This window comes from Pseudofrankia asymbiotica (assembly GCF_001983105.1).
GTDB classification, from domain to species: Bacteria; Actinomycetota; Actinomycetes; order Frankiales; family Frankiaceae; genus Pseudofrankia; species Pseudofrankia asymbiotica.
Genome location: NZ_MOMC01000012.1, coordinates 115,344 through 157,381, shown reverse-complemented (window position 1 = coordinate 157,381; position 42,038 = coordinate 115,344). Strand labels below are relative to the sequence as shown.

Sequence of the window (42,038 nt, the reverse complement as noted above, 5' to 3'; positions counted from 1 at the left end):
GTGCGGTTTTGGGTTGGTGACGTTCAGCGCGACGCAACCGTGCTGGGCGCGGAGGCGCGCCTCGCGGAGGCCCAGCCCACGAGCGAAGCGACGTGGGTTGGGCCGCAGCGAGGTCGCCGGAGCGCCCGTGAGCGCAGGAGGACACGGCGCGGAGGTCCCTTGGGAGCGAAGCGAGTAAGGGGCCGTAGCGCCGTGCCCGGACGGAGCGAACCAGAGAAACAGAGCAGACTTGCGATGTGGCCATCCCGAGTCGCTCGCATCCGCCTGACATACCGCTGGAACTGGGGGAGTTCACCGAGGTCGTGCTGCGGGGCCGGCTCACCGCCCCCGACGGCGGCGGCCGGATCACCGCCAGGGCCGAGCGGTTCATCGGCCACCGGCTCGGCATGTCCCGGTGGATCCTGCTGACCAGCCACCGGCTGCTCGTCGTCGCGCCGTTCCCGCGCGAGGGGGACTGGTTCGACGTCGTCTGGGACCGCCGTGAGGTGAAGGCATCCCAGGGCGTCAAGCACGGCGACGTGATCCGCGTCCAGCTCACCACCCCCGCCGGCCCCCAGGTCCTGCGCGTCCCCGCCAAGGTCCGTTCCGAGGTCAGCCGCTTCATCAAGGCGCTGCGCCGGTAGCCACTCGCCGAAACCTGGCCGCCGACGCCCAGGGTGTGGGACCCCAAGCCCGCCACACCCGGCCGGTAGGGTCATGCCTATCTGGATATCGATAGGACGCATAACTCTGGATAGTGCTCGCTGCCTATCCAGGTGACGGGTAGCCGGCCAATGAGGGCTCCGTATGCGGTACCGAGCCCAGTGATGGCTGGCAGGGCTGCCTGAGGGCGGCGACGGTGCTTTGGGCATGACCGTCGATCGACGGTGGGACAGGACGGCAGGGCGATGGTGACGGCAGACGGGCACGGCGAGCCGGGGACGCCGCGGGTGCGGCAGACCGCGATGCGTACGCATCGGTGCGGGGACCTTCGGCTGGCTGATGCCGGGGAGACCGTGACGGTGTGCGGGTGGGTGGCCCACCGGCGACAGCATGGGCAGTCGCTGCAGTTCCTGGATTTGCGGGACTACTCGGGCGTCGTGCAGTGCGTCGTCGACGGCACGGTCGACGTGCGGTCGGAGTACGTGCTGAAGATCACCGGTACCGTCACGGAGCGGCCGGAGGGCACCGTCAACCCGCAGCTCGCGACCGGTCAGGTCGAGCTGCGTGACTGCAAGGTCGACGTGCTCTCGGTCGCGAAGCCGCCGCCGTTCCCGCTCGACGACCGGGCGGACAACGTCGACGAGTCGACCCGGCTCGCCTACCGCTATCTGGACCTGCGCCGCGAGCGGATGCAGCGCAACCTGCGGGTCCGCTCGGCGGCGCTGTCGGCGATCCGTACGGCGCTCGCCCCGTTGGGGTTCGCCGAGGTCGAGACGCCGCTGCTGATGCCGTCGACGCCGGAGGGGGCGCGCGAGTTCATCGTCCCGTCCCGGCAGTTCCCGGGGAGCTTCTACGCGCTGCCGCAGTCGCCGCAGTTGTTCAAGCAGCTGCTGATGGTCGGCGGGATGGACCGCTACTTCCAGTTCGCCCGCTGCCTGCGCGACGAGGACCTGCGCGCCGACCGGCAGTACGAGTTCACCCAGCTCGACCTGGAGATGAGCTTCGTCGACCAGCAGGACGTGCTCGACGTCGTGACCTCGGCCGTGCTGGCCGCGACGGAGGCGGCCGTCGACGTCCCGGTGCCCCCGGTCGTGACGATGACCTGGCATGAGGCGATGGACCGCTACGGCGTCGACAAGCCGGACCTGCGGTTCGGCATGGAGCTGGTCGAGCTGACCAGCGTCTTCGCCGGCAGCGGCTTCAAGGCGTTCGCGGGCGCCGGCGCCGTGAAGGGCGTCCGGGTGCCGGGCGGCTCGGCGACGCACAACCGCAAGGCGCTGGACACCCTGACCGACACGGCGAAGAAGCTCGGCGCCAAGGGCCTGGTCTGGATGCGGGTCGGCGCCGGCGGCACGCTGGAGTCGCCGGTGGCGAAGTTCCTCTCGCCCGAGGAGCTGGCCGGGATCGTCACGAGGACCGAGGCGGCCGAGGGCGACCTGCTGCTGCTCGTCGCCGACGAGTGGATGACCGCCTGCGAGGTGCTCGGCCAGCTGCGCAACCAGCTGGGGCGCCCGCCGGCCGGCGAGGGCGGCTTCCGCTACGTCTGGGTGGTCGACTTCCCGCTGTTCGTCGGCATCGACCAGGCGACCGGGCGGCCCAAGCCGGGCCACCACCCGTTCACCCGGCCGCACCCGGACGACGTCGACAAGATGGAGAGCGACCCGCTGGAGGTCCGCAGCCGCGCCTACGACCTGGTCCTCAACGGCTGGGAGCTCGGCTCCGGCTCGATCCGGATCCACGAGCCGGACCTGCAGCAGCGGATCTTCGGCCTGCTGGGGATCACTCCGGAGGAGGCGAACGCCCGGTTCGGGTTCTTCCTGACCCCGTTCGGGTACGGTGCCCCGCCGCACGGCGGCTTCGCCTTCGGCATCGACCGGCTGGTGGCGATCCTCGCCGGTGAGGACAACATCCGCGAGGTCATCGCGTTCCCCAAGACGCAGTCCGGTCTCGACCCGATGACCGGCGCCCCGACGCAGGTGGACGAGCGTCAGCTACGCGAGCTGGGCGTCCGCGTCGTCGCCGCGCCACCCGCCTAAACGCGGACGTTCCGCGCTCGATTATGCACACCCCGTTTCGGAGAAATAGCCCCGAAACGGGCCCGAGGCGACTTACCGTTGCCTCATCGGGGGTGATGCCTCACCGCTGTTGTGCGTATCGACGGGCCAAGCGGGTAATTCGCCGGCAGCCGGGCCGGACGGACCGGCCTCATCTGTCCGTCCGGGCGCGTGGTCCGCTGGAGAGGCATCGCCTCGACAAGGCCTCACCGGGCAGCTCTCCCGCCGCGGCGTGCTGCCCACCGACGCACCATGACCGCCTACCTGTCCTGAAGCCCCCACGTCGTTAGGAGATCCCGGACGCACGGCGACCCGCATGACCGCGTGATCGCGTCGTCTTGGTTCCCACGCCGACCGCTGACACAGGAGGAGGCAGGGTGCACATTCCCTTCTCGTCGTCGCCGCGCACCAGCCTTGGCATCGAGTGGGAGCTGGAGCTGGTCGATCTCCGGACCCGCCAGCTACGCGGCGCCTCGACCGAGATCCTCGAGGAGCTCGCGGCCAAGGTCGGCGAGGAGGACGCGGCCAAGGCCAAGCACGAGCTCTTCGAGTCGACGATCGAGGTCATCACCGGCGTCTGTGACTCGGTGCCGCAGGCGCTCGCCGACCTGACCGGGACCATTGACGTGGTCCGTGGCCTGGCGGAAAGGCGCGGCATCGGGTTGATGTGCAGCGGCACGCATCCGATCAGCGAGTACAACGCGCAGGAAATCAGCTCGAACGAGCGTTACTACCGGCTCGTCGAGAACATGCAGTGGCTCTCGCGCCGGCTGCTGATCTTCGGCGTGCATGTCCACGTCGGTGTCCGGTCGAAGGAGAAGGCGTTCCCGATCGTCAACGCGCTCATGAGCTACATCCCGCACTTCCTGGCGCTGTCGGCGTCGTCGCCCTACWGGCTTGGGCGGGACACCGGTCTTGCCTCCAGCCGGTCGAAGGTCTTCGAGAGCCTGCCGACAGCCGGGCTGCCCTACCAGCTGGCGGACTGGTCACAGTTCGAACGGTTCATGGAGACACTGGTCGCCTCCGGAACGATCGAGACGATCCGCGAGGTGTGGTGGGACATCCGCCCGCACCCGAACTTCGGCACCGTCGAGCTACGGATCTGTGACGGGTTGCCGACCCTGCAGGAGGTGGGCGCGGTCGCCGCGCTCGCCCAGTGCCTCGTCGACCGGATGAACAGCCAGYTCGACCGTGGCTACACGCTCCCGGTGCCGCGCCGCTGGGTGGTCCAGGAGAACAAGTGGCGGGCCGCCCGCTATGGGCTGGACGCGGAGATCCTGGTGGACGACCGCGGCACCACCCGTCCGGTCCGGGCGGAGCTGACGGACCTCGTCGACGACCTGCTACCGGTCGCCCGCCGCCTCGGCTGCGCCGCCGAGCTCGAGGCCGTGCCGGAAATCATGGCGACCGGGGCGAGCTACCAGCGGCAACGCGCCGTCGCCCGGCGGGCCGGCGGCGATCTTAGCCGGGTCGTCGATACTCTGCTAGAGGAGATGAACACCGGCCGTCCCCTACAGCTGGACAGGTCGGCTGGCTGACCTTCGGGCAGTTCCTGGCGAGTGCGCCGGTGTTTGTTCGACAGACAAGCCGGTGCAGCCGGGGGAAGGTCTTTTTCGGGATGTCGGACAACGTGAGCGCGATGCCGATGGCGCCGGTCGACGCGATGTCGGCCGACGCGCCGTCGGGGGACGCGGAGCCCGCCGATTCGACGGCGAAAACCGTGCGATCAGCCTGGCCGGCGGGTGCGCGGGGAGCGCGCGCCGCGGACGTCACCGGATTCGTCCGGGACTGGTTCGCCCGGCACGAGGACGAGCTCGTCGCCTTCCGCCGCGACCTGCACATGCATCCCGAACTCGGCCGCCAGGAACACCGCACGGCCGAGCGGATCGCCGAGCGACTGACCGCGGCGGGCCTGGTGCCCCAGCGGCTCACCGACATCCCGGGCATCTGGTGCGACATCGCCACCGGTGGCCCGGGCGACGCGACCCGGACCTCCCGGACCGGCTCCGATCCGGGCGGGACGCCGGGCGAAGGCCCGGTCGTGATGCTGCGCGCCGACATGGACGCACTGCCGCTGCAGGACGCCAAGGACGTGCCCTACGCGTCCACCGTCCCCGGTGTCTGCCACGCCTGCGGGCACGACGTCCACACGACCGTGGTGCTCGGGGCGGGCCTCGCGCTCGCCGAGTACGCCCGGACACACCCCCTGGCGGGCACCGTGCGGCTGCTGTTCCAGCCGGCCGAGGAGACGATGCCGGGCGGCGCCCTCGAGGTCATCGACGCGGGCATCCTCAAGCCGGTCGACGCGGCGCTCACCGTGCACTGCGACCCGGCCCTCGACGTCGGCACCATCGGCCTGCGGCCCGGCCCGATCACGTCGGCCGCCGACCTCGTGGAGATCATGCTGGCGGGCCCCGGCGGCCACACCTCCCGCCCGCAGAACACCGTCGACCTCGTCTACGCCATCGGAGCGCTGATCACCCAGCTGCCGGCGGCGCTGAGCCGGCGCATCGACCCGCGGTCCGGGCTCGCGCTGGTCTGGGGCCAGGTGCAGGCCGGCTCGGTGGCGAACGCCATCCCGCGCGCCGGGCAGCTGCGCGGCACCGTGCGCACTCTGTCCCGCGACACCTGGGAGACGGCCCCCGAGCTGGTCGAGGAGCTCGCCCAGCAGATCGCCGCGCCCTTCGGCGCCGACATCGTCGTGGACTACCGCCGAGGCGTGCCACCGGTCGTGAACACCACCGACATGGTCGACGTCCTCGACGCCGCCGTGACCGAGACGTTCGGCCACGACGCGGCGACGACCGTCGCCCAGTCGCTCGGCGGCGAGGACTTCGGCTGGTACCTCACCTATGTCCCCGGCGCCCTGGCCAGGCTCGGCACCCGGACCCCGGGCGGCCCGACCTACGACCTGCACCAGGGCGACTACGCCGTCGACGAGCGCGCGATCGGCGTCGGCGTCCGCCTCCTGGCCGGCGCCGCCGTCGAGTCCTTCACCCAGCTCGCCCGCTAGGCGGCGGGGCGTGGGGTCGTGGCGAGACGGTCGGCGAGGCCCTGTTCGTCGGCGGTCAGGTCGGTCGGGCCGGAGCGCAGCACCGACCAGTGGCTGAGACCGGTCGGGCCGTCGAGCGCGCCCGCGGCGAGGGCGCCCTCGATCAGCCGCCGGACCTCCGCGTGCTCCGAGGGCGGGCTCACGGCGACGACGCGGATCGTCACGTCCCCGCCGGTCGGTCTGCCGACGCTGGTGTGGTGCGGCCAGCGGCACGGGCCGTCATGCTCCCAGTGGCCGCACAGCGCGATCGTCACGGCGCCGCCTGGCGCCCGCTTGTCCGCGCCGGGCGCCAGCCGCAGCCGGGCCTCGTGCGCCAGGCCAGCCCGGCCGTGGGCGCCCTCGACGGCCGCCGTCCGCTCATCCGCCACGCGACCATCATCACACCGGCCTCGGCGCGGCTGGAAGGGTTTGGAAGGGTTCAGAGCGTGTCGTCGAAGGCGGCGAACAGGTCCTCGGAACGCATCATCCGGGCGACCTCGGTGATCGAGCCGGACAGCGAGGGATAGATCGAGAAGGTGTTCGTCAGCTGCTCGGCGGTCAGCCCGTTGGAGACGGCGAGCGAGATCGACAGGATCAGCTCGGAGGCCCGCGGGGCGACCACGACCCCGCCGAGCACGCTGCCGCTGCCCGGCCGGCAGAACAGCTTCACGAACCCGTCGGTGATGCCGAGCATCTTCGCCCGCGGGTTGCGGGCGAGCGGCAGGGTGACGACCTCGGCGGCGATCGTGCCCGAGTCCTTCATGCGCTGGGTGACGCCGACGGTGGCGATCTCCGGGTCGGTGAAGATGTTCGACGACACGGTGCCCAGCCGCAGCGGCGTCACCGCCTCGCCGAGCGCGTGCCGCATGGCGATCCGACCCTGCATCGCGGCCACCGAGGCCAGCGGCAGGACGCCGGTGCAGTCGCCCGCCGCGTACACCCCGGGCACCGAGGTCCGTGACATCCGGTCGACGACCACGTGCCCACCGGAGCCGAGCCGCACCCCGACGTCGGTCAGCCCGATGGGCTTGGTGCGCGGTACCGATCCGACCGCCATCAGCGCGTGCGAACCGGTCACCGTCCGTCCGTCGGTCAGCTCGACGAGCACGCCGTCGCCGATCCTGCGGACGGAGGCGGCCCGGGAGCGGTTCAGCACCTCGATGCCGCGGCGGCGGAACACGTCCTCGATGACCATGGCCGCGTCCGGGTCCTCGCCGGGCAGCACCCGTTCCCGGGACGAGACCAGCGTCACCGCCGCGCCGAGCGCCCGGTAGGCGCTGGCGAACTCGGCGCCGGTGACGCCGGAACCGACCACGATGAGGTGCTCGGGGATCTCCGGGAGCTCGTAGAGCTGCTGCCAGGTCAGGATCCGCTCGCCGTCGGGCTCGGCCGTCGACAGGACGCGCGGGGCCGCGCCGGTGGCGATGAGCACCACGTCGCCGACGAAGCTGTCACCGGCGTCGGTCTCGACCGCCGTCGGCCCGACGAGGCGGCCCTTCGCGTGGACGACCTCCACCTTCTCGCGCTTCAGCCGGGTCTCGATGTCGCGCGACTGCGCCTGCGCCAGCTCGATCACCCGGCTGTTGACGCGCTTCGCCTCGAACGTGAGCACCTCCGGCGGGGTCAGGTGCGGCCCCTCGCCCTCCCAGCTGGCCGGCCGTGGAGTCGGCGCTCCCTTGGAGGAGAGCCCGAGTGCCGGCGCCCCGGCGACGGACGTCATGGTCTCCGACGTGGCGATCAGGGTCTTGGACGGCACGCAGTCCGTGAGAACGCAGGCTCCGCCGACCCCGTCCGAGTCGACCAGCGTGACGGCCGCGCCCAGCGATGCCGCGACCAGGGCCGCCTCATACCCGCCGGGCCCCCCGCCGAGGATGACGATCCGGCTCACGGTCCCCTCCTTGCTGCTCCTGGTCCCTGCCACGCGTTTCCTGCCCTGTCGAGTCTCGTGCACATGCCATCGCGACCGCTCGCCGCACCCGGCGGCCGAGCGGCCGGCCGGCGGCCGTCCGGTGGCCGTGGACACCGCCGGCTGACGGCCGGCCGTCCCGTTGTCCATCCTGCCTGCCGCTCTGTCCGCATTCGTCATCGAGCCGGGTTCGGTGACCGAACACAGGCACCCGGACCGCGCCCGCACGTCCCTCGCGCGTGGACCGCCGAAGAGCCGACGGCGACCGCTGCGCCATCGCCCTGCCGCCGCTCGGTGAGCGGTCGGCGAGCGGTCGCGGAGCGGTCCGCGAGCGCCAGATGAACGGAGCGTGAGTGGTCTCGCCTGTCTCGTGTCTGGCACTCGACTCGCCCATTCCCCGGTAGGGCCATGCTTAGCCGGTGTGGCCAGGCTCTACGGAAAGGCCCGTGTGATCAAGGGGGTCATCGGTCGCATAATGGCGAGGCGAACCGGCCCAGCCGTCACGCGCATTGGCGGTGCTCACGCCGCGCGCAACCGGCCTTGCACCGGCCCCCGCGCCATCCAGGCTCGGGCCATGGGATGAGAGACGCCGACATGAACCTGTACGCAGCGTATGCCAGCAATCTTGACCCGGCGAAGATGAAGGAGCGTGCTCCCCACTCGCCGGTGACCGGGACCGGCTGGCTCAGCGGTTGGCGGCTTACCTTTGGCGGGGAGAACTTCGGCTGGGACGGCGCGCTCGCGACGATCGTGCCGTACCCGGCGGGGCGGGTGTACGTGATGCTGTACCACATCGACCGCTACGACCTGGAGCGGCTCGACGTCTGGGAAGGCGCCGACACCGGCCTGTACACCCGCATCCGGGTACGGCTCTCCACACTCGACGGCGACGTGCTCGCCTGGACCTACGTCCTGGACGCCTACGAGGGCGGCCTGCCCTCCGCCCGCCATCTGGCCGACATCGCCGACGGCGCCGAGAAGGCCGGCGCCCCCAGCGACTACGTGGCCGACCTGCGCGCCCGCCCGACCGCCTGACCGCCGTCGGGCGGCCCTCGCGGGCGTCGGCTACGAGTACTCGATGACGACCGGGCCGTCGAAGGTGTAGGTGTTCTTCACCTTGCGAAGATCGCCGGTCACCGTCACAGGCTGGCGCTGCCGGTGAGCCACGATGGCCAGGTCGTACTGCTCGCCGCGCACCGGGACGCGCACCGTCCGCCGCGTCGATCGCCCGACGACGCCGCTGATGGTGACAACGCCGTCGTCGTCGTCCTCTCCGCGCTCCAGCCGGGTGACCCGGCCGTAGATCGTCGACTTCACCTTCTCGGGCGCCCGGCGAAGGCTCCTGCCGACGGCGCCGATTCCCGCGATGACGTCGCGGTCGAAGCTGACGCGATCGACGGTCGGGGGCGGTACCGCCTCCGACCGGGCCCACCGGAACGAGATGTCGAGCGCACGCAGACCCTCGAACCGCGTCATGGTGAGCAGCGACTCGCAGAGGTTCGCGCTCACGCCTCGGGACACGGCCAGGTCCAGGTCCGGATCGGTCGTCTCGCTCAGGCTGAGCTCCCGAGCCTCACTCAGCGCCAGCGCGAGCGTCGCCATGACCCGCCGCTGGAAAGGAGGGATGCGCACCATGGCCGGCCCGGTGCGTGAACCCCGCTCGTGACGGTGGATGCCGTCACCGGCCCGTGCGGCTGGGACGGTGTACGCCGGGCCGCGCCGAGAGCGAGGTGCCTCCGCTGCCTCGCCGAACTCGTCCGTCTGAATGACGTCGTCCTCGGCAAGGCGGGTGAGTACGGTGACGACGAAGCTGCCGCGCTGGGTGTGCCCCATGCGGACGTCGCCTTCGACGAAGTCCCGCACCGCGTTCGGCCGCTGTCCCAGGTACTGGGCCCTCGGCTGAATCGACGCTCGGGCCGCCGCGTCCATCATGTCGACGGCACCGCTGATGACATCCCGAGCCTGCACGAGAGGGATGGACTCGTCCTGTATGACCTGGTCCGCCCTGATCAGCACGACGTCGGTCCGTGCGCTCAACACCCTGGCCGCGAGCTGCTCGACATCCCAGTCGAAGACTCTGCAAAGCCTTTCAACCGCTTCCTGAAAGCGGATGTCGTAGTCGATGTAGGTCGGGTCAAGTGGGAGTAGTAGGCGGGCCCGGGGATTTCCGTTCTCGGTAAGACCCCAGATCTCCTTGGCCTCGTCCGCGTTCTGCAGTGTCCAGCCTTCTTCGGTCCCAAGGAAGGTGGCGATGCTCTGCGGGGAGATGTYCCAGTCTTCCGGCCGGCGCAGTGCGCTCATGGATTTTCTCCCCTCCCGACCCGAACAAGGATTCCGAGAAGCTGTTCCACGTTGAAGATGTTCGACCGGGGCAGCTCCACCGTCCGGYCACCCACGTGCGGCGGCAGCTCCGGCTCGCCCAGGAGGTCGCGCCAGTACGCGCATCTGACCACCCGCAGCCCCTCCTCGTCCTGCGTCACCCACGATTCCAGGTCCGACGGAACGACCATCAGGACGAGCAGCCGCGGATGAAACCGCCTGGGGCTACGCAACCTGTTATAGGTGTCGCGATCCAGCCGCCACGTCGCGCTGTCGGGGCGGAGCACGTCCTGCGACGTGCACTTGAGCTGGATGTCGAGCTGGACACCGTCGAACAGGTCATGCTCGGCAACCTGTCGAATGACAGCGTCCACCTTCTCGTCGTCAATGCGAACATGCTCAAGCTTGCAGCGCGYGGCGGTCACGACCGCCTGAACGTAGGCGATGCTTATCTGCTCGCGGCAGTTCGTGTCGAACAGTTGGCCATACGGCGCACCGGAGGCGTGGACTGTCGGGAAGACGCCGGTGGCAGCCGCTGGCACGTGACCACTCAACCACAAGTTGACGTTCGTCGTGGCCATCATGCCGAAATCCATGACGCATTGACCACATTTAGCACCAGCATTAGGCAACATGCCGCCGTCTCGGCCGGTTTGGCACTTGATGTGGTGAGGGTCAGTCAGGCGTTGACCCCGTCGGGGTCGTCCTCAGGATCGACGGACGGTGTCGTAGAGCGGCTGGGCGTGCCGCCGGTCCTGCCTCCGGGGCGCGCGGCCGGCACGGGCTCCTCGTCCTCGACGTCCTCCGCGTTCGGCTTGATGACGGGCGGGAAGCCGTGCTGGACGAGCCGGCGGTTGCGGAAGTGGCCGCTCAGCCCCAGCCCCAGCGCTCCGGCCGCCACCAGCAGGAAGCCGACCAGCACCGCTCGGGTGCCGACCGGCCCCGGCAGCAGCGCGAAGACGACCGCGAACGGCAGCATCATCAGCACCGGCCGCAGCGCCTGCCGCCGCCGCCACCCCGGACCCGTCAGGTCCCGTGACACCCACGCGCCGTACTGCGCGGGCAGCGCCACGCCGAACACGTACGCGACCCGTCCCGTCAGCGGCGGTGCCTTGAGCCCGCCCACGGGTGCCGATGCCGCGCCGACCGGCCTTTCGGCCTCGGCGGTACCCGTCCGGGCTTCGTTGCCAACGTCCATACGTCTGAGCCTACGAATCGCGGCATCGACGCTGCCGGCCGCGTCACGGACGCCAAGGCCGCGGGAGTTCGTCGCCCTGAAGGGGCCAGAAAGCCGACTCCAGTGTTGATCCTGTAGTCACGATCACTCCACGGCGCACCGCCACGAGATCGGGATCGCTCCACCAGAGCCAGAAAGCATGGAACCCTGGGGACCCTGCCCCCAGCAGAGTCCCCAGGGTCCACCCCCAGCCGCCGCGAGTGCCCCCAAACGCATCGAAGCGGCACGCGAATCCTGACCGCCCCGCGCCGACTCGTCAAGCCGGAGCGCGCCGAAGCGGCGCCGCGGGGCCGTTTCGCGGCCACCTCGTGCCTCCCGGGACGGCCTTCCGGGCGTTGGAGGGCATGCCGGCGATGATGCCTGTCGGGTCCGGCAGTCCAGTGCGGGGTGGTGCACCACCGATTTCTTGGCCGGTTGACAACCGTCCCACCGGCCCTGGACAACCGTCCCACCGGCCCTGATGGAAAGACGCGAGGCCCTGGACCGCCGACGGCGGTCCAGGGCCTCGCGGTGAGCGGGCGCGGACGGGCGCGTCAGTCCTTGATCTCGCAGAGGACGGTGCCGCTGGGGACGACGGCGCCGACGGCCGCCGCGAGGCCGGTGATGGTGCCGGCGCGGTGGGCGGTGATGGGCTGCTCCATCTTCATCGCCTCGAGGACGACGATCAGGTCACCCTCGGCCACGGCGTCGCCGTCGGCGACCGCGACCTTGACGATCGTGCCCTGCATCGGGCTGGTCAGCGAGTTGCCGGTGGCCGCGCCGGCCTTCTTGCCGCTGGCCTTCCGCTTCGGCGCCGCCGCGCCGCGCCCGCCGCCGGCGCCACCGGCCACGGCGCCGAGGCCGGCCGGGAGCACGACCTCGAGCCGCTTGCCGCCGACCTCGACCACGACGGTCTCCCGCGCGGCCTCGTCGGTCTCGGCGTCGGTCCCGCCGGTGAACGCCGGGATCGTGTTGTTGAACTCGGTCTCGATCCAGCGGTTGTGGATCGTGAACGGCTCGTCGGCGGCGGCCGGCGCGAACGCCAGGTCACGCACCACGGCCCGATGGAACGGCAGGGCCGTCGCCATGCCGTCGACGATCATCTCGTCGAGCGCGCGGCGGGCCCGCTCCAGGGCCTGCTGGCGGGTCGCGCCGGTGACGATGAGCTTGGCCAGCAGCGAGTCGAACGCCCCGCCGATGACGCTGCCGCTCTCGATGCCGGTGTCGACGCGCACGCCGGGGCCGGTGGGCAGGACCAGCTTGGTGACGGTGCCCGGTGCCGGCAGGAACTTGCGGCCGGGGTCCTCGCCGTTGATCCGGAACTCGATCGCGTGGCCGCGGGCCGGCGGGTCGGTGAAGTCGAGCGCCTCGCCCTCGGCGATGCGGAACTGCTCCCGCACCAGGTCGATGCCGGTCGTCTCCTCGGTCACCGGGTGCTCGACCTGCAGCCGGGTGTTGACCTCGAGGAAGCTGATCAACCCGTCCTTGGCGACCAGGAACTCGCAGGTGCCGGCGCCGACGTAGCCGGCCTCCTTGGCGATCTTCTTGGAGGCCTCGTACAGCGACGCGCGCTGGGCGTCGGTGAGGAACGGCGCGGGCGCCTCCTCGACCAGCTTCTGGTAGCGGCGCTGCAGCGAGCAGTCGCGGGTGCCGACGACGACCACGTTGCCGTGGGTGTCGGCGAGGATCTGGGTCTCGACGTGGCGCGGCTGGTCGAGGTAACGCTCGACGAAGCACTCGCCCCGGCCGAAGGCCGCGACCGCCTCGCGTACCGCGCTGTCGAACAGCTCGGCCAGCTCGTCACGCGTCCAGGCGACCTTCAGGCCGCGGCCGCCGCCGCCGAACGCCGCCTTGATGGCGACCGGCAGGCCGTACTCGTCGGCGAACGCGATGACCTCGTCGACGCCGGCGACCGGGTCGGCGGTGCCGGGCGCGAGCGGGGCGCCGACGGCGAGCGCGATGTGGCGAGCCTGGGTCTTGTCGCCCAGCCGGCGGATCGCGTCCGGCGACGGGCCGATCCAGGTCAGCCCGGCGGYGATGACGGCCTCGGCGAAGTCGGCGTTCTCGGAGAGGAAGCCGTAGCCCGGGTGCACCGCGTCGGCGCCGGACTTCGCGACGACGTCGAGGATCTTGTCGATGCGCAGGTACGAGTCACCCGGGGTGGAGCCGCCGAGTGCGTACGCTTCATCAGCCACACGAACGTGCAGGGCGTCGATGTCGGGCTCGGCATACACCGCGACGCTGGCATAGCCAGCGTCCTTGCACGCCCGCGCCACCCGGACGGCGATTTCGCCGCGGTTGGCGATGAGGATCTTGCGCACGTTCCTCCCGTCCTCGTTCGGCCTGCCCGAGTCTAGGGCGAGTGAGGCCGCTGAGGTTGCTACTGGAATTTGCCTGCCTGGCCGTCGATCTGTGCCTGCACCCGGGGCTGACAAGGATCCTGCGCCCTGGCTTCGTCAGAAGCATCCGGTCGCCGGGGCCCGCCAGCCTCTGAGCAGGCCGTCAGTGACAACAATCACCCGGTTCGCATGCCGCCGAGGATTCCCGCGCGCCGCCAGCCGCCCGCCCCCGGGCCGCTCGCGATCCGGAGCCCCCGGCTCCGGTCGGCCCACACCGACCGGGGCGCGCGCGGCGCCGGCACCGCCGCCGCGGCGGCGGCGTGCGCCGCGAGCACCGCGACGATGGCCGCGATCTCCTCCGGCGTCGCGTCACCGCGCACCAGCTTCAGCAACGGCCGACGCGGTTCGGCCGGTTCGTTCTCGGCCACCGGCACCTCCTCGAGGATCTCTACGTCCCTGTGTGGATCTCTGTGTCTTCGGATCTCGATGTCACTGCCGATCCAGGCGGCCCGCCGCCCGCGCGGCCGGCGATGGCCGCCGCGGCCGGCCTCTACAGCGGGATGTTGCCGTGCTTCTTCGGCGGCAGTGTCTGGCGCTTGTTACGCAGCAGCCGCAGCGCGCGGATGACCTCGCGGCGGGTCACCGACGGCGGGATCACGGCGTCGAGGTAGCCGCGCTCGGCCGCGATGTACGGCGTCGCGAAGTGGTCGTTGTAGTCCGCGATCAGCTCGGCGCGCCGGGCGTCCGGGTTCTCCGACTTGGCCAGCTCGCGGCGGTAGATGATGTTGACGGCGCCGCGGGCACCCATGACCGCGATCTCGGCGGTCGGCCAGGCGAGGTTGATGTCGGCGCCGAGGTGCTTGGACCCCATGACGTCGTAGGCGCCGCCGTAGGCCTTGCGGGTGATGATGGTGACCTTCGGAACGGTCGCCTCGGCGTAGGCGTAGATGAGCTTCGCGCCGCGGCGGATGATGCCGTCCCACTCCTGCGACGTGCCCGGCAGGAAGCCCGGGACGTCGACGAACGTGAGCACCGGGATGTTGAACGCGTCACACGTGCGGACGAACCGCGCGGCCTTCTCGCTGGCGTCGATGTCGAGGGTGCCGGCGAACTGCATCGGCTGGTTCGCGACGACGCCGACCGACCGGCCGTCGACCCGGCCGAACCCGACGATGAGGTTCATCGCGAACTGCGCGTGCACCTCGAGGAAGTCCCCGTCGTCGAGGATCTTCTCGATCACCTTGTGCATGTCGTACGGGGTGTTCGGCGAGTCCGGGATGAAGGTGTCGAGCTCCGGGTCCACCTCGGCCTCGACGTCGGCGACCTCGTCGTAGATCGGCGCGTCGTCCATGTTGTTCGGCGGCAGGTACGACAGCAGCGCCTTGGCCAGCTCGAAGCACTCCGTCTCGTCCGTGGCCTGGAAGTGGGCGACGCCGCTCTTCGTGTTGTGCGAGTGCGCGCCGCCGAGCTCCTCCATGCCCACGTCCTCGCCGGTGACCTCCTTGATGACGTCCGGCCCGGTGATGAACATGTGGCTGGTCTTGTCGACCATCAGGGTGAAGTCGGTGATCGCCGGCGAGTAGACGGCGCCGCCCGCGCACGGCCCCATGATCAGGGAGAGCTGCGGCACGACGCCGGACGCCAGCACGTTGCGGTAGAAGATCTCGCCGTACAGGCCGAGCGCGACGACGCCCTCCTGGATGCGGGCGCCGCCCGAGTCGTTGATCCCGATGACCGGGCAGCCGGTCTTCACCGCGAGGTCCATCACCTTGACGATCTTCTCGCCGAAGACCTCGCCGAGGCTGCCGCCGAAGACCGTCGCGTCCTGGCTGAACACGCATACCTGGCGGCCGTCGACCGTGCCGTAGCCGGTGACGACCCCGTCGCCGTAGGGCCGGTTCGCCTCGACGCCGAAGTCGTGCGCGCGGTGCCGGACGAACGCGTCGGTCTCGACGAAGGAACCCGGGTCAAGGAAGGCCGCGATCCGCTCGCGGGCGGTCATCTTGCCCTTGGCGTGCTGCGCGTCGACCGCTCGCTGCGAGCCGGCGTGCACGGCGTCGTCGTTCACCCGTTGAAGCTGCGCGAGCTTTCCCGCGGTGGTGTGCGGGTCGGGCGTGGGGTCGGAGGCGGGCGACGGAAGTGCCATGCGCGGCAGCGTACGGCCACCGTGGTCCGCGGTGCGAGCAACAGTGCACTCCGTCTCACACCCGCGTCGAGCGGTTGTGGTCCGGTGGGCGGCGGCGGGTGCTGGCAAGCTGTGGCCGTGGCAGACCCCAGAAACGCGGCATCGGGCGAGCCGGAGCCGTCGGCCGCGGACGAGCCGGCCGCGGACGGCCCCGCTGTGGGCCGGACCGCGCTGGCGGACCCGCTGGACGCCGCCGTGCTCGCCGAGGCCGGGCGGGCCGCGGGGCTGCGGGTGCTCGTCGTCGACGAGACCGGCTCCACCAACGCCGACGTCGCGGCCAGGGCTCGTGCCGGCGAGCCGGCCGGGCTGGTGATCGCCGCCGAGCGGCAGAGCGCCGGCCGGGGCCGGCTCGACCGTTCCTGGGTGTCCCCGCCGGGCTCCGGGCTGACCGTGTCCCTGCTGGCCCGCCCGGCCGTGCCGGTGACCCTGCTCGGCTGGGTGCCGATGGTCGTCGGCACGTCGCTCGTCGCGACGCTGCGCTCCCGGTTCGCGGTGCCCGCCTGGCTGAAGTGGCYGAACGACGTCCAGGTCGGTGGGGACAAGCTCGCCGGCATCCTGGTCGAGCTGATCCGCGCGGCACCAGGCCCGGCGGACCCGTCAAGGCCGCCGGCGTCCGCACGGCCAGGACTGGTGATCGGCTTCGGGCTGAACGTGCGCACCACCGCCGCCGAGCTGCCCCCGGGCGGCACGAGCCTGGCCGCGCTGGCCGCCGCGACGGCGGGCCAGACTGGAAGCCCCGCGACCGCCGGCCCCGGCGAGGCGCCGCGGCGGACGGACCTGCTCGCCGCGCTGCTCGCGGATCTCGCCGGCGCTCTCGCCCGGTTCGACGCGGCCCCGACGGCCGCCCGGCAGGGCTACCGCGAGGTGTGCGCGACCCTCGGCCGTGACGTCCGGGTCGAGCTGCCGGGCGGTGAGACGGTCGTCGGCGTCGCCACCGACGTCGACGAGGCCGGCCGGCTGGTCGTCGGCGGCCGGGCCTTCAGCGCCGCCGACGTCGTCCATCTCAGGCCGGCGGCCGCCGCGCCCTGAGAGCGCCTGCTCTGGGGCATCTCGCCCGGATGTCACAGGGAGTGCGACGATCGTCGCGTGGCCTTTCCCGAAGACATCCTGACGGATGACGAAGTGGTGGTGCTCGACCTGCACCCGCACTGGATCCGGCTGGTGCGGCCGGTGTTCAGCGCTGTCGTGGTGCTCGGTCTAGCCGTGCTGGCGGTCTTCTTCGCGCCGAACGGCGTGTTGCAGAAACCGCTGCAGTACCTGGTGCTGATCGTCGCGGTGGCCCTCCTGGTCTACCTGACGATCGTCCCCTGGGTGCGATGGATCACGACGCGCTACGTGATCACCAACGAGCGGGTGCTGCTGCGCACCGRCGTGCTCACCCGATCGGGCCGCGACATCCCGCTGGTCCGTCTCAACGACGTCACCTTCGAGCACACGCTGTTCGAGCGGATGGTCGGCTCGGGCACGCTGACGATCGAGAGCGCGGGCGAACGCGGCCAGGTCGTCCTGGCCAGCGTCCCCCACGTCGAGCACGTCCACCTGCGCCTCTACGAGCTCGGCGAGGCCATCCGCGGCTACTCCGGCCCGTAGGGCTGGCGCCCTCGGGCCTGGGCTGGCACCGCGCGCCGCTCAGGGGCGGGCGGGCAGGATCGTGCCGGTCACGTCGCCGAAGCCGACGCGGGTGCCGTCYGGGCCCGGTGCGGTGGCGTAGATCGTGACCCGGTCGCCGTCGAGCAGGAAAGTGCGCCGCTCACCGTTGACCGTGATCGGCTCGGTGCCGTTCCAGGTCAGCTCGAGCAGGCAGGCACGCTGGCCCCGTTCCGGGCCGGAGACCGTGCCGGAGGCGAACAGGTCACCGGTGCGGATGGACGCGCCGTTCGCCGTCAGGTGGGCCAGCAGCTGGGCCGGGGACCAGTACAGCTCGCGGGCGGCCGGGCGGGAGACCGTCGCGCCGTTCCAGTCGACGACCAGGTCGACGTCGAGGCCCCACGGCTCCCAGCCCGCCGCGCGCCCGCGCAGGTAGGGCAGCGGCTCGGGAACCTGGGCCGGCAGCGGGACACGGGCGGCGCGCAGCGCGGCCATCGGCACGACCCACGGTGAGACGGACGTGGCGAAGCTCTTGCCCTGGTGGGGGCCGAGCGGCCTGGACTCCCAGTCCTGCAGATCGCGCGCGGACCAGTCGTTGACCAGGACGGCGCCGAAGACGTGCTCGTCGAACTCGTCGACGCCGACCCGGTCGCCCAGGCGCGAGCCGGCGCCGATCACGAACCCGAGCTCGGCCTCGATGTCCAGCCGGAGGCTGGGGCCGTAGGCGGGCGTGTCCTCGCCCCGCGGTCCGCGCTGCCCGCGGGGACGGACGATGTCGGTCCCGGAGACGACGACCGTGCCGGCCCGGCCGTGGTAGGCGACGGGCAGATGCTTCCAGTTGGGCATCAGCGGCGGGGCGCTCGGCCGGAAGATCTGGCCGACGTTCGACGCGTGGTGCTCGGAGGCGTAGAAATCCACGAAGTCGCCGACCCGGACCGGCAGATGCGCCGTCACCTCGTCGACGGGGTGGCACGCCGCGTCCGGGACGTCCCCGGCGAGAAGCTCCGAGACCCGCCGGCGCACGGCGGCCCAGCGTGCCGGGCCCTGGGCGAGGAACGGGTTCAGCGTGGGCGCCGCGAACACGCTGTTGTCGCTGTTGCCGCCGTCCTCGTGGTCCTCGCCGTCCTCGTGGTCACCCGGCGCGTCGCCGCTCAGCAGGGCGGCCAGGTCGATGACGGTGTCGCCGAGCCGCACGCCCACCCGCTGGCCGGTCCCCGCCGTGGAGAAGACGCCGTACGGCAGGTTCTCCAGACCGAACGGCGAACCCGCCGGGACCTCGATCACGCTCACCCTGGATACCTCCGCGTACCGGATCGGTCGTCACCGCGGCTCGCTCCCGGCGGTGCCGGCGATTCCGGTCCGGCGGGTGGGACCCCGGCCGGACCAGGTCCAGGCATAGGCCGGGTCCTCGGCCGCGCGTCCATCCTCGCCGAGCCGGAGGGGGCGGAACGTGTCGACCATGACCGCGAGCTCGTCGACGAACTCCGTGCCGAGCGAGCGTTCGACGGCGCCGGGCTGCGGGCCGTGGCAGTAGCCGGCCGGGTGCAGGCTGACCGAGCCCTGGCCGATGCCGGCTCCCCGGCGGGCGGCGTAGTCGCCCCCGCAGTAGAACATCACCTCGTCCGAGTCGACGTTGGAGTGGTAGTAGGGCAGCGGCACGGCCAGCGGGTGGTAGTCGACCTTGCGCGGCACGAAGTTGCAGACGACGAACCCGTCCCCGGCGAACACCTGGTGGGCCGGCGGTGGCTGGTGCACCCGGCCGGTCAGTGGCTCGAAGTCGGCGATGTTGAACGTGTACGGGTAGACGCAGCCGTCCCAGCCGACCACGTCGAACGGATGCGTCTGGTAGACGTACCGGGTGCCGGTGGTCGCCTGGGCGCCGCGGTGCCTGACCAGTACCTCGACGTCGACACCCTCGGCCAGGAGCGGTTCGGTCGGCCCGCGCAGGTCCCGCTCGCAGTACGGCGCGTGCTCCAGCAACTGGCCGCGGGGGGAGAGGTAGCGCCGGGGCGGCGCGATGTGCGAGCTCGCCTCGATCACATAGAGCCGCAGCGGCTCGGCCGCTCCTTCGCCGGTGGGCACCCAGCGGTGCGTCGTCGACCGGGGCAGCAGCACGTAGTCGCCCTGCCGGACGGCCAGAGCTCCGAAGACGGTCTCCACCGTCGCGGTGCCGGACTCGACGTACACGCATTCGTCTCCGGCGACGTCGCGGTAGAGCGGCGACGGGACGCCGGCCGCGACGTAGGAGATCCGGACGTCGGCGTTGCCGAGCACCAGCCGGCGCCCGGTGACCGGGTCGGCGTCCTTCCAGCTCTCCTCCGGGAAGAGCGCGGGAAGCCGCAGGTGCCGGGGGAGCAGTGGCCGGTTCTCGGTGAGCGTCTCGTCCGGCGGCTCCCAGGGCGTCGCGTCGACGATCGCCGAGGGGACGCCGCGGTGGTAGAGCAGCGACGAGTCCGACGAGAACCCGTCGGCTCCCATGAGCTCCTCGTAGTAGAGACCCCCGTCGGGTGAGCGGTGCTGGGTGTGACGCTTGGKCGGGATCGAGCCGACTGCCCGGTAGTACGCCATGTCCTGTCACCCCTCTCCCTGGGACGCCGTCCCTAGAAGTTGCCGCGCCTGGCCTGCTCCCGCTCGATCGCCTCGAACAGGGCCTGGAAGTTGCCCTTGCCGAACCCGAGTGAGCCGTGCCGCTCGATCAGCTCGAAGAACACCGTCGGCCGGTCCCCTGTCGGCCTGGTGAAGATCTGCAGCAGGTAGCCGTCCTCGTCGCGGTCGACCAGGATGCCGCGGGCGCGCAGCTCGTCGATCGGCACCCGCACCTCGCCGATCCGCGCCCGCAGCGCCGGGTCGGTGTAATACGAGTCGGGCGTGGCCAGGAACCCGACGCCGCGGGCGCGCAGCACGTCCACCGCGCGGACGATGTCGTCGGTCGCCAGCGCGAGGTGCTGAACGCCCGGACCGTCGTAGTACTGCAGGTACTCGTCGATCTGTGACCGCTTCTGACCGGCCGCCGGCTCGTTGAGCGGGAACTTCACCCGGTGGTCGCCGCTGGCCACGACCTTGCTCATCAGCGCCGAGTACCGGGTGGCGATGTCGTCGCCGATGAACTCGGCGAGGTTCGTGAAACCCATGACCCGGTTGTAGAAGTCGACCCAGCGGTCCATCCGGCCCAGCTCCACGTTGCCGACTACGTGGTCGAGCGCCTGGAACAGCGGAGCCGGAGCCGGAGTCGGGGCCGCCGGAGCCAGGGCCGCCAGCGCGGGCGCCGGCGGAGCCGCCGGTGACGGCGTCTCCGAGGGCCGCACCGCGCGGTATCCGGGCAGGTAGGGGCCGGTATAGCGGGAGCGGTCCACGAGGCTGTGCCGGGTGTCGCCGTAGGCGGCGACGGCGGCCACGCGCACGGTGCCGTGCTCGTCGCTGACGTCGCGCGGCTCCTCCAGCACGACGGCCCCCTGCGCGCGGGCATGGGCGACGCACCGGTCGACGTCCGGCACCTCCAGGGCGATGTCCCGGACGCCGTCGCCGTGGCGGCGATGATGCTCCAGCAGTGGGCTGGCCGGGTCCACACCGCCCGTCAGCACGAACCGCGCCGCTCCGGAGCGCAGCACATAGCCGACATGGTCGCGGTTGCCGGTCTCCGGGCCGCAGTAGGCGACCAGCTCCATCCCGTACACCAGCTGGTAGTAGACGGCGGCCTGGGTCGCGTTCCCGACGACCCAGACCAGCGCGTCCCATCCGGTAACCGGGAACGGGTCGCCCGCGGCGTCGTGCTCCACCAGCCCGACCAGCCGTCGCAGCCGCTCCGGATCCAGCCGGGCGAGCCGCTCCTGCTCGGTGAGGGTCTGCTGGATGCTCATCGCCGCCTCCTGCACCGTCCGCCCGGTAGCTCGCCTGGCTCGCCTGGCTCCGCGGCTCGGACTGTCTCGCGGGGCGCTCGCCCATGTCCGCGTACGCGCTGCCCGACGCCACCGTCCTACGCCCGCCAGCCCGGGCCGTCCACTCTGACGCGGGTCCGGCTGGCGGTTGGCGGCCGGCGTTCGGGGCCGGCGTTCGGCGGCCGGGGTCGGGGTTGGGGGTTGGCGACGATGCCGGGAGGCGGCCGCCCCAGCGCGCGACGGCCTCGGTTCGTGACGGCCCCGGCGGTCAGGGCCCCGGTGGTCAGGGTCTTGGCGGTCAGGCTTCGGTGGGTCAGGGCTTCGTGAAGTCGCGCCACCAGGCGATCAGGCCGGCTGAGTCGGGGGAGGCGGCTGACAGGGCCGACTGGTCGGCGGTGACCGTCCAGAAGACCGCGAAGCGGGCATCCGGCGCGCCGGGGGCGACCCGGTCGCAGAGGAAGGTGCCGAGCTGGCGTGTCGAGCGGCCCCAGGTCTCGGTGCTCGGCTCACCGGCGGCGCAGCTGCCGATGTCGTTGATGGCGCCCGCGCGCCGGTCCGCGTCGGCCTTGAGGGTGGCGGCGTCGCGGTAGTGCCGCGCGACGACCTCGGCGGGGCCGGGCTCACCTGCGATGACGTTGGTCTGGCACAGGATCGCGGCGTCGACGCCCTGGTCCGGGCTCAGCCCCTGACCAGGCGGCTCGGTGACCCGGTCGGGCGGCGCCGGCACGCAGTCGCGCACCCGCAGCGGCCCGAGCGTGGCGGCGAGTGCCCGCTGGGCCGGTGTCAGATTGTCGGGCGGGGAGGTCGCCACCGGCGGCGTTCCCCGCGTGGTCACCGCCGCGGTGGATGTCCCAGCGGCTGGTGCCGGGCCGCCGCCGCCCGTCGTGAGCAGCAAGGCCGTGACGCCGGCCGCCACCACGACCGCCCCGCCGGCCGCCAGCGCCGCGACCTGCCCACGCCGCATCGCGGTCCCCTTCCCCATGCCCGGACGTCCCATGCTCAGTGCGCCGTGGAGTGCGACGCCCGCTGTGCGCGGTTCGTTGTGCCGCGTCGCCGGCCTACGGCGTGGCGAGTGAGCCGGCCGGTCCTCGCCCGCCGCGACGCGAGGCTCAGGCCGGCCGCGGCGCGGCGGTGGGGCCGGCGCCAGCGCGGTCCGGGAAGGGCTCGAACGACTCCCACCAGCTGACCAGAGCCCGAGGATCGGAGTCGTAGGCGAGGAAGGAGACGACGTCGGCGTCCGAGCTCCAGAACAGGAAGGCCCTGCCGTCGCGGTGGTGGCAGACCACCGTCCCGCCGGGCGGTGTGCCTGGGCCGGTGTCCCAGGAGAAGACCTCGTTCTCGCCGCGCTCGCAGCGACCCTCGCTGGGCACGCCGTTGGCGCGTTCGGTGACGTCGGAGCGCAGTGCCTCCGCGTCCTGATAGGCGTACACCGCCACCTGCCGGCCCTCTGGCGTCGCGCAGAACAGCGACGCCGCCACGCCGGTGCCCGCGGGGCTGGGGTTGGGCCGGCAGCCGAGCATGACCGCGGGGTCGAGCCGGTCGGCGAGGGCACGCTGCGCGGGTGTCCAGCCCTCGCCAGCCGCGGGGGACGAGCCAGCGGCGGCGGGCGTGGCCTCGGCCAGCGGCGCCGCGGCGCCGTCCGAGCGCCAGCTTGGCGCCACCGCGACCCAGACGATCCCGACCGCCACGAGCAGCATGGCCAGGCTCAGCGCCGCCGCGCTCAGGGCGGGCCGGCGGCGCCAGAACGGCACAGCGGGCACTGGCGGGCCGGCCGCCGCCCAGGCGTTGTGCGTCATCCCGGCGGGTGCGCCGGGCTCGCCGGTCCGGGGCACTGGCCAGCGCCCCGGCCCCGGCCCCGGTCCGGCGAGTGGTGGGCCCGCCGGACCCGCCGGTCTCAGAGGGGTGGCTCCCGGGGGAGCTGACAGGGGAGTCGCGGTCGGCGCCGGAGGTACGAACGGCCGATGCCGGGCTCGGGGCCCAGGAGGGGCGGCGCCCACCGGCGGTGCCGACGGGCCGAGCGGCGCGAGCGGGGCCAGCGGCGCCAGGCGCAGGCTGCCCCGCGGTGTCGTGTCCGGGTCGATGTCCTCGGGACGCAGGTTGGTCGGAGTGACGTCGGCCCAGCCGGCGAGCGACGTCCAGCGGGCTTCCTCGCCTGGGCTCTCGGCCCGCCCGGGCGCCGCCTCGGGACCGGTGGCGCTGGCGGCCGAGGGCAGGCCCTCGGGCCGCGGCGGCTGGTCATCGGATGGGCCTGCCACCGTTCCTCCCCCGGTTGCGGCCGCGGCCACGCGCGGTCTGGATGAGAGCTGACATCAGGCTCGGCCGGGCAGGCCTGATCGCGTGTGCGCGGGCAGGCCTCCGCCGCGGGTTTGCCCATTGTCGCGCGGCCGTCGATTTTCAACCACTGGTGCCCTATGGGCGGAACGGGCCGATCGGCGCGGAGACCCGTCCGGGCGCCTCCTGCGCGCCGACCCGCCCACGAAGGCCCCAGGCCCGACTGTCCAGCTGGCGCGGAGGGGCCGATCGGCGCGAGCGCGGGTCGGCCCCTCCGCGCCAGCCGGACGGTGCTGACGGGTCAGGTCAGCGGGTCGAAGTCCACCCACCACTGGTAGAGGGCGGTCGCGTCCTTGTCGGTCGCGAAGAAGGCAAGGAGGTCGTCGTCGTAGGTCCAGTGCATGTAGAACGAACCGTCGTCGAGGTGCCCACAGAGCAGCGCGCCCTCGTCGACCTCGCTGTCCGTGAAGTTCCACGTGCCGACCTGGTCCTTGCCGTCCTTGCAGTCGCCCCCGTTGTCCGTGATCGTCTTTCCGCGCGCGTCCGTGTCGCGCTTCAGCGCGTCCGCGTCGAAGTAGCTGAACGCGAAGATGGCGCGGCCGTCGCCGGTCGCCGTGCACAGCACCGCGGCCTGAACGTCGCTGTCCTCCTGGTCGGACGCGGACTCGCAGTCCGAGACCTCGTCCGAGTCCAGCCGATCCACCAGTGCCTGCTCGGCCAGGCTGAGCGCGCCGGAAGCCGTGGGCGACGGCGTCGCGCTGGTCGGCAGCGGTGAGGGGGTCGTCGACGCGGACGGGGAGACCGTCGTCGCCACGCTCGGCGTGCCCGACGCCACCGGGGTCGGCTTGTCGTCACCGCCGGCCAGCGTCACACCCAGCACGATGATGAGGACGATCAGCACGACGCCGGCCGCCGCGCCACCGATGATCAGGTTGCGACGGTTGTTGTTGCGTGGCGGTGGGGGCTGGCCGCCGCCGGGGTAGCCCGCGCCGCCGTAACCCTGCTGCTGGGCGTAGCCCTGCTGGCCGTAGTCGTAGCCGGGCTGCTGGCCATACCCGGGCTGCTGGTAGCCGCCGTAGCCCTGCGGGGCCTGCTGGGTCTGCTGGCCGTAGTCATAGCCCGGCTGCGCGCCGTAGTCCGGCTGCTGGTAGCCCTGCGGGGTTCCATAGCCCGGCTGGGTGTACCCCGGCTGTTCGTAGCCCGGCGCCGGCGTCGGACTCGGGTACCCGCCCGGCGCTGGCGTCGGGCTTGGGTACCCACTCGGGGCTGGCGTCGGGCTTGGGTATCCACCCGGGGCTGGCGTCTGTGCCGGCGGGGGGTAGCCGGCCGGCGTGCTGTAGCCGCCCTGCTGCGGGTAGGGCGTGGTCGGCTGGTAGCCGCCTGGTGGCGTGGCCCCTGGTGTGCCCGCGCGATAGGGATCGGCGGCGGCGCCGCCGACCAGCCGGGTCACCGCGTCCGCGTCGTCCGCCGGCTGGCCGCCCGCGGCGGGTGTGGATGGGCCCTGCCCGTAGGGCGACCGGCCCGGCGGCGCCCCGGACCCACCGACGAGCTGGGTCTCGGCGTCCGAGTTATCCGGCTCGTGGCCTGTTGGCTGCATGACTTTCCCTCCCAAAGGGTCCCCGGGTCCCCACTCTCCATCCCCGGGGCCGGTGTCCGATGTTAGGAGGTCGTGCCGTCTTGCGGCATCTCGCGGTCGGTTGTCGGACATCAGACGTCGCGCGTATGACATTACGGTGTGACGGCGACGGGTGGAACCGGGCAGGCTGGCCCGTCATGCCGGCATGCGGTGGCCTGGTTGGCACTGACGGGAAACGGCGGGTGACCGGCGTATGGGAGCCGGTTATGGATTCATCCCGGCCGAGCCGGCTGGGGGACGCCGCGGGCGTCCGCGACCAGCCGGGGGTTGATGGTCGGGTGACCTCTTGGGTTTCTGTTGTGTCATGTCGCACCCGGGCTGGTATCGCCGGCAGCGGAGGTGCCGCGCCGGCCGGGGCCGCCCTGGCTGTCCCGGCGCCGCGGGTGCCGCGGGCATGGTGACCGCGAAGGCGAGAGGGGCGAACTCCGGAAGCGGCGCGCCGGCCACGGACCGTGATTGGGGTCGGGCCGGTCATCGTCCGTCCGGGGATTACCGGGAGGCCACGGCGCGCAAGCCCTTGCTCCCGATATTCGATCGGTCGGTAATCGTGCCCTGGGTTCTCGAGTCGAGTGGGTACCCGAGCGCTGGGTACCCGAGTCGCCTGACGTCCCTGTCAGCGCCCGGCCGGCTCGGGCACCCGGGCCGACCGCTGGTTGGCGGGGCCGGAGACGGCGCGTGGGTGGTCCGGGTGCAGGAACACCCAGCGCTTGTACGCCCAGAAGCGGAAGACGGTGCCAAGGCCGGTGCCGATCACGTTACCGAACAGGTTGAACGCGAGCGCGCCCTGCAGTCCCAGCACGTACTTGCCGAAACCCAGGGACGCAAGGGCGATACCCAGGCCAATCGCGTTCAGAACGATGAAGAGCGTGTACTCACGTCGCACACCGGTACGGGCGCGGTGGGTGAACGACCACTTCCGGTTCCCGATGTAGGCGACCGTTGCCGCGATGATCGTGGAAATGGTCTTCGCGGTCAGCTGCTCCATGTGGAACTGCGAATGGCACAGGTTCGAGACGAGTACGTCGACCACATAGGCGAGCGCCCCGACCACGCCGAACTTGCCCAGCTCGTGGATGAGCAGTGTCAGCCGTGAAGGCCGTGCCCGATGCTTCATGACAGGCGACTTCGGTTGATTTCTGTCACCCGCTGAGACTACCGACGCCGTCCGGCGGGCCTTCGACCGCCCCCGCCCGCCTCGCCGGGCACGGTGGGGGGCCGACACGGAGGCGGTCGGATCGACGACGGAAGGCAAAGATCCTCCTGGGGAATGCGGGGGGACTGTGTCGACAGACGGTCTGCCCTCGTTTGCTGTCGGTGACACCGTTCCCCTTGTCCCCTACCAGCGGACGGCCAGATGTCCTTGTGGGCCGGCATCTCGTCGGTCCCTTCACTGTAGAGGCAGCCCGCGGCAGCCGGGCCCTCCCCCCGGGGCCAGGCTCCCGTGCCGCCCGCGGCGCTCATGGCCGGCCCTGGTCAATGTGCCCTGATCCGTGCGCCTCCTATCCCTACAAACTCCGATTTTCCAGCAGGGAGAGGGCGTTCTGGGCTCTACGGGCGCCGCGGTTGGGAGGCCGCCGCGCCGGCCTCCCAACCCGGCAGCGTCACCGGAGTGACAATGGGTACCCCACGGAGTAACCCTGGGCGCCGGCTCGGAAGTGCCTCCGCGGGGCATCCTGCTCCAGTAGCCGCGTGCCAGGCGGGCTGCCTGGCGCCGCCTGGAGCAGGAGACCGGTAGCCGGCCCGGATGGCCGGTGCTGGCGTTCAGCGACCTGGAGGCGAACGCCCGCGCCTCGGTCGAGTTCTGGCCGCCTCGCCCTGCCTGCGCCGGTCCACGTCGATTCGCGGCTTCGTCTACGACATCGCCACCGGCGCCCTGCGCGAGGTCGACCCCAGCACCGGAAAGGTGTGGTTAGCGGGCGTCCGCCTCGGTGGGGGCGGCGGCTGGGCGGCCGAGGCTGTGGTAGGTCCAGCCGGCGGCGCGCCAGCGTGCCGCGTCGAGGGCGTGCCTGCCGTCGACCATCACCGCGCCGGCGACGTAGGACAGCAACGCCGCCGGGTCGAGCTCGCGGAACTCACCCCACTCGGTGAGCACCAGCACCGCGTCGGCGCCGGTGACCGCCTCGCGCACCGAGGACGCGTAGTTGAGCGACGGGTAGCGCGGGCGCGCGTTCGGCACGGCCGCCGGGTCGTACACGGTCACCAGCGCGCCGTCGGCCGCGAGCGCCGCGGCGATGTCGAGCGCCGGCGAGTCGCGGATGTCGTCGGAGTTCGGCTTGAACGCGGCGCCGAGCACGCCGAGGCGCCGGCCGTCGACCGTGCCGCCGAGCGCCGAGCGGGTCAGCGTGACCGCCCGCCCGCGTGCCCGCAGGTTCACCGCGTCGACCTCGGCCAGGAATGCCAGCGAGTCCGCCGCGCCCAGCTCGGTCGCCCTGGCCTGGAACGCACGGATGTCCTTGGGCAGGCAGCCGCCGCCGAACCCGATGCCGGGGCGCAGGAACCGGCTGCCGATCCGGGCGTCGTAGCCGATGCTGGTGGCCAGCTCCAACACGTCGGCGCCGGCCACGTCGCAGATCTCCGCCATCGCGTTGATGAACGAGATCTTGGTGGCGAGGAAGGCGTTCGCGGCGACCTTGACCAGCTCGGCGGTGGCGTAGTCGGTGACCACGACCGGGGTGCCCGCCTCGATCGTCTGCGCGTAGACGGCGCGCAGGCGGGCCTCGGCGGCGCCATCCGGCATGACGCCGAAGACCAGCCGGTCGGGGCGCAGCGTGTCGTTGACGGCGAAGCCCTCGCGCAGGAACTCCGGGTTCCAGGCGAGCTCGGCGTCGGGCGCGGCGGCGTGGATCCTGGCCGCCAGCGCCGCGGCGGTGCCCGTCGGCACGGTCGACTTGCCGACGACCAACGCGCCGGGCGCGAGACCCGTGTCGATCAGGGCGTCCACGACCGCGTCGACGTAGGTCAGGTCGGCGCCGCCGTCGCTGGGGCGTTGCGGGGTGCCGACGCAGATGAAGTGCACGTCGGCCCAGGTCGCGACGTCACCGATCTCGGCGGTGAACGACAGCCGCCCGGACTCGAGGTTCTTGCGTAGCAGCTCCTCGAGGCCGGGCTCGAAGAACGGCACCTCACCGACCGACAGGCGGGCGACCTTCGCCGTGTCGACGTCGTAGCCGATCACGGTGAAGCCGAGCTCGGCCATGCACACGGCGTGGGTCGCGCCGAGGTAGCCGGTGCCGAGGACGGCGATCCGTGGCCCGGTCTCGCCCGCCGCGCCGGCAGGGTCTCCGGGCGGCGTCGTGGGCCACTCGGATGTGCTCGGCCTGCCCACCCTGGACCTGCTCACGGTTCGCTGCCTCTCTTGTCATCGACGTGGCCTGTCCGCCAGTCATGCCGGACAGTTCCGGATCGTCGCCAATCCGGCAGGTGCGCCCGTCCGTCCATCGACGGTAGCCGGAGCCACCGAGCCCAGTCGGACCGGTTTGCGCCGTCCGCCATCCTGCCCGCTGGTAGTAACCCCGCGTTACGGAATCGTTCGTTCAGGACGAACATCCGCGTCCTAACCGGGAGGATCCGGGCGCGGACGGCGGGCCGATGGTCACGCTGTGAAATACCCACCTGGGAGCGTCCGCCCACCTCCCCGGGCCGTCGCTCAGCCGGCTTCCGGCACACGCCCCTGGACCGTCGTGGCGTCCGCGAGGGACAGCCGACGCACACCCGTGGGCAGCGGGCGGCTCGTGCCGCAGACGGCCGTCACCCGTTCCGCCGCGATCCGGCGGGCGAACGCGTCGTCGTCGAGGTGAGTGTCGAGGTGACGGCACACGACCACCGACGCGCCGGTCACCAACGGCGCGAGCACCGTGGCCAGCAGGCCCTCGGCGCCGCCGGGCCCGGCGGTGGACAGCAGCCGGTCGCCGGGGCCGAGGCCGGCCGCCTCGGCGGCGCCGGCGACGTGGGCCAGGAGGGACGTCTGCGCGGCGGGCGGCGCGGGCGCGGCGAACCGGTCGCCGTGCGTGGGCACCTCCGCGGCGAAGTCGAGCACCCCGGCCACCGGGTGGGCCATCCGGGCGCCGAACGGGCGCAGCGACAGCGCGACGACCTCGTCGGCGCCGAGCGCCAGCGCCGCGTCGATCCGGCTCTCGGCGACGAAGAGCGCCTGGACGACGCCGGCTGGCTCGTCGTCGTCGGACCCGTCAGTTCCGTCGCCCCCGTCCGACTGGTCCTCGGAGCCGGGGGCGACGAGCACCTCGAGACCGGCCGACCAGGCGGCCAGCAGGATGACGACGGCGAGCCAGTGGGCCGGCAGGTCCACGCCGACGCGGTCGCCCGGACCGAGGCCGAGGGTGTCGACGAGCAGGTTCGCCGTCTTGGCCACCCAGTTGTCGAGGGTGATGCCGGACAGCTCGACCCGCTCGCCGGTGGCGTCGTCGTAGAACGTGACCATCGGGCTCGCCCCGTCGATCCGCAGCCGGGCCGCCAGCGCCGCCGCCACCCCGGGGAACGGAGCCGTGCCGCCCACCCGGGCCGTGCCGCTCGCCGCGGCTACGCCGCCCTGCCCGGGCGGGCTGAGCAGCGCTTCGGCCGGGACGAGGCGGGACGCGTCGTCCGTCATGGCGTGCACGACGTGTCGGCGGGGATGCCTCCGGAGCCCAGGGCCGTGGCGCCCGGCGCGGTCGCGCCCGTGGCGCCCGAGACGGCGGCCGCGGCCGGCGCGTCCGCGGCGGAGCCGGCGGGCGTCGTGGTGCCGGCCGCTCCCGTGACGCCGGTGAACGACGAGCCGAGGACGAGCTTGAGACCGTCGAGGAGCGTCGTGTCGGGCACCGCCTTCGCGCCCTGGACGCGGGCGACGAGCGTCTTCGCGGCGCCCTCCTGGCCCGGCGCGTAGCGGACCTCGGTCGCGCTCTGGTCGGCGGTGGCGGTGGCGGCGGTCATCTCGCCGACGAAGCCCCGCGAGCRCAGGCTGGTCGCGGTGGCCGCGGCGAGCCCCTGGCGGCCCGAGGCGTTGACGATCGAGGCGACGCTGACCTCGCCGGGCGCCACCGCCGGGGCGCTGGCGATCGCCGTGTCCTGTGGTGGCGCGGCGCGCAGCGGCGCGAGGATCTGCTCGAACTCGTCGGTGTTGATGAACAGCACGGCGCCGTGGTAGCCGACCGTGCCGTTGCCACCGGACGCGCCACCCTCGCCGTCCACCGGGACGTGCGTCGGCACGGTGACGAACTTGACCTTGCCGGAGCCGAGCTTGCTCACCCGGTCGGCGAGCTTGATCAGTTCCGTCTGGTCGAGGCCCGAGTCCATCTCGATCGCGCCGCCGACGGCGCCGAGCAGCGCGGTGATCTTCGCCGGGTTGGCGAGCACACCGGTGCTGGTGGCCTGCGTCAGCAGCTTGGACAGGAACTGCTGCTGCCGCAGGATCCGCAGCCGCTCGTCACCAAGAGCGTGCCTGGTCCGGACGAAGGCCAAGGCCTGATCCCCGTTCAGGTGGTTCTCCCCCAGCTGACCGTGCCATTGCGAATAGTTGTCATTCAGGTTGGTGGTGCTGCCGTTAGGCATCCGTGTGACACAGACAGTAACACCACCGATCGCGTCCGTTATCTGCTTGAAGCCGGCCAGGTCGATCTTGATGGTGTGGTCGATGTGCAGGTCCGTCAGCGCCTCGAGGGTGGTGATCAGGCCGGGCACGCCGCCGTAGGTCATGACGTTGGTGAGCTTGTCCCTGCCGTCTCGTGGCACCTCCTTCGCCGCGGACGCTGGAACGACTACGTTGATCAGCTCGTCGCGGGGGAACGACAGCAGGGTCGCGGTGCCGTCCTTGTCGAAGTGGGCGATGATCGTCGTGTCGGACCGGTTGCCCTCGACGGCCTCGCCGCCGTACTCGTTGCCCGTGCCGTCGCGGCTGTCGTCGCCGAGCAGCAGGATGTTGACGCTGCCCGGCACCTCGGCGGGCCTGTCCCCGCCGACATCCCAGCTGCTGTTGCGGGTGAGGTTCCTGTCGAACTGGTTGTAGAGGAACCAGCCGACCCCACTCAGCACGAGCACGAGGGTCGACAGCATCGAGCAGCTGACCAGGGAGAGCCGCCGCAGCGAGGAGCGGCGGCGGCGAGGCGCCCGGGGGTCGAGCTCCGGCGGCAGGGCCGGGCGCGGCAGGGTTGCGTAGCTCACCGGCGGTGCGGCCCTCCTCGGCGGGTCGGACACCAGACGGACCGGACGGCCCGAATGGCTGGGGCGGCCCCGTCGGCTGGGCCGACAGGACGTGTCCGCGGGCGGCTCGCGTCACCCATGAGCGGCGCGGGCATCGCTCCGGCGCGCCGTGGGCGGAGCGTTCCCAGACCAGTGTCGTTGTCCCGAGTTAGGACGCGCCGCGCCGCTTGGGCGTTGCCATCCGGCTATGCGAGCTCAAAGACAACGGACAGATGCGACGTTGTCGCTACACATCGCGACGACGTTGGTGCTTCGGTGCTGGGGTGCGGGCGATATCGCGCGGCGGCGCGCTGGTGCGCAGGTCGTTCGGGTGGCCGCCGAGCGTGGCCGGGTTGACTCGTCGTGAGGTCCGTCACAAACCCGCGCGGGTGGCTTCACGTCGACCCATGGCTGGGGGGAGCGGCCTCTGGCTCCCGTTGGTGTCCACTGGCCGGCCGCCAAGTCTGTTGTTCTTTCGGTGTTGCTGTGGTGTTTACCCGGTCTCGCGGTGGTGGTAACGGCCGCGAACGGCCTGCCGAGGACCACCGCGCGCGGGCGCTGACAAAGGCGCTGGCAAAGAGGGGCCGCTCACGACCGGAAGCCGGGATGACGGAATCCGGGGATGGCGCAGGCCGCCACCGGAGAACAGGCCTGGACGCCTCGGCCCGGCGGCGGTGCCCGAGGCGCGCGCGGCCGCTGGCCCGCTGGCGGGGGTCAGTACGTGCAGCTCGTGGTGAGGTCCGAGGCTGTCCGCGGCGGGGCGGCCGGCGCCGGGGAGTCGGTACCGGCCGCGCCCGCGGCGCCAGGCGCGGTGGACGACGTCCCGGAACCCGCGTTCGCGGCGATGGCGGCGCGGTCGAGGCCGGTGAAACCGGTGCCGAGGATCAGTGTGACCGTCCCGGCGCGCAGCGCCGAGTCCACGGCCACGCGCGCTTCGGGGACGACCGCGGCGACCGCCCGTGCGTCCGCCTCCCGCCCCGGCGCGTACCGGACCTGGCTCGTGGCCAGGGACCCCCCGGTCCAGGTGCGCGCGGCGCCGGTCTCGAAGCCCGCGCGGGCCAGCGAGGCCGCCGTCGTGTCGCCCGTCCCCGCGACGCCGGTGCCGTTGTACACGTTCACCCGCACCCCTGAGCGCGGCGAGGCGGGTCCCTTGGGGATGCCGCCGGGGCCGGCGGTCGCCGTGGGAGAGGAGCCCTGGGCCCGCTCGCCGCGCAGCGGGGCGAGGAATGCGTCCAGGTCGCTCGGGTCGTAGATCTGCACCGACCCGAAGACCGGCAGCTCGCCGAGGGCGTTCGCGCCCTCCGCCGGCGTCGGCGGCCGGACCGGGATCGTCTCGAAGCGGATCTGGTCGGCGCTCAGCCCGCGCAGTCTGGTCGCGAGCCGCTGCAGGTCGTCGATCTTGGTGGAGTCGTCGACGGTCAACGAGCTGAGCGCCGCCTGCAGCAGGCCTTCCAGCCGGGCCGGGTTGGCCAGTACGCCGGTGCTCGTCGCCTTCTCGAACACCGCGCCGATGAACTGCTGCTGGCGGTGAATCCGGTCAAAGTCGCCATTGGGCAGCCCATGGCGCTGGCGGACGAACGCCAGTGCCTGCTCGCCGTCGATGTGGTTGGCGCCGACCACCCCGCGCCACTGCGACCACGGGTCGCGCAGGTTCGCCGTGGAGCCGTCGGGCAGCTGCCGCAGGCAGACCGTCACCCCGCCGATCGCGTTCGTCATCCGGCGGAAGCCGTCGAGGTCGACCGAGACGTAGTGGTCGATGCGTATCCCGGTCATCCGCTCGATCGTCCTGATCAGCAGCGACGGGCCGCCGGTCGTGATCGCCGAGTTCAGCTTGCTCCTGCCGTGGCCAGGAATGCTGACCAGCGTGTCCCTGGGGAAGGAGACCAGCGTCGTCGTCCCGTCCGGGGCCAGATTGGCGATCATGGTCGTGTCGGACCGCTCGCCGTCGACCGCGCCCTCACTCTCGAACTGGCTGCCTGTGCCGGCCCGGCTGTCCGAGCCGACGAGCAGGAAGTTCACGGCGCCGCCGGCGTTCTCGGTGGGGCGGTCGCCGCCGAGGTTGAGCTTGATGCGGGAGATCTGCCCGTCGAAGTAGCGGTAGACCGTGTATCCGCCGGTGGCTGCGACGAAGACCAGGCAGGACAGCGTCGCGGCCATTACCACCAGCGCGCGGCGCGCCCGTCCACGGGCGGCGTCGGTGCGGCGCGCCCGTGGACGGCCGCGCGGGTCGAGGTCCGGGGGGAGACGGAGAGATACGTCTACGGGGGACTTGGGCGGTGCTTCGGTCACCGTGCCAGCACCTCCCACCCTGCCTGGGTGATGACCCGGCAGGTAGATACCCTCCGAACATATGTTGCTGCTCAACGTACCCGCTCATGGCGGCCCGTACCCGCTCTCGCTACGGTCGACGACCGTAATGGAGACTCTGAGTGACAGTCATCGGGGATTATGACCGTTCCTCGGGGTTACCGGGTGTGACACATCCAGCCCGAAACGAGRCCGGCGCGGCCGCCCCGAAGGGCGGCCGCGCCGGTCACGTGAACGCGGAGCTCAGGCCGCTGGCACGTCCAGGGCCTTGGGGTCCAACTTGACGAACAGGGCGCCTGACCACTCGAGGCGGCGGCCGGCCGGGACCAGCTGGCGCCGCCAGACACCCAGATCGACGCCCAGGACGGACGCCAGACGCTCGGAGCTGAACGGCAGGAAGGGAGCCAGGGCGACGGCGATACCGGCGATGGCCTGCACCGACGTGGCGAGACTGGCCGCGGCGGCCTCCCGGTCGACCTTGACGGTCTTCCAGGGCTCCTCACGGTAGAGGTACTGGTTGACCTCGCTGGAGATCTCCATCGCGGCCCGCAGCGCGGCCCGCAGCTCGACCTTCTCCAGCAGCTCGGCGACCCGGGCCAGGCCCTCGTCGACCTTCGCCAGCAGCTCGGCGTGCGGGCCRCCCAGTTCCGCCGGGGCGGGGACGTCCGGCAGCACCCCGTCGAAGAACTTGTTGATCTGCGCCATCACCCGGTTGACGAGGTTGCCCCAGTTGGCGATCAGCTCGTCGTTGATCCGGCGGATGATGTCCGCGTCGGTGATCTCGGTGTCGTTCTGCTCGGGCAGCACGGTCGCGACGGCGTAGCGCAGCGCGTCCGGCTGGAGGACGTCGAGATAGTCCGGGACCGTCCGCCCGATCGCGGYCGACTTCGACGCCTTCGCCCCGCCGAAGGTGACGTACTGGTTCGCCGGTACGTCGGTCGGCAGGTTCAGGCCGCCGTATCCGAGCAGCATCGCCGGCCAGATCACCGCGTGGAACGGGATGTTGTCCTTGCCGACGAAGTAGTACGCCGCCGCGTCCGGGTTCTCCCACCAGGCGCGCCACGCCTCCGGGTCGCCGGCGACCGTCGCCGCCCACTCCCTGCTCGCCGACAGGTAGCCGATGACCGCCTCGAACCAGACGTAGATCCGCTTGCCCGGCCCGAGCTCGTCGGTCGGCAGCGGCACGCCCCAGTCGAGGTCGCGGGTGATCGCCCGGTCGTGCAGGCCGTCCTTGACGAACTGGACCGACCAGTTGATCACATGCCGGCGCCAGCCCTGCCGGCTCTGCAGCCACGCCAGCAACTCGTCGGACAGCGCCGACAGCCGCAGGAAGAAGTGCGACGTCCGGCGCTGCTCGGGCACCGCGCCGGTCATCTTGCTGCGCGGGTCGATGAGCTGGTCCGGGTCCAGGGTGCGGCCGCAGTTCTCGCACTGGTCGCCGCGCGCGTTCGGGTACGCGCAGTACGGGCAGGTGCCCAGCACGTAGCGGTCGGGCAGGAACCGCCCCGCCTGGGGGTCGTAGAACTGCGTCGTCTCCTCGATGGAGATGTAGCCCGCGTCGCGCAGCCGGGTGAACACGTCCTGGGTGACCCGGGTGTGGTTGTCCGTCCGGGTGGAGGTGAACAGGTCGAAGGAGATACCGAGCCGCTCCCAGATGTCCAGGAACACCGGGTGATAGCGGTCGACGACCTCCTGAGGAGTGATGCCCTCCTCCTCGGCGCGCACCGTGATCGGCGTGCCGTGGGCATCCGACCCGGACACCATCAGCACGCGGTTGCCCACCATCCGCTGGAACCGCGCGAAGATATCGGCCGGCAGGTAGGCGCCGGCGATATGCCCCAGGTGTGGTGCCCCGTTGGCGTAGGGCCAGGCGACCGCCACCAGGGTCGGGCGGCCCCCGGGCCCGGGGCTGGCCCCCGGGGATACGGACAGGCTGATCTGCGCGGTCACGGCTTCACGTTACCCCCCGGGGGGTAAACCGATTCTCACCGCGACAACGGGCTGGCAGCGCCAGCCCCTCGTTCTGGTCAGCCGTCCTGCCAGCCGTCCTGGACGATCAGCCGTCCTGGACGACGTCAGCCGCGCAGCTCGACAGGATGGGCGGCGAAGGCGGCGGCGAGCGCGTCCCGCCAGGGACGGGGCGAGCTGAGGCCGGCGTCGTGCCAGCGGCGGGCGGAAAGCACCGAATAGGCGGGCCGGGGCGCGGGGCGCGGGAACGCGGCGGTGGTCGTCGGGGCGACCTTGGCCGGGTCCTGCCCCAGCTCCTCCATGATCGCCCGGGCGAAGTGGAACCAGGTGGTGTCGCCGGCACTCGTGTAGTGGTAAAGGCCCGGCGCGGCGCCGGAGAGCACCAGCTCCACGATCCCGGCGGCGAGATCGGCCGACCAGGTGGGCGAGCCGCGCTGGTCGTCCACGACCGTCAGGCTGTCGCGCTCACGGGCCAGCCGCGCCATCGCCTTGACGAAGTTCTTCCCGACCGCGCCATACACCCAGGCCGTACGGACCACGTACGCCGACGGGCACAGCGCGAGCACGGCCTGCTCGCCGGCCAGCTTGGTCCGCCCGTAGGCGGAGACCGGGCCGGTCTGGTCGTCCACCTCGTACGGCTTGTCGGCCGTGCCGTCGAAGACGTAGTCGGTGGAGAGGTGGACGAGCGTCGCGCCGGCCTCCGCGCAGGCGGCGGCCAGGTGCGCGGGCCCGGCGGCGTTGACGGCGTAGGCGCCCGCCTCGTCGGTCTCCGCGCCGTCGACGTCGGTCCAGGCGGCGGTGTTCACGACGGTGAGCCCGCCCTGGACCTTCGCCGGCCTGGCCTGGTCACGGATCACCGCTCGGACCCTGGCCGGATCGGTGATGTCACACTCCGCCCGGGTCAGCCCGGCGGAGGCCGGCAGCCGGGGATCAGCGGCGAGCAGCCGGCACAGGTCGGAGCCGACCTGGCCACCAGAACCGATCACGAGTACGCGCACGGTTCGCAGTCTGGCAGACCGCCGAACAACCCGGCACCCACGTCAGGTAGGCACCCGCTGTCCCTTTCCGGGCGGGTTCCGACGCCGGCCGGACGGCTCAGGGCGGGTGCGTCGGCGCGTGCCCGCCCACCACCGGCGAGAGGCCAGGGCGGATTCACAGGCATTGCACAGGTTTGTGCGGTGGCGTGGTCGGACTCCCGCCGCCGCTGGCCGAGCGGGGCGCCCGCGCCGCGCGGCGTCCGGCGGCGAGCACCAGGCACCTGGCGCGGCCGGGCGTCGTGGCACGGCCCACACGCGGGCAACACCTCACACCCCGGGCATCGCATAGACCTGGGCAGCAAGGCGCACGGCGCACGATGCACGGCGTACGGACGGCGTGGCGCGCGGCGAGCCTGGCGAGCGCCGCGCGGGGTCGCGCGGAGCAGGCACCGCGGTGTAAGCACCGCGATGCGCGGTGGCGTGGTCGCCCGGGCCGCCGGGGTGCCGGAACCGGTCGTCTAGGCTTGACGGGCGGGTCGCGGGCCATATCGGGCCGAATCGCAACGGACCACGGCCCAAACGAGGGGCCGTTCGGCCAGGAAACGGGCCGCGAAAACCGGCGGAGCCGGCCTGGCGGCCGGCATGGCCGGAGGAGGGCGCGCGACGCGCCCGCGACGAAGCAACCACGGAGCCAAAGATCAGCGAGCGCACCGACACCACGTCCCCCCCGCCCGAGGCGGACGGCATGGGGATTCCCGCCCAGTCGACCCCGTCCGACCCGTCAGCCGGACCAGCGCCAGACGCCGCCGGCACCCCGGACCACCCGCGGCATGCGCGGCGCGCGCGGCGGGCCCTCGGGAAGGCGTCCGGGGCGGCCGGGGCACTCGCCCGGCGGGTGCCGGCGGCCGTGCTGCTGATCACCGCGCTGCACGTCGCGCTGCTCGCCACCTACTCGGTGATCTACCCGACGTGGGCCGGCTACGACGAGGCGCAGCACGTCGACATGGTCTACGGGCTCGAGCACGGCGCCGGCTGGCCCGGCCCGGGCGACAAGATGATCTCCAAGGGGGTCGCGGCGACCTCGGACGACTTCGACCGAGGCGACTACGCCGACATGTTCCTGTCCGGCGGCAAGCGGCGCGGCTCGCCGTCGTTCGCCGAGATCACCCCGACGCCACGCCCCGAGCGCGGCTCGTTCGACGAGCTCGGCGGGCCGGACCCCGTCACCGACGGCCGGCTGTCGAACCAGATGGTGCAGCACCCGCCGCTGGTCTACGCCGTCGGCGCCGGGCTGCTGTCCGCGTTGCCGGGCTCGGACGACTGGGCCTACGACCAGCAGGTCTACGTCCTGCGGCTGCTCAACATCCTGCTGGTCGCGCCGCTGCCGCTGCTGGCCTGGGCGACGGCGCGCCGCCTCGGCCTCGCCGAGACGGCGGGGCGGGGCGCCGCGGTGCTGCCGCTGGCGATTCCTGGCCTCACCCGGGTCGGCTCGTCCTTCAACAACGACGGCATCCTCATGCTGTCCGCCAGCGCGCTGACGTTCGTCCTCGCCGGGGTGCTGCGCGGCGACCCCCCTGGCGGAACGGGGAGCGACAACGGCGAAGCCGCGCGCCCTCGAAGGCCAAAGGGCGAGACGCGCACGGCGGTCTGGGCCGGGATCTGGCTCGCGGTGGCGCTGATGTCCAAGGGGACGGCCCTGCTGCTGCCGCTCATGGTCGCCGCCGCCTACCTGGTCGGCTGGCTGCGCGACCGCGACCCTGACGCGAGGCCGGCCGTCACCGAGCCGCGCCGGGCCCGCCTGCGCGCGGCGCTCGCCTCGCTGCCGTGGCGGCCGGCGGCCATCGCGCTCGGCGTGGGCCTCGCCGCCGGCGGCTGGTGGTGGGTGCGCAACTACGTGCTCTACGGGGCGGTCCAGCCGAACGGCTGGGGGGTGGACCCGCCCCGCCGGGAGCCGTTGCTGCTGCCCGACTCGTTCTGGACCTGGCTGTGGTACTTCGTCCAGACCATGTTCAACCGGTTCTGGGCCGGGCTGGGCCTGTTCGAGCCGCCGCAGCTGACGCCGATCGCGATCGTCTCCGCCACCGTCGTCGTCCTCGCCGTCGGCCTGGTCGGACTCGCGAGCGGCCTGGCCGGTCCGCGCGGGCGCGGGCGCGGGCCGGCGCCCGGTTCCGAGGAGCCGGCCGTCCCGGCGATCCCGGCCCAGCCCACGGGCGACGCGGCGACGCCGGCCGGGCGACGCTGGCCGGGCCGGCTGCGTACCCCCGCGGTGCCGGCGGTGCCGGCGGTGCTGCTGCTGCCGGCCGCGTTCGCCTATGTGACGGTCGGCCAGCGCAGCTGGGCCGAGTACGAGCGCTACACCCGAGGCATCGCCGTCCAGGGCCGTTACCTCTATCTCGGCGTCGTCGGCATCGCCGTGGTCGCCGCGGCGGGTCTTGCCCGGCTGCTCGGCCGGCGCGCGCGCTGGACTCCGATGATCCTGCTCGTCGGCGCGGTGCTCATGCAGGCCTTCGCGCTGCTGGCCATCTGCAGCTACTACTGGCTCGGCCGCGGCGTCGCCTTCACCCCGGCGCGGATCCCGGACGCCGCCGCCGCGATCGCCCGCTGGGCGCCGTTCCCCGTAGGCGTCACCTGGACGATCCTCGCGGCCACCGGCGCGCTCGTCGTGGCGGCGCTGGTGGTCGTCGCCCGCTCGTCCCTCCGCGGCCTGCCGGCGGGGCCGACCGCGGATGACGATGCGACGTCCTCAGACGACCAGGCGACGCCACCCACCGTGAGCTCCGCGGATCATCCAGCCCGGCCCGAGCCGGCCTCCGCCGCCGGTCCGGAAGCCGCGGTGGGCACCCGGTAACGGGGCGGAGACCCGGTAGCCGGGCCGAGACCCCGGTGGCCGGGCGGAGACCGGGGCCGCTACGCGCGGGTGCCAGCGGCAGAGCCCTCGGCGACCGCGACGGCCGGGGCGGTGCCGTCGGCCGGGGCCTCCGAGCCGTTGGCCAGGGCCTCCGACCCGGCGCCCGGCGTCGCCGGGGTTGTCTCCACCACATGCCTGGTCGAGCGCATGCTCAACTGGGGCAGGAAGAAGCTGAGGAGAAGGGCGAGCGCCGCGACGGGGGCGGCGACCCAGAACGCGACCTGGATCGCGTCGGTGTACGCGCCCTCGAAGCCCTGGCGAACCGCCGGCGGGAGGCCCGCGACCAGCTTCGGGCTGACCTCCGACGAGTTGAAGCCAGCCGGCAGCGAGGCGCCGTGGAGCTCCGTCACCAGCTTGCTGGTCAGCTGGTTCGCGAAGATCGCGCCGAGGATGGCCGTGCCGAACGAGCCGCCGATGGAACGGAAGAACGCCGAACCAGACGTGGCCGCCCCGAGGTCGCGGAACTCGACGGCGTTCTGCACCGAGACCACCAGTACCGGCATCACGCCGCCCAGCCCAAGGCCCAGCAGCGCCATGTAGATGACCAGCTCCGTCGAGCCGATGCCTGGGGTGATCCGCAGGGCGAGCATTGTCAGCGCGACCGCCACCAGCGCACTGCCGACGATCGGGTAGACCCGGTACTGGCCTGTCCTGCTCACCAGCCGTCCTGTGAGGGTCGACGACACGAGCATGCCGCCCATGACGGGAATCAGGTGCAGGCCGGACGCCGTCGGCTCGACGCCCTGGACCACCTGCAGGAACAGCGGCAGGAAGGTGATGGCCCCGAACATCGAGAAGCCGCACACGAAACCCATGAGGTTGGAGACGTTGAAGACGCGGTTCGCGAACAGCCTCGGCGGAAGCACGGGCTCGGGCACCCGCTTCTCGATGAAGCCAAACGCGACCAGCAGCACCACGCCACCGACGGCCAGGGCGACGCTGGCCGGGGAGCTCCAGGCCAGCGTCGTGCCGCCGAGGCTGGTGAACAGCACCAGGCAGGTGGCGGCACCGCCGAGCGCGAGCGTGCCGACGTAGTCGATCGACCGCTTCACCCGGTTGCGGGTCGACGGCAGCGCCGAGGCGACGATGATCAGCGCGATCGCGCCGAGCGGCAGGTTGATGTAGAAGACCCACCGCCAGTTCAGATGGTCGACGAACAGGCCGCCGAGCAGCGGGCCGACCACCGACGCGAAGCCGAACAGGCCGCTGAACACGCCCTGGTAGCGGCCCCGCTCCCGCGGCGACAGCACGTCACCGAGGATCGTCTGCGCGCCGATGATGAGGCCGCCGCCGCCCAGGCCCTGTAGCGCGCGGAACGCGATGAGCTCGCCCATCGACTGGGCGAGCCCCGCGACCGCAGACGCCACCAGGAAGATGACGATCGCCGCCTGGAAGAAGATCTTGCGGCCGTAGAGGTCGCCCAGCTTGCCCCACAGCGGCGTGGACACCGTCGAGGCCAGCAGGTAAGCGGTGACGATCCAGGACAGGTGCTCCGCGCCGCCGAGGTCGCCGACGATCGTCGGCAGGGCCGTCGACACGATCGTCTGGTCGAGCGCGGCGAGCAGCATGCCCACGCCGAGGGCGAGCAGGATCAGGCCGACCCGGTGTCCTCCCGGCTTCTCCGGGTCGTCCGCCGTCGGTGGCCCGGCGGGAGGGGTGGGCTCCGGAGACCGGCTCGCTGTGCTGGGTGAAGCCATCACGTTCTCCCTCGGCGGCTGGGCGGGGCATCGTCGGCGGGTTCGCGCGCCGGGGGCGGCGCGGTCCGTGCTCAGTCGGGCTGGGCCCGGTTGGGTCGCGACCGGTCAGGCCAGGCCAGGCCAGGCCAGGTCAGGCCAGGTCAGGCCCGGTCAGGCCAGGCCCGGTTGGGCTGGGCCCGGTCAGACTGCCCCGGTTGGGCTGCGTTCGGCTGGGCTGGGCCCGCTGGGCTCAGGCGGCGGCGCGGGCGGCGTGAGGCCGCGGGCGACGCTGTCGAACCCCGCCCGCAGGTTCTCCGACAGCGTTGCCGCGGAAGGGTTCTCGGTTGCCTGCCAGTGGGAGATCGTCGACCGGACGACGGCCATCGCCACGGCGACGACGGTCGCGGGGTACGGGTCCTCGTCGGCCGACAGGCCGGTGCGCTCGGCGATGACCTCGGCGAGGCGCCGCTCGAAGTTGCGCCACGTGGCGGCGTGCACGCCGAACAGCTGCGGATGGCTCTGGTGCATCTGAACCCGCGCCTGCTGTATTTGCGGGTCGAGCATCTTGCGCTCGAGCCGGCCGACAAGGATGGCGGCGACCGCGCTCAGCGGCGGCTCGTCGGCCGGCCGGGCGCGCAGCGCGGCGCACGTCTCCTCGATCTCGTCCTTGTCGATCCCGGCGAGAGCGTCTTCCTTGGACCGGAAGTAGTTGAAGAAGGTGCGCGGGGAGACGTTCGCCGCCTGGGCGATCTCGTCGACGGTCACGCGCTCGAGGCCACGGTCGGCGACGAGGCGGACGGCGGCCTCCCGGATCGCGTCGCGGGTCTGGCGCTTCTTGCGCTCGCGCAGACCGAGCTCGGTGGGCTCGGCCACAGCGCCGGCACTCATTCCCATCGCCCGTCCTCCTCCCTCGCGCCGTATTTTGCACACTCTACAAGTTTGCCGTCAATACAAGTTTGCAGTCAGTGAA

The 42,038-nt window shown here is 72.3% G+C and carries 31 protein-coding genes; 8 read left to right on the top strand and 23 right to left on the bottom strand.

Annotated elements, in window-relative coordinates; all coding sequences use genetic code 11:
• The first annotated feature begins 236 nt into the window (after window positions 1-236).
• The 4 genes from BL253_RS06245 to BL253_RS06230 all read left to right on the top strand — a co-directional run bounded on the left by BL253_RS06245 (window position 237) and on the right by BL253_RS06230 (window position 5,709).
• Window positions 237-623 (top strand): hypothetical protein, encoded by a 387-nt coding sequence (locus BL253_RS06245; RefSeq protein ID WP_076814346.1) that lies wholly within the window; start codon window positions 237-239, stop codon window positions 621-623.
• 264 nt (window positions 624-887) lie between these two features.
• A complete protein-coding gene (gene aspS / locus BL253_RS06240; RefSeq protein ID WP_076814345.1) occupies window positions 888-2,678 on the top strand; it encodes an aspartate--tRNA ligase in 1,791 nt (596 codons plus the stop codon).
• 395 nt (window positions 2,679-3,073) lie between these two features.
• Entirely contained in the window at window positions 3,074-4,234 is a 1,161-nt protein-coding gene (locus tag BL253_RS06235) for a glutamate--cysteine ligase (protein WP_076814343.1), read from the top strand.
• Between the two features lie 80 nt (window positions 4,235-4,314).
• A complete protein-coding gene (locus BL253_RS06230) occupies window positions 4,315-5,709 on the top strand; it encodes an amidohydrolase (RefSeq protein ID WP_076814341.1) in 1,395 nt (464 codons plus the stop codon).
• On the opposite strand, the gene BL253_RS06225 is transcribed toward BL253_RS06230, so the two are convergent.
• Window positions 5,706-6,116, bottom strand: coding sequence for a hypothetical protein (locus tag BL253_RS06225; RefSeq protein ID WP_076814339.1), 411 nt, complete (start codon window positions 6,114-6,116; stop codon window positions 5,706-5,708). The two genes, BL253_RS06230 and BL253_RS06225, sit on opposite strands and share 4 nt — an antisense overlap.
• A gap of 50 nt (window positions 6,117-6,166) precedes the next feature.
• On the bottom strand, window positions 6,167-7,615 hold the full coding sequence (locus BL253_RS06220) for an NAD(P)H-quinone dehydrogenase (RefSeq protein ID WP_076814337.1): 1,449 nt from the start codon (window positions 7,613-7,615) through the stop codon (window positions 6,167-6,169).
• A 612-nt stretch (window positions 7,616-8,227) separates the two neighbouring features.
• On the opposite strand from BL253_RS06220, the gene BL253_RS06215 reads away from it, so the two are divergent.
• Window positions 8,228-8,668 (top strand): gamma-glutamylcyclotransferase family protein, encoded by a 441-nt coding sequence (locus BL253_RS06215; protein ID WP_076814335.1) that lies wholly within the window; start codon window positions 8,228-8,230, stop codon window positions 8,666-8,668.
• 30 nt (window positions 8,669-8,698) lie between these two features.
• Here the strand turns inward: BL253_RS06215 and BL253_RS06210 are convergent, their stop codons facing one another.
• The 6 genes from BL253_RS06210 to BL253_RS06185 all read right to left on the bottom strand — a co-directional run bounded on the left by BL253_RS06210 (window position 8,699) and on the right by BL253_RS06185 (window position 15,653).
• Entirely contained in the window at window positions 8,699-9,934 is a 1,236-nt protein-coding gene (locus BL253_RS06210) for a hypothetical protein (RefSeq protein ID WP_076814333.1), read from the bottom strand.
• Window positions 9,931-10,548, bottom strand: coding sequence for a DUF4365 domain-containing protein (locus BL253_RS06205; RefSeq protein ID WP_076814332.1), 618 nt, complete (start codon window positions 10,546-10,548; stop codon window positions 9,931-9,933). Before BL253_RS06205 ends, BL253_RS06210 begins: the two co-directional genes overlap by 4 nt.
• An 83-nt stretch (window positions 10,549-10,631) precedes the next feature.
• Window positions 10,632-11,150, bottom strand: coding sequence for a DUF5313 family protein (locus tag BL253_RS06200; protein ID WP_076814330.1), 519 nt, complete (start codon window positions 11,148-11,150; stop codon window positions 10,632-10,634).
• A 572-nt stretch (window positions 11,151-11,722) separates the two neighbouring features.
• A complete protein-coding gene (locus BL253_RS06195) occupies window positions 11,723-13,489 on the bottom strand; it encodes an ATP-binding protein (protein WP_076814328.1) in 1,767 nt (588 codons plus the stop codon).
• 194 nt (window positions 13,490-13,683) lie between these two features.
• Window positions 13,684-13,935 (bottom strand): acyl-CoA carboxylase subunit epsilon, encoded by a 252-nt coding sequence (locus tag BL253_RS06190; RefSeq protein ID WP_076814326.1) that lies wholly within the window; start codon window positions 13,933-13,935, stop codon window positions 13,684-13,686.
• A gap of 122 nt (window positions 13,936-14,057) precedes the next feature.
• The gene (locus BL253_RS06185) at window positions 14,058-15,653 is read right to left on the bottom strand and encodes an acyl-CoA carboxylase subunit beta (RefSeq protein ID WP_076814324.1); all 1,596 of its coding nucleotides are present in this window, start codon (window positions 15,651-15,653) and stop codon (window positions 14,058-14,060) included.
• Between the two features lie 117 nt (window positions 15,654-15,770).
• On the opposite strand from BL253_RS06185, the gene BL253_RS06180 reads away from it, so the two are divergent.
• Both BL253_RS06180 and BL253_RS06175 read left to right on the top strand, forming a co-directional pair.
• Window positions 15,771-16,721: a biotin--[acetyl-CoA-carboxylase] ligase gene (locus BL253_RS06180; protein WP_420801624.1), complete on the top strand. Its 951-nt coding sequence runs from the start codon at window positions 15,771-15,773 to the stop codon at window positions 16,719-16,721.
• Between the two features lie 57 nt (window positions 16,722-16,778).
• A complete protein-coding gene (locus BL253_RS06175) occupies window positions 16,779-17,282 on the top strand; it encodes a PH domain-containing protein (RefSeq protein WP_076814322.1) in 504 nt (167 codons plus the stop codon).
• Window positions 17,283-17,321: 39 nt separating this feature from the next.
• Here the strand turns inward: BL253_RS06175 and fahA are convergent, their stop codons facing one another.
• The 13 genes from fahA to rfbD form a co-directional block, all read right to left on the bottom strand.
• On the bottom strand, window positions 17,322-18,569 hold the full coding sequence (fahA, locus tag BL253_RS06170) for a fumarylacetoacetase (RefSeq protein ID WP_076814320.1): 1,248 nt from the start codon (window positions 18,567-18,569) through the stop codon (window positions 17,322-17,324).
• A gap of 30 nt (window positions 18,570-18,599) precedes the next feature.
• Window positions 18,600-19,847 (bottom strand): homogentisate 1,2-dioxygenase, encoded by a 1,248-nt coding sequence (locus BL253_RS06165; RefSeq protein WP_076814319.1) that lies wholly within the window; start codon window positions 19,845-19,847, stop codon window positions 18,600-18,602.
• A gap of 32 nt (window positions 19,848-19,879) precedes the next feature.
• Window positions 19,880-21,136, bottom strand: a complete 1,257-nt coding sequence (gene hppD, locus BL253_RS06160) for a 4-hydroxyphenylpyruvate dioxygenase (RefSeq protein ID WP_076814317.1) — start codon at window positions 21,134-21,136, stop codon at window positions 19,880-19,882.
• 331 nt (window positions 21,137-21,467) lie between these two features.
• Window positions 21,468-22,118 (bottom strand): hypothetical protein, encoded by a 651-nt coding sequence (locus BL253_RS06155; RefSeq protein ID WP_076814388.1) that lies wholly within the window; start codon window positions 22,116-22,118, stop codon window positions 21,468-21,470.
• A 145-nt stretch (window positions 22,119-22,263) separates the two neighbouring features.
• The gene (locus tag BL253_RS44690; RefSeq protein WP_076814315.1) at window positions 22,264-23,409 is read right to left on the bottom strand and encodes a hypothetical protein; all 1,146 of its coding nucleotides are present in this window, start codon (window positions 23,407-23,409) and stop codon (window positions 22,264-22,266) included.
• Window positions 23,410-23,726: 317 nt separating this feature from the next.
• Window positions 23,727-25,022 (bottom strand): hypothetical protein, encoded by a 1,296-nt coding sequence (locus tag BL253_RS42205; RefSeq protein WP_076814314.1) that lies wholly within the window; start codon window positions 25,020-25,022, stop codon window positions 23,727-23,729.
• 652 nt (window positions 25,023-25,674) lie between these two features.
• A complete protein-coding gene (locus BL253_RS06140; RefSeq protein ID WP_076814312.1) occupies window positions 25,675-26,175 on the bottom strand; it encodes a GtrA family protein in 501 nt (166 codons plus the stop codon).
• 795 nt (window positions 26,176-26,970) lie between these two features.
• Window positions 26,971-28,401, bottom strand: a complete 1,431-nt coding sequence (locus BL253_RS06135) for a UDP-glucose dehydrogenase family protein (protein ID WP_081438044.1) — start codon at window positions 28,399-28,401, stop codon at window positions 26,971-26,973.
• Between the two features lie 306 nt (window positions 28,402-28,707).
• Window positions 28,708-29,667, bottom strand: a complete 960-nt coding sequence (locus tag BL253_RS06130) for a TIGR03089 family protein (protein ID WP_076814385.1) — start codon at window positions 29,665-29,667, stop codon at window positions 28,708-28,710.
• Window positions 29,664-31,214, bottom strand: coding sequence for an LCP family protein (locus BL253_RS06125; protein ID WP_076814310.1), 1,551 nt, complete (start codon window positions 31,212-31,214; stop codon window positions 29,664-29,666). Before BL253_RS06125 ends, BL253_RS06130 begins: the two co-directional genes overlap by 4 nt.
• A 732-nt stretch (window positions 31,215-31,946) precedes the next feature.
• Complete coding sequence (locus BL253_RS06120) at window positions 31,947-33,521, bottom strand: LCP family protein (protein WP_076814308.1); 1,575 nt, start codon at window positions 33,519-33,521, stop codon at window positions 31,947-31,949.
• A 261-nt stretch (window positions 33,522-33,782) separates the two neighbouring features.
• On the bottom strand, window positions 33,783-35,489 hold the full coding sequence (gene metG / locus BL253_RS06115; protein WP_076814306.1) for a methionine--tRNA ligase: 1,707 nt from the start codon (window positions 35,487-35,489) through the stop codon (window positions 33,783-33,785).
• 125 nt (window positions 35,490-35,614) lie between these two features.
• Window positions 35,615-36,493: a dTDP-4-dehydrorhamnose reductase gene (rfbD, locus tag BL253_RS06110; protein WP_076814383.1), complete on the bottom strand. Its 879-nt coding sequence runs from the start codon at window positions 36,491-36,493 to the stop codon at window positions 35,615-35,617.
• A gap of 736 nt (window positions 36,494-37,229) precedes the next feature.
• Here rfbD and BL253_RS06105 point away from each other — a divergent pair.
• On the top strand, window positions 37,230-39,332 hold the full coding sequence (locus BL253_RS06105) for a glycosyltransferase family 39 protein (RefSeq protein ID WP_241834572.1): 2,103 nt from the start codon (window positions 37,230-37,232) through the stop codon (window positions 39,330-39,332).
• A 59-nt stretch (window positions 39,333-39,391) separates the two neighbouring features.
• Here BL253_RS06105 and BL253_RS06100 read toward each other — a convergent pair whose 3' ends face one another.
• A complete protein-coding gene (locus BL253_RS06100; RefSeq protein ID WP_241834571.1) occupies window positions 39,392-41,089 on the bottom strand; it encodes an MDR family MFS transporter in 1,698 nt (565 codons plus the stop codon).
• A 180-nt stretch (window positions 41,090-41,269) separates the two neighbouring features.
• A complete protein-coding gene (locus BL253_RS06095; RefSeq protein WP_076814304.1) occupies window positions 41,270-41,962 on the bottom strand; it encodes a TetR/AcrR family transcriptional regulator in 693 nt (230 codons plus the stop codon).
• Window positions 41,963-42,038 lie beyond the last annotated feature (76 nt).

Excerpts from the sequence above, each read along its gene's own strand:
- aspS (WP_076814345.1), top strand. The coding sequence starts at position 888 with ATGGTGACGGCAGACGGGCACGGCGAGCCGGGGACGCCGCGGGTGCGG.
- BL253_RS06230 (WP_076814341.1), top strand. The coding sequence starts at position 4,315 with ATGTCGGACAACGTGAGCGCGATGCCGATGGCGCCGGTCGACGCGATG.
- BL253_RS06215 (WP_076814335.1), top strand. The coding sequence starts at position 8,228 with ATGAACCTGTACGCAGCGTATGCCAGCAATCTTGACCCGGCGAAGATG.
- BL253_RS06200 (WP_076814330.1), bottom strand. The coding sequence starts at position 11,150 with ATGGACGTTGGCAACGAAGCCCGGACGGGTACCGCCGAGGCCGAAAGG.
- BL253_RS06185 (WP_076814324.1), bottom strand. The coding sequence starts at position 15,653 with ATGGCACTTCCGTCGCCCGCCTCCGACCCCACGCCCGACCCGCACACC.
- hppD (WP_076814317.1), bottom strand. The coding sequence starts at position 21,136 with ATGAGCATCCAGCAGACCCTCACCGAGCAGGAGCGGCTCGCCCGGCTG.
- BL253_RS06155 (WP_076814388.1), bottom strand. The coding sequence starts at position 22,118 with ATGCGGCGTGGGCAGGTCGCGGCGCTGGCGGCCGGCGGGGCGGTCGTG.
- BL253_RS42205 (WP_076814314.1), bottom strand. The coding sequence starts at position 25,022 with ATGCAGCCAACAGGCCACGAGCCGGATAACTCGGACGCCGAGACCCAG.
- BL253_RS06140 (WP_076814312.1), bottom strand. The coding sequence starts at position 26,175 with ATGAAGCATCGGGCACGGCCTTCACGGCTGACACTGCTCATCCACGAG.
- BL253_RS06130 (WP_076814385.1), bottom strand. The coding sequence starts at position 29,667 with ATGACGGACGACGCGTCCCGCCTCGTCCCGGCCGAAGCGCTGCTCAGC.
- BL253_RS06105 (WP_241834572.1), top strand. The coding sequence starts at position 37,230 with ATGGGGATTCCCGCCCAGTCGACCCCGTCCGACCCGTCAGCCGGACCA.
- BL253_RS06100 (WP_241834571.1), bottom strand. The coding sequence starts at position 41,089 with ATGGCTTCACCCAGCACAGCGAGCCGGTCTCCGGAGCCCACCCCTCCC.
- BL253_RS06095 (WP_076814304.1), bottom strand. The coding sequence starts at position 41,962 with ATGGGAATGAGTGCCGGCGCTGTGGCCGAGCCCACCGAGCTCGGTCTG.